Genomic DNA, 57,671 nt, shown 5'->3' on the forward strand with positions numbered 1-57,671 from the left:
CAAGCCAAGCGCTACCGTATTTTCTGCTCAGAAGTAAGCCACTTTAGCATTCAAAAATCGGCAGCCCTATTGGGACTTGGGTATAACGCAGTGGTACCAGTGAGTGTTGATAAGCACTTTAAAATGGACTTAGATGCGCTCGATGCGGCCATGTGCCAAGCCCGAGCACAAGGTGACATTCCCATCGCCGTCATCGCCACGGCAGGGACCACCGATTTTGGCTCAATCGACCCCTTGGCGAGCATCGCTGAGCGCTGTCAAAAACAGCAGGTATGGATGCATGTCGATGCCGCTTATGGCTGTGGCCTGCTCGCCACCGATGATTACACCCATCTACTTAGCGGCATTGAGCATGCCGACTCGGTCACCCTAGATTACCATAAATCTTTCTTGCAACCGGTGAGCAGCAGCGCATTTATCGTCGCCGATAAACAGCAATTCCAACATTTAACCCATCACGCTGATTACTTAAACCCGTTCAGTGATTGTCCGCAAGCAGCACCTAATTTAGTGGATAAAAGCCTGCAAACCACTCGCCGTTTTGACGCTCTGAAGCTGTGGTTGACGCTACGCATTATGGGCAGTGAACAGGTTGGCCGCGTGTTTTCAAGTGTGATGGCTTTGGCGCGCAGTAGCTTTGTGACGTTAAAACAAGATCAGGAATTTGAACTCGTTCACGAGCCAGAATTAAGCACACTGGTGTTCCGTTTTATTGACCCCCAACTCGATGACGAGCAGCTCAATACACTGAATTATCAGATTAAAGACGAGTTATTCAAACAGGGTGAGTGTGCCATCGCACGCACCAAATTCAGGGGTATTAATTACCTCAAATTCACCCTACTCAACCCCAACACCGCCATTGAGGACATTAAGACCATTGCCGCCGAAATTAAAGCATGCGCCTACACCCTCAAAGCGCGCTTATTCGAAAAGGAGACAAACTATGAATAAGGTGTATGACTTCATCGCCATTGGCCTCGGCCCTTTTAACCTCAGCCTAGCCTGCTTAAGCGACCCAATTGAGCAGTTGGATGCCTTGTTTCTTGAGCAGCGCCAGTGCTTTGATTGGCACCCAGGGTTGATGCTCGACGGCGTCACCTTGCAAACTCCTTTTATGTCGGACTTGGTGACTTTGGCGGACCCCACCAGCCGCTTTAGCTTTCTAAATTATGCCAAGCAGCAGGGAAAATTATACCAATTCTATATTCGGGAAAGCTTTTTCTTACTGCGTGAACAATACAACCAATATTGCCAGTGGGCAGCGAGTGAGTTACCCAGCGTGTGTTTTGGCCACTGCGTTCGCCGTGTCGAATTTGATAATAGCCAAGATTGCTACCAGTTAACCGTTGATACGCCGGAGGGTGAAAAGCGCTTTTTTTGTCGCCACCTCGTGCTCGGCACCGGTCCTTCGCCGTACTATCCACCCGCTGTGCAGCCCGATGCAGCCAATGTCTGTCATGCCACTGAATATCTGTATCGTCGCGATGCCCTCAACCAAAGTAAGAGTATTACCGTGGTGGGCTCAGGGCAAAGTGCCGCAGAAATATTCTATGACTTATTATGTGATATAAAACAGCAAAACTACCACCTACAATGGGTCACCCGCGCTCCGCGCTTTTTCCCCTTGGAGTACACTAAATTAACCTTGGAGATGACCTCTCCTGAGTACGTCGATTACTTTTACCAATTAGAAGACGCCACTAAAGAGCAACTGCTTGCCAATCAGCGTAACCTCTACAAGGGCATAAACAGTGAGCTGATAAACCAAATTTACGACAAGCTTTATGAGCTTGATGTTCAAGGTATTCAGCGGGCGCGGTTATTTACTAACAGCGAACTCCTTAAACACCAAGGAGAGAGCCTGCAATTCAAACACTTAGAGCAGCAACGTAGCTTCACCTTGCACAGCGAGCAAACGGTCATGGCCACCGGCTTTAATTATCAGTTACCCGATTTTCTCAGCGGCCTAATGGATGAGCTCTGTTGGCGCGACGATGGTCGTTTCGCCGTTAATCGCAACTACAGTATCGATAAACGCCAACGCGTATTCGTACAAAATGCCGAGCTCCATAGCCATGGCTTTGTCACCCCAGATTTAGGGATGGCCTGTTATCGTAACAGCTGCATCCTTCGCGGCATTCTCAAGCGTGAGCCCTACAAGATTGAACAGCGTATCGCTTTTCAAGAGTTTGGCGTCCCAGCCAGTGTTCAGCAACCACAAAAGAGTCCAGTATGAAGCAACAAGCGCTGAAATCGACGCTTATACTGCTTACGGTGATCTCGGTGGTGTGCGACACCATGATTTTGCCGTTTTATCCGCAGTTTTTTGCCACTGAGTTCAACGTCAGCTCCAGCTTGCATGTAGGCAGCTACCTTGCCACTTGCTGTATCACCGTGATGTGCGCCTTCCCGCTCTGGGCTAAGGTGGCACGTCGCGTTCATGAACTGCACTTGTGGGTGGTGACCCAGATCATTGCCGGAGGATTAGGAGTGGCGTGTTATTTTGCCACCGATCTCCTCGCATTTTGGCTACTTTCGCAAACGATGTTGGTGTTTAAGGCTAGCTACTTACTTATCTACCCCTTTGTTCTCAGCCTTGAAGAGAAGGAAAAGCACCTAGGCATCGTCGGCCTGTTCAGTGTGTTGATGCATTTCGGTGGCATTGGCGGGGCGTTATTGGGTGGTCTGGTCTTACACAGCTTTGACCCTCGGGCGCTGTATCTCATTATGGCGGCTGGCGATGCTGTGCAAGTGCTGCTGTGTCTGTACTTAATTCATGTTTTAGCGGTCACTTGGCATCAACGAGCGCTTGGTGAAAGTACCACTGAGCGGGCACGCATCCCCCGGTTTGTGCTCGTCCTTGGGCTGGTATCCATGGGGGTCTACTTCAGTGCCTTTTTGGCACGTCCGTTTTTCACGCTCTTTTGGCAGCAACTAAGCGGGTTCAATAACGATATCCTCGCTGGCTTTATTTTTGCCATTCCGGCTTGGGTGGCACTGGCATGCTTGTACCGTAATCATCGTCGCCCGCGCTCACAAGCGCACCATGGCAAAGACATCGCCTGGGCTATGCTGCTTGCCAGCATCGGGCTACTACTGCATGGCGCACAGGCTTGGCCGGTGATGATCTTTGGCCGAGTGCTACTCGGTATCGGCTTATTTGTGGTCACGGTACGCCTTGAGGTGGTGCTTTTTGCCCTGAGCGAGCCTCGCTTTTATGGCAGCGACTTTGCCAAGGTGCACTTTATGCAAAACATAGGGCTGATCAGCGCCTCGTTTCTCGTCGGTTCGTTGGTAAGTGACGGCAATTACACACTGCCCTTTTTCGTTGCCAGTGCCGGTTTTGTGCTCACGCTGATGGTGTTTTATGGACTTTATATGCGCCCCGAAACACAGCAATTTAATCGTGTTTCGCAAACCAGCACACCCAGCCATTAATAAGGAAACAATCATGAATACTCACCGTCTAACTGCCGTCGACTTTGTTCGCGGGTTTAGTGTACTCATCATGGTCTGCGTACATACGCTGTGGATGTATGGTTCCAGTTATACCCAGGGGCAATCGTTACTGGGGGAGATTATCCATTTACTTGGCAAAGGCACCGCTGCGTTCCTTATTGCTATGGGGATTTCCTTATTGCTTTCTCGGCATCATAGTCCGCGAGCCTTGGCAAAACGGGGCGTAACTATACTCGCGCTGGGCTATGGTATGAATGCACTGAAGTTTGTGCTCCCTATCGCCCTTGGGGTATTACCTGAGAGCTTTATCAATGCGTATGGCTGGCAATCGCCGTTACAACTCCCGCACTACCTGTACTTGCTGGGCACCGGCGACATTCTGCAAATGGCTGGGCTCTCGCTACTGTTGTTAAGCCTTGTGGTGCACCCAAAGCGCAGCCCATGGCTTTATATTGCCTTAGCCTTGCTCGTTGCTTTTGTGACGCCGCTGATACGCGGCTGGCAAAGCGGTATGACTGGGCTGAATTACCTGAGTGATCTTTTTGTCGGCGCGCAGTTTAACGTCTACTTCCCGGTATTTCCATGGCTGGCGTGTGTGCTTTTTGGTCTTGCACTATCAGCGCGGCTACGCCAAGGCCGCCCTCTTGCGCGCAGCGCCCTACATCTTGGCTTGCCGTTGCTAATCGTCGGCGGCGCGCTTTGCCTATGGGATAAAGACACTCATTTTAATGACTTTTTCCATCTTGGCCCCGGTGGTGCCTTGTATTTAAGCGGACTGAATTTAGTCGCACTCGCGGCCATCGATAAGCTGTTGCGCTTAAGCCAAAACTGGCCTGTGCAACAACGGATTATGACGGTGTTGACCTACTGCTCCCGCCATGTAACCAGCTTATACATAGTGCAATGGGTACTGGTGTGTTGGGGCATGGCGTGGGTTGGCTTTAAAACCCTCTCGCCTTGGCAATGCGCCGCGATGATGCCGGTGATGTTACTGCTCACTTTCGCGATTCATCGTCTTTTATTTGTACGTCAGAGGCAGCCTGCCACCACGCAGCCCCACACTCATAAAGTTATTGACTGAACTACTTTATCAACCAGATTGAGAACGAATTATGACGAAAAATACTGTATACACGCACTCTCATCCACTGTTAGGCACGCTTACCTTTCGTGCTCTGGATCTTGAACACGACTTACCCCTGTTGGTGCAATGGTTGCATCATCCGCAAGCCCATTTTTGGGGCGCAACGCAGCAATCTGCCGAAGAAATTAATGACTTCTATCAAGCACTCAATAACGACCCAGCGCAGCATGCTTTTATCGTCGAAATCAACGATAAACCCAGCGCGCTTATCGAGGTATATCAACCGCAGTTACTAAACCTTGAGCAGCACTTAAATCTACAAAGCGGTGACTTGGGCATGCATTTGCTTTTGGCACCGGCGCACTTGCCCGTGCACGGCTTTAGTCTGGGGGTGATGACGTCGGTCTTACACTTTATGTTTACTGAGCTTGATTGCGAGCGCGTGGTGGTTGAGCCGGATGCCGGTAACCACAAAATTCATACCCTTAATTTAAAAGCGGGGTTCAGCCATCACAAGGTGATCCAGCTAGGTGATAAAACGGCGCTGCTAGGCACTTTAACGCGCGCGCATTTTAATTATCTCAAGCAGTTGCCTGAACGCTTTGATAGCTCAAGGCAAAGCCCAGAAAAACAGCGCATAACACCGAGCCTGAGTGGCCGACACTTGGATGATGAGTCATGGCAATACGCCAATCGTTTGCTGATCGCGAAAATGCTGAGCGAATTTTACCATGAGCGTATCTTTACCTACGACCAAGATGCCGAGGGCTACTTGCTCAGCACCCTCGGCGGACACAGTTATCATTTCCAAGCCCACGCCATGGCGCTCAACCATTTGCAGGTTGACCCGCACAGCATTACCAAAGTGCACCTTGGGCAACACCAAGCCCTAGACGCCATCGCCTTTGTGTTAGAGTGCAATGATAAATTAGGCATTGCCCAAACCATGCTGGGCACCTATTTGGAGGAGCTTGCCAGTACCCTCAGTGGCTTCGCATTTAAGTATCGCAATAACAGCCTCAGCAGTGCCCAACTAGCACAGGCTGATTTTCAGGTGATTGAAACGCAGATGACTCAAGGCCACCCCAGCTTTATCGCCAACAATGGCCGCATCGGCTTTAATGCTCAGGACTTTCACCAGTACACGCCAGAGGCGGCCAGCGCATTTAATATTGTTTGGCTTGCATGTCATAAACACCACACCACCTTTAAGAGCACCGCCGATTATAGCTATGAGGTTTTAATAGCGCAGGAGCTCGACATCGCCGAGCGACAACGCTTCGATGCTCAGCTAGGCGAGCAAGGGCTAAACCCTGACGACTATTACTTATTCCCCATGCACCCATGGCAGTGGTTTAATAAGCTGGTGCATGTTTACAGCTACCACGTAGCGCAAAAACAAATAGTATGCTTGGGCTACAGCCAAGATAAATACTTACCGCAGCAATCCATTCGCACCCTGTATAACATCACAAAACCGCATAAATGCTATGTGAAAACAGCCTTATCGATTCTCAATATGGGCTTTATGCGCGGCCTTTCCAGCGCGTATATGAAAGTAACCCCTGCCATCAACCAATGGTTATTTGATTTAGTTGCCGGTGACGATTACCTGCGCCAGTGCGGCTTTATACCGCTTCGAGAGGTGGCAACTCTGGGCTTTGACGAGCAGTATTACACCCACCCGGCGCTCGGTGATAACCCCTATAAAAAAATGATGGCGGCACTGTGGCGAGAAAATCCACGCCATTATATGGATGACGACGAAAGCTTAGCGACCATGGCCAGCTTACTGCATATTGACACCCAGGGTCAGAGCTTTATCGGCGCCAAGATTGCAGCGTCTGGGCTCTCGCCACAGCGCTGGTTAGCGCATTACCTGCAGGCCTATATGATGCCTCTGTTGCACTGCTTTTATCAATACAATTTGGTGTTTATGCCCCACGGCGAAAACCTGATTTTACGCTTTAAAGATCATATCCCCGTTGGGGTGTTCATTAAGGATATCGGTGAAGAGATTGCACTATTGAATAGTGACATGGCCATCGCCGACGAAATCAGCCGGATCAAGATTGAGGTACCTGAAGAGGTGGCGGTTCTGTCTATTCTTACCGATGTGTTTGACTGCTTCTTCCGTTATTTGGCGGCGATTATGGTCGATGCCAAGCTGGTGAGCGAAACAACATTTTGGTGCTGCGTGGCAAAGAGCATTCATGCATACCAACAGGCTCACCCCGAGCTGCAAGACAAGTTTGCCAAACATGATTTGTTTGCGCCGTCGTTCCCGCTGTCTTGCTTAAACCGCTTACAACTGCGCAATAACCAACAGATGGTGGATATCGCCGACCCCGCCAGCAGCATGCAATATGCCGGTGACTTGCGCAATCCGCTTGCCGATTATGCCGATGTCAGCGAACGAGCATAACAAAGCCATTGAGCAGCAATTACGCCAACAGTGCTCAGTGTTGGCGTTTGCCGAGCCGCGCCCGGGTGACATCTGGTTTGCGAATAACCACCTTGAGCGGCAGCCATGGCAGGCGTTGTTGACCCGGCTAAACGCTCGCGCCGAGAAGCTGAGCTCAGCGTATCTCAGCGTTAATAGCTTTTTGCAGCTTAGCTGGCAACCGCTTTACCTGAGTGTTGCCTGTGTCGAAGGGTTGCACTGCGTACCTCAATTAGACGTGATGCAACAGCAGCTGCACGCCAGTGGCAGTATTTATGGTCTCAGCGCAGTGACCTATCAATATGTTGATAAGTGCATAGATAAGCAAGTATTAAGAAAGCAGTGCCATACTCAGCTGTTAACACTAAGCCAAGGTTGGCAGCAGCACATCGCAAGGTATGCGGGGTTAAGCCCAGGATTAGCCCAACGACTGCTTAGTGACACGTTAACTTCGGCACTGTTACATGCTGGCGGGTACGGCAACGAAGCGCACCTGCACCAAGCGCATCAAGGTTGGCAACAGCTTTTTTATCCGCGCTTTCGGCAAACCATTCACGACTCACAGGGTCAATACCACAGCTCACGTATGACGTGTTGCCTGCACTATCAACTCAAGGCACAAGAGGCTTGTCAGAACTGCCCTATCAAGTGCAAAGCACAGCAAAGCGCATAAAAAAGCCCCTAGATAGGGGCTTTAGCAGGGTAGAATAATATTAGAAAGTAACGTTCACGTTAGCGAAGAAACGACGACCTACGACATCGTAAATTGCCTCATCACCGCCGCTTGCTTGAATGTAAGCCGGTGGTAACTTATCAGTTAGGTTACGTAGACCCAAATCAACGCGGGTGTTATCTGTTAGCTGATAACGCGCTGATAGATCATGTGTGATCATGCTGCCAACATAAGATGGTGAGATATCTTCCTCAATATCTCCCTCAGGTGACACATCGAAGCGAGCCGAACGGTCGGTGTAACGAGTTGTCCACGTCAGGTTCAAATCCTGCCAGCTATACTGGACAGTGAAGCGACCTTGCCATTGTGGATCACCTACTTCGCCGTCCTCTACGTCCACGGTATCAGGACGATTTTGGAATTCGAACTCTTCAAGTTCAAGTAAGTGGTTAACAAACAAGTTAAAGGTTAGCTCACCATCTACATCAAAAGCAGCAAGGTCGGTGCGGTAATCGAAGTCTGCCTCGATACCACTGGTTTTAATTGCTGCGGCATTTAAATAGCCCGAACGGATAAGTTCAATGTCGTTGGTTTCAGGGTTACGGTCAACCTGAGCACAGAAGTTACTATCTGGTGCGCCTGCTGCATCAACACAGTTTTCTGCCACCGTCTCTGCTGAGATAAATTGAATTGCATCTTCAATCTCGATGTCGTAGTAGTCGACCGTCATTGAGAAATTATCAGCAAAGCTTGGTGTCCAAACGATACCTGTGGTTAGAGACGTTGATTGCTCTGGTTTCAAATCAATGTTACCACCACTTAGAATATCAACACTCACTGCGTCCTGCGAGACAAAGCCATCAGGAATACCTAATGCAGCACAGTTCGCGGCACGATTCGGGTTATCGTTAATGTTCGCTGCATCACAAGGGTCTGAGATATTTTGGAAACCAGGAGAAACTGGGTCAAAGGCCTCGGTGATGTTTGGCGCACGTTCTGCTTCGCCATACGTACCGCGAATGCGAAGATCATCAATTGGTTGATACAGTAGACCTACTTTCCAAGAACCGCTTGAACCCGTGTGCGAGTAATCAGCTGAGCGATATGCTGCATCTAATGTCAGCTCTTTCGCGAAAGATAGACCCGAAAGAAGTGGTAAGCTTACTTCAATAAACCCTTCGGTAACATCATACTCACCGTATGCATCAGGTGTGGCAGCGGTGGTAAGGAAACCAGCCTTAGCAAATTCATCGGTAATTGTCTGCGATGTCTCCTCACGGTATTCGAAGCCAGTTGCGATACCGATTGGTCCACCTTGCAACTCGAAGAACTCTGCAGAGTCAAAAGAGATGTATCCACCAATCACTTCTTGGGTAATCTTGTCAGTACGTGTTACATCAGCACTCACCCAGTCTTTTGCAGCTTGCGACGCTTGGTTGAAGCCAAATGGGTTGTAAGGAGCACAAGCACCACCATTTACACTTGCAGGGTCGCTGTAGTCATCACCTTGCGCCGATGCCACTTGGCTACGACAGGCTGCTTCGCCAGTAGCCGGATCAATGACTGAATCAAGCGCGGCAACGAAGTTATCTGGAATAAGATCGTTTAAGGTATTACGCACATTGTCGGTGCGCCCGAATACATAGTAAGTGTCGTATGAGAAGTCAGTTTCACTTAAAGTGAATAGACCTTCGAAGCCACCAACAAAACGGAAAAGCTCTCGCTTATTCGACGCGCTACGGTTACCAAGCTCACCAAAGAATTTTGAAAAGCCAATTGTTTCATACCCTTGAGAAAGAAGATCTTGGCGTAAGGTTTCGTCTAAATAAGGGTTATCTTGAACATTTACAGACACGTTACCGAAGCGGAAAGAGGGCTGGAATTGCTGTTTGATATCAGAACGAACAAATTTAAAGTCACTGTAGAAGGCGTGATTATCAGTGAAATCAAAGCTAAATGACGAAGCTACGGTTGTTTTATCTAAATCAGGATAAACATTCTCATAATCTTGTGTCTTGAAGCAGTATTGACACCCATCAGGGAAGCTACCAAATGCACCGTTTGAAGAGTACACACGTTCAGGCATTTGTACCGGTACGCCATTCTCGTCGAAAGTCCAGTTAACATCTGCAGAAATAACACCATGCTCACTAATAAGCTCTGACATTACGTTAGGCACTGTTAAACGGTCAGGGATGCCGTCTGTCTCTCCGGTATCTTCTGGGTTAGCAACACTACCATAATGCTGGACTTGGCGAATATCATTTGCCATTACTTCAGCGATACGGTCCTTACCTGCGAAAAAGGTAACGTTACCACGGCCGTCAAACACTTCAGCACCACCAGTAACACTGAAAGAGTGGTTTTTAGTACCCACACCCTCAGTAGAGTTACCTACGGAACCATTAAATTCAAAGCCTTCATAATCGTCACGAAGGATGATGTTTACAACGCCAGAGACGGCGTCTGAACCATAAATCGCAGAGGCACCACCGGTGATCACTTCCACACGCTCGATCAGTGCTGAAGGGATAGTGTTAAGGTCCACCTGTGCACTACCTGGCGCACCTGCCACGTGGCGCTTGCCATTTACTAACACCAACGTCCGTGAAGCGCCCAAACGACGCAAGTCCGCAGACGTAACACCAGCAAATTCGTTACTATCATTGTTACCAATGAGCGTGTCTGTCGAACCAATTGCAGGTAGCTCTGCAAGTACACTACCTAAATCTGGCACACCTGCTTGAGCGATATCTTTAGCGCCAATCGTAACAATAGGTGCTGGTTGAGAAAGCTTAGGCTTAACAATTCGAGACCCCGTAACTTGGATTTTTTCTACTTCTTGTACGCGATCAGAATCTGCTGCAAATGATGCATTTGTGTGAGCGACTGCGCCAATGACTACGGCCGATTTGACCGCCAGCGCAAGCTTGCTAAATGAAGTCATAATTATTCCCTGTAAACTGATAGTTGTTTATTTTTCTAAGAATGAAACCCATATAAAGGACTGGGTTCAGGAACAATTAGTATCACAAAAAAAAACAATTGGAAGCCTAAAGAGACAAATTTTTAACTTAAATAACAATGAGTTGTAACAGCAAAGATGCAAACTAGTGTAATTTTTTTTAAATTTATGTTTAATTTTTTAACCTTTAAAATCATGCCATTGCCATTTAAGGGACATAAAGAAGGCGCAACTTATCGAAAACACTCCTAATAAATAGCTGCGGCGAAATTCTCACTGCTAAACACAGCACACACAAACAAAAAAACAGTTGCAAATAATGAAATAAAAAATCAAAGGGCAACATAAAATGCGCTATTAACAAAAAACTCTAATGCTGATTGTTAAAAAGGAGTGATTAAAATAGCGAGGTTCCCTAAACATTCTTCAAGGACTCCCAGCACAGCTTGCACCATGATTTTGGTCGAGGCTTTCACTGACCTATGAGCTCTTAGTCTTGAATGCTATTTAACAACATGCTCCAGCTCAATTTGCAGCTGTCTACTTGTGGCTTGGGCTCAGGTAATAACAAAATAGGGAAAACAAAAGAATAAAAATAGAAAGGAGACTTGTAAAAACCATTTAAATGTAAAAGATAAAAACTGACTCCACCTTTATCAAGCGTTAAATGAAAGGTGATGATAGAAAAAGGCTCCTAGATTGAAATCTAGGAGCCAAGTTTTTTATCAATCTACATTAGAACTTATAGTTAAAGCCCACAGTTAAAGTGCGACCGTCTAGATCGTAGAACTCACCATCATCATACAGTACAGGGTTACGAGGTGGAGTGCGATCGAATACATTTAACACACCACCACGCACTTCTAGATTGTCCAACACTTGATAACGCGCCGTTAGATCCCACTCTGTGTAAGAAGGTACATCGTTATAGTCGTTATCTTCTGATGTCCACTCTCTATCAAGCACCGTGGCGTGACGATAGTTTGCCGCAAGGGCAACAGTTAGATCTTCCCAGTAGTAGTTAGTCATGAAACGAGCTTTCCAGCGAGGACGATGATATTCGCCTTGGTAACTACGCTCATCTTCAGCTTTACCAGTGTTGTTTTGAGTACGCTCGTCCAAGTAGGTAGATACTAATCGGAAGTTAAACTGACCAAAGCTTGTATCTAAGCCATAGTTAATTTCAACATCGGTACCAGCGATAAAGCTCGTTGCCGCATTAACTGGCTTTTGATAGAAGTTATCGATTTCTAGGGTTTCTGGGTTACGCTCAATCAAATCGCAGTAAGGATTATCTAAGCTTTCAAACTCATAACAACCATTAACCACAGTAAGCGCTTCTGGTGATACGATCATTTCTTCGATATCGAATTCCCAGTAGTCCACTGTAATAGATAGATCTTCAACAAATTCAGGAGTATATATAAAGCCAATAGTCCAGTCGTTTGCTGTTTCGTTATCTAATTCGGTGTTACCTACGACAAAGCCTGGGTGGTTAGTTGACTTCCATAGGTTAGATGGAGCCCAACCCTCAGGGATCCCCGCTGCACGGCAGTTACGCTCAATGTTCTCGCGATATTCACCGGCGTTATCAATTTCACCTTGTTCACAAGGGTCGTCAAAAGATGCGAATGTCTGCGCGGCAGGTTGATAAAGCTCAGAAATACTCGGTGCGCGAACAGATTTTGAACGGTTAATACGAAAACGCAGTTCATCGTTCAGTACATAGTTAAAACCAACCTTCCACGCGTTATCAGTCCCTGTTGAAGAGTAATCCATGTAGCGGTAAGCCAATTCAAAATACACTTCATCAGCAAAGAATGTATCAACAACAACAGGAACCGAGAATTCGGCCGCAAGCTCTGTTACGTCAAACTCACCTTTAAGCGCATCTGATTGGTTGTTGAAAATAAGCCCCTCGCGCATTGCAGGATCAGGCAAAGTAGATGATTTTTCTTCGCGATACTCGGCTGAGAAAGCCGCAGCAAGTGGGCCAGCAGGAAGTTCAAACATGTAGCCAGAAACCGTACCCGCAATCACAGTTTGGTCAATTGAGGCTCTGCGTGTAGCATCGGTTCCAACATAATCTAACGCTTCTTGTGACGCTAAGCCTTTACCCCAAATATTCAATGGAGAACAGCCTGCTTTGGCACCGATCACTTCACCGTCTGCATCACGCTCAGCACACACAATATTGCCATCAATTTCTACTGCATCAATAGCGTCTCTAAAGCGTTGTTCGAATAGCTCACCATACCAAGTCGTGTCTGACTGAACATGGCCTTTGGTAATATATGCGTCATAGCTCCAATCGTCATTGATGATGCCTTCGAAGCTTAGCGCACCACGAATAAGGCTACGTTTTTGGTCGTACTGACGGTGACCGAACAAATCAGCTAGGTAGTAAGCATTGAACGTGTCCATACCTTGATCAGCAAAAAACTGCTTTGTTTGGTCATCGAAAAATGCATTATCTGTACTATTGCCACCTAGGTAGAAGAAAGCTGGCGATGACTCACCATATGCTGACGTATTTGAATATGTCATTTCAAACGCCATAGAGTGATCTTCAGCCAAATCGTAGTTTACATTGATCGACGCATTTAGACGTTCCAGTGGCGTACGAACATACTTGTGCTCTAAGAAGCTATAGCCATCACCTTCGCCAGTATAATATTGAGTATTACGGCTACCTGGTGTTGAGCTTGCAGGAAGAAAACCTTCCGCTGCGAACGGACGGATTGAGCCATCATCGCCAAAGGCGTAGTGGCCACCATCGTTAGCAAAGAAGTCACCATTCTTACTGTAGATAAATAATGATGTAGAACCTTCACGATCTAAAGTAGTACGCCCTGAAATGCCATCTTCGTTATCGACATTACCTGGGTGATCTAAGCTGATTACACCATTACGAATGAAATCACGCTGGTCACCTCGTAATTGTTCGTTTTTGGTGTAAGTAATGTTAGCAATAAAGCTACTATTCTCACCTTCGTCACCGAAAGTAAGTGATGTGTAATATGATTCGCCGCCGTCTTGCGTAGGTTGAGAAGTAGAGGCGTCGATTTCCATTCCATCGAATGACTTTTTAGTAATAATGTTTACAACACCCGCGACTGCATCGGAACCATATACTGCAGAAGCACCACCTGTTGAAATCTCAACACGGGCTATCATAGAAGTTGCAATGTTGTTCAAATCAACTGCACTGCTGCCAGGCGCACCGGCAACAAAGCGTCGACCATTAACAAGTACCAATGTACGCTCAGTGCCTAAGCCGCGTAAGTCGGTATTGTTTAAGCCATTTGCAAACACACTGTTGTTAGTTGTTTCTGGGGACAGACCTACTGTTGAGTTAGGCATTTCAGATAAAAGGTCAGCGACATTGGTAATACCAGCGTCAACCAAATTATCACCGCTAATCACCGTAACCGGAGTTGGTGATAGCTCGCCAATACGTTTAATTTTTGAGCCTGTTACTTGAATACGTTCTACTTCTTGGTTTTGGCCGCCCTCTTCCGCTGCCCATGAAGCACCCGTGTGCGCTACTGCGCCTAAAACCACAGCCGATTTTACAGCAATGGCTAACTTGCTAAATGAAGTCATAGTTATCCCTATTAAAAATGAAGTTCGTTATTTTTATGTGACTATAACCCCTATAAAGGGCCTAGCCTGAAAACATTTTGTAACACAAAGGAATAAAAATAAAAGCTTTTCTAGACAAAAAATTTAACTTAATTAACAGCAGGTTACACTACCATCAATTTACTTTTGTTTTACTTTATTTAATTTTTTGTAAAGGAAATAATGATGAGAATACATCTTTAAAAATGATTGATTGCAAAAAATATGTACAGAAGCGAATTAAAACAAGAAAAATAAGGGGTAGAGACATCAAACCCAAAAGGTACAAGTTGCAAATTAAGAAATAATGAAGAAACGGATACTTATAGAATAAATTAACATCTACAGAGATTCGCTACAATTACCTTTAATTGCAAAAAAACACCCTATTGCTATTTTGGGCACAAAAAAAGCCCCTACGCAGGGGCTTTGTTAATTTTAACTTTACCTTAAAAGGTTACATTAACATTTGCGAAGAAGCGGCGACCTACTACATCGTAGATGGCTTCGTTACCACCACTTGCCTGGATATAAGCAGGAGGTAGTTTGTCAGTAAGGTTACGAAGACCCAAGTCTACGCGCATGTTATCTGTTAACTGGTATCGAGCAGATAGATCGTGAGTAACAATACTGCCTACGTATGCAGGAGAAATATCCTCTTCAATATCCCCTTCTGGTGATACATCAAAGCGCGCTGAACGGTCAGTGTAACGTGTCGTCCACGTAAGGTTCAGATCCTGCCAAGTGTACTGAACAGTGAAACGACCTTGCCATTCAGGGTCACCCACTTCACCATTTTCGACATTCACTTTATCAGGACGATTCTGGAACTCGAAATCTTCTAGTTCAATCAAGTGGTTAATGAACAGGTTAAAGGTAAGCTCACCGTCAATATCAAAGTCAGCTAAGTCAGTACGATAGTCAAAGTCGGCGTCAATACCACGTGTAGTGATAGCTGCCGCATTTAGATAACCAGAGCGAACTAGCTCAATGTCGAACGTTTCTGGATCTCGGTCTACTTGGCTACAGAACGCCTCATCAATACCGCCAGCCGCATCAACACAGTTGTCTGCGATACTTTGTGTTGCGATGAATGAAATCGCATCTTCAATCTCAATGTCATAGTAGTCTAAGGTCATTGAGAAGTTTTCAGCAAAGCTTGGGGTCCATACTAAACCACCAGTAAATGAAGTTGACTTCTCTGGTTTAAGGTCCGGATTACCACCACTTAGCGTATCCACACTCACGTTATCGTTAGCTTGGAAGTCAGCTGGAATACCCAGCGCAGCACAGTTTGCACGACGGTTCGGGTTATCATCAATGTTATCCGCATCACATGGATCGGATACGCGACCGAAGCCTGGAGATTGTGGATCGAACGCCTCTGCAATGTTCGGAGCACGCTCTGCTTCGCCGATAGTACCGCGAATACGTAAGTCATCGAAAGGTTGATACATTAGACCGACCTTCCACGAGCTGCTTGAGCCAGTGTGTGAGTAGTCTGCAGTACGATATGCCGCGTCTACTGTCAGTTCTTCAGCGAACGACATACCTGCAAGGATCGGGAAGCTCAATTCGATGAAACCTTCACTTACATCGTACTCACCGTATGAATCCGGTGTGGCCGCTGTGGTTAAGAATCCTGCTTTAGAGAACTCATCAGTAATGGTTTCTGATGTTTCTTCGCGGTATTCGAAACCGGTTGCAATGCCGATTGGGCCACCTTGTAGCTCGAATAGTTCTGCACTATCAAACGCAACGTAACCACCAACAACTTCTTGGGTAATTTTGTCAGTACGCGTTACATCAGCACTTACCCAATCTTTAGCCGCTTGTGACGCTTGGTTGAAACCAAATGGATTGTATGGCGCACAGTCACCACCATTCACACTTGCTGGATCAGTATAACCTTCACCTTGCGCAGAAGGCACTTGGCTACGACATGCCACTTCACCTGTAGCAGGATCAATTACCGCGTCCAGAGCAGCAACAAAATTATCAGGAATAAGATCGTTCAAGGTATTACGAACGTTGTCTGTGCGACCAAACACATAATAAGTGTCATAAGTGAAGTCTGTTTCACTTAACGTGAAGTACCCTTCAAAACCACCTACGAAGCGGAATAGCTCACGCTTGTTAGCAGCGCTACGGTTACCAAGCTCGCCAAAGAATTTCGAGAATGTTGCAACTTCAGTACCTTGAGAAAGCAAGTCTTGACGCAACGTTTCATCTAGGTACGGGTTATCTTGAACATTGATAGCCACGTTACCAAAACGGAATGAAGGCTGGAACTGTTGCTTGATATCTGAGCGAACAAATTTAAAGTCACTGTAGAAAGAGTGGTTATCACTCAAATCAAAGTTGAAAGTTGAGCCAACAGTTGTTTTGTCTAAATCAGGATAAACATTTTCATAATCTTGAGTCTTAAAGCAATACTGGCATCCATCAGGGAAACTACCAAAAGCAAAGCTATTGGTGAATTCGCGCTCAGGCATAAGCTCTGGCACACCATTATTATCAAATGTCCAAATTGAACCAGCGGCTCCAAATGGATTGATAACACCGTTCTCACTGATACGCTCTGACATTACATTAGGTACGGTTAGCTGATCTGGAATACCATCTTCTTCGCCAGTGTTCTCTGGGTTTTGAACCGTACCATAGTGATTAACTTGACGAATATCATTTGCCATTACTTCACGAATACGATCTTTACCTGCGAAGAAAGTAACGTTACCGCGGCCATCAAACACTTCTGCACCGCCAACGATGCTGTAAGAGTGGTTTTTAGTACCAACACCTTCTGTAGAATTACCTACAGAACCATTAAACTCGAAACCTTCGAAGTCATCACGAAGGATAACGTTTACAACACCAGAAACTGCGTCAGAACCATAGATAGCTGATGCGCCACCGGTGATAACCTCAACGCGTTCGATTAGCGCCGCAGGAATAGTATTTAAGTCCACCTGAGCACTACCAGGTGCACCGGCAACATGGCGTTTGCCATTTACCAAAGTTAGAGTACGAGCTGCACCTAGGCGACGTAAGTCAGCAGAGGTTACACCTGCTAGTGCGTTGCTGTCGTTGTTACCAATCAGAGTGTCTGTCGAACCTATCGCCGGAAGCTCTGCGAGAACACTACCTAGGTCAGGTACACCTGCTTGAGCGATGTCTTTTGCGCCGATAGTCACGATAGGGGCAGGTTGAGATAGTTTAGGTTTTACAATACGAGAACCTGTAACTTGAATTTTTTCGACTTCTTTGACTCGGTCAGACTCTTCCGCAGCAATCGCGGTGCCCGAAGCAACAGTGCCAAGCAACAAAGAATATTGAATAGCTTTGCTAATTGAAGATTTGTTGAACATTGTTAATTCCCTGAATTTATTGTTATAAAGCGAACCATGACAAGCACTATGTTTAAATCATGTAACTCACAACATACTTTTTACATATAATTCTCAACTTTTACAATAAAAAACAGCACTATTTTCGTGCACCACTAATAATTATGTAAATAAATCTTTACCTGGATTAATTTTTGTTCTGATTATGTCAATTTGTATGACTTATTACCTCATCTCGGGTAACTGCAACACATGCATTCACCTAGCGACGACTTAGTCGTCAATAAAAAACCCCAAACTAACTGAGTTCGGGGTTTTATCATTGCGTCAGTGCTTTGCACTGCGTGTTTATAGTTACTCGAAAGTCACTGTCACTTCATTCGAACAAATATCGCCTTCTTGACAGATTTGATAGGTGTAAGAAGTTTGGTCTGCGCGGCGTTCAAAGTCACGATAGCCACCGGTATTGGCAGTGCTTTCTAAGAACTCGCCATTACGGTACACATCCACTTGCTCAGCGCTGCTTCCCTGCCATGCCAGTTCAACGCGCATAAAGCCTAAGCGTGTTTTATTAGCACGTACCACTTCGAGTTGCACATCATCTGCGCTTAAAGTGACTTCTTGAGTTAAGGTATCACTGTTACCTTCACTGTCGGTCACAGTCAGGCTTACACTGTACGTGCCATAATCCGCGTAGGTATACATAGGGCTAGCATCAGAGCTGCTGGCACCGTCACCAAAGTCCCACATCCAGCTAACAATATCGCCGTTCACATCAGAACTTGCATCGGTAAACTGCACGCTTAGGTCATTAACGTCATAGCTAAAACCTGCCTGCGGCGGCTGCGCCGTTACTTCGCCAATGCCTGTAAGGTTAAGGGTCCAAGCGTTTAATGTCCCCGTGTCAGCACCTACATTATCAGACACCGTTAGCGTCCAATCACCGGTGGCCACTTCACCATTAAAGGCCTCTGAGTTGAAGGTTTCGTTAATGTCATCCGCACTACCGCCACTGCGATTATGGAGCGTAGCTACCGTGCCTGATGGCGAAGTAAGCGTGACAATCAAATCGCCAATCCAAGTGTGGCTGATATCTACCAAGGTATTGGTATCAAACACCGTGACGTCATCTGCAACAGTGATCACTGACGTGATACCTGTTGCGTCATTATCAGGAATGTCCACAGTAGTGGTGTTTTCATAGCTAAACTCAGTTAACCCCTGAGGTAATACGTATAGCTCAACTGACTTTTGCTGTGCTAAATCACCCGAGGTTGCATCAATGGTAAAGCTATACTCACCCCATTGAGTTTGCGCTGTTGTTGGTACGCTCAGCGTTACCACATCACCTGGCTGTGCAGTATTGCTCGACAAGCTTGCGCCATCAATGCCTGCAACGAGCGCAAGGTCGATTGTTCCTTGCCACTCGGCCACCGAACTAAAGCTCAGCTCATAAGTCGCAGTGTCACCGGCAACAATCTCTTGGTTACGGGGCGCAGCCGTCATTCTAAAGCCTGGCTCAGGGTCAGCATCAATCACCGCCTGGTTCACATTTAAACGTGTACCCGCAACGGTCATTCCATCTAAGTCAGCATTCGCATCGCCACTGCTCATTAGCAATTGCTTCACTTCTACTGCACTCAAGCTCGGATTCACCGACAGCACTAACGCTGCAGCGCCTGCAACATGAGGCGTGGCCATTGAGGTGCCAGAGTAGGACGCATAACCGCCCCCCGGCACAGTAGAGAGGATAGCGCTGCCTGGAGCACCCATATCAACACTTGTTAAACCCCATTGTGAGAACCCTGACATCGCATCGGTGTGCGTTGTACTGGCAATAGAAAGCACTGATTCATGCTCATAGCTCGATGGGTAGTGAGGGTTAACATCGTTATCAACCGCGTCATTACCTGCGGCGGCAACGAAAAGAATGTCGGCATTCTCGCTCGCCGTAATGGCATCCGCAAGCGCTTGGCTAAAGCCGCCGCCACCCCAACTGTTGTTGGTAACACGAATGTTGTGACCGTCATTTTTCAGGGCCACGAAATAATCGATACACTCAATCGCATCCGATGTTGAACCCGAGCCTGTAGCACTGAGGAACTTACAACCAGCGATGGATACTTCGTGATTTACACCGACAACACCCTCAGCATTATTACCGGATGCGCCGATGGTGCCAGAGACGTGCGAGCCATGACCTTGGTCATCCATAGGATCGCCGTCGCCGGTGATGGCATTAATACCGTGAACATCATCAATATAGCCGTTGCCATCGTTATCCACACCGTCACCAGCAACTTCACCTGGGTTCACCCACATGTTCATGGCAAGATCGGGGTGTGAGTAATCAACACCAGTATCGATAACACCGACAATTACATCTGCGGAGCCGGTGGTAATATCCCATGCTTCAACAGCATCAATATCTGCATCCTCTGTACCACCTGTTTGCCCAAGGTTATGAAGGCCCCATAACTCGTCAAAACGGCTGTCATCAGGCACGCCTAATGCTTTTACTTGGTAATCTGGCTCGGCATATTCCACACCAGGGTGCTTATTAAGAGCCGCCAAGGCTTGTTTGGCGCTGACGCCATCGAGTTTAAAATTGGCAAGACGACCACCAAGCACATGCTTGTAGCGATCATCAACTTCATCAGCATTCAAATCGCTGATTTTTGCTTTGACTAAAGACCGTGCTTGAGCACGCACTGCGGCAGAAGTGCCTTGTTTGAATACCACAAGGATGCTGTCGTCATTGTCAGTGGCAGCTGTATCTTTAATGTGAACGCCCGCGTGAGCGCTTAATGAAAGTACCGGAACGAGCGCTAAAGTCAGCGCAGATAGTTTGGTTTTCATAGATCTATTCCATAGAAGTTGTCTGTGTGGCCCGAAGGTACACAGAAGTAAGTATCTCTTCTCCAAAAGAGCACATACGCAGTCAATGTGTGGCAACCTCTTTGTTGTAGCGACTGTTTTAGGAACACGCAAAACAAAAATGAATAGAAAGTTAAAAACCACTCTTTTTTGTTAAATTTAATCCATAAAGATTGAGTCTCTCATGCTTTTTTTTGATCCCACTTCGAGCAATTTCAACTCATTTTTTCTCATGCTTTTTTGGTAGCAGCCGCTAATCTCCACCATGAAAATCTACAAAAACAAACACAAAACACTGATTTTAATAAACAAATAACCAACCATAAAAATTGCTAATTTATCTGCTTTCAAAGTGAACTTAGAGTGAATACCTCGGTAGGAAAATGAGTATTACTAATATTGATACCTTGCAGCACCAATCCATGCACTGTGCATGCAACTATCAGTGACCCAGGAGGGAATATGGCTCGTTGCAATTACTCAACAAAGCATTGGAAGCAAGTTTTTCCCATGCATGCGCGTAATTGCAACTTAGTGACGAGTGTTATTTCTCTCCCAACGCTTACCGAACTCTTAGGCTTCTCCGTATTCCAGCGCCCGGCTACTTATTTACCGCTAAGGCAAAGGAATGACGCCATACGCACCAGTGACCGTTGGCTTTTACTACTGCCAACACCTTTTAGGACAACAACGCTGCGCTCGTTCACACGCTTTTTTGATTAACCCAGCTCAGGTCGGCAACCCTGAGATGAGCCTTTTCATTTGTAACGTCGTCGCAGTAATAACAAACAACAAGGAGATAAGCGTGAAGCTTTCTAAATCTATTTTAACCTGCGCCATCGCGATGGCCCTATCAACAGGTGCTTACGCACAAAGCGAAGACAAACCTGGGTCAACATCTGCACTTGCTAACGTAGAGCGTGCAGCCGCCGTTGGTAATGAGCTCACAATTTCACAAACGTCTGTACAGGGTTTAGGTAACAGCGCCAGCTCTTTGCAACAAGGCGACGCCAACCTTACTGAGATCACCACGGTAGGTGATGGTAACCAAACAGATGCCATGCAAATAGGTAACGGCAATGTGGTGTTGGTGACCACACAAGGCGACAACAACCAGCAATCTTACAACCAAGATGGCGAAGCGAATGGCGCATTAAGCGAAGTGACTGGCAGTGACAACCAAATCGCGGTTGAGCAAAACGGCACTGGTTTCTTAGGCATCAACAATGAGGCCATCAACGTGATTGGCGGCGATGCAAACCAAATTAATGTTGTTCAGGGCGACGGCGGGCACTGGTTCTACAACCTGGATATGCAGGGCAATGCCAACGTGGTTAATGCACAGCAAGCTGGATTATGGAACGAAGCGCAATTTACGTCGGTTCAAGGTGACGCCAACGAACTGAGCGTAGAGCAGGATGGTTTTTGGAACCAACTATCCGTCACTTCTATTAATGGCAGCATGAACGAATTTGCCAGTGAACAGCTAGGCGATACCAACGTCATCAGCATTGGCGATATTTTCGGAGATGAGAACGAACTCGCTGTTGAGCAGGAAGGCGCGAATAACAGCACTGATATCGTCTCTATCGAGGGCAATGAAAATGCTCTGTCAATTGATCAAGAAGGCAGCGCGAATACTTTTGAGTCGGCTCTATTCTCTGGTGATGGAAACGAGCTAAACGTTATGCAAATGGGTGATAATAACGCAGCATCAGCTGAGGTATTAGGCGATGAGAACGATTTCAGCGCAACCCAAAATGGCAGTGGCAACGAAGTATATCTTGGCGTGCTAGGTAACAACAATGAGTTTGATGCCATGCAAATCGGCAACGATAACGCCACGCATGTTGTTAACTTCAACGGTAATGACAACGACGTAGCAGTTGCCCAATCTGGTGACATGAACACCGCTGTTATTGAATCATCTTACCCAGATCCAAGCATTGCCAGCAACGATAATGATATCGCTATTACTCAAAGTGGCATGGGCAATGAAGCTGTATTGACCATGGGCTCAGTGATGGAAAGCTCAAGCAACCAAGTCGACTTGGTACAAAGTGGTGAGCTCAATGCTATCGACCTCATGGTAGAAGGCAGTGGCCACAGCATTGATATCGCCCAAGAAGGCGGCATGAACATGGTTGCCGGCATGGGACAAGGTGCGTTCGCAGTCGCAGGTGAAGGTAATACTGTGTCTATCAGTCAACTTGGTGAGGGTAACTTGGTTGAAGGCTCGGTTATGGGCACTGGTAACACCGTTGCTGTCACTCAAGTCGGTGACTATAACTCTGCAACTGTTGTACAACAGTAAAGCTCTAATGGGAGGGGTAACCCTCCCTTTCAGCCGATGATGAAGTATTTTCTCAGCACCCTGATTGTGCTCCTTGCCCTGACTCACACGTCAAGCAAAGCACAAGAAGTGGAAATTGACGGCCTCGTACTCGATCGCAGTATTAGCCGCTTTGGCCACCAATTTTACTTTAATTTCTCACAGTTATGGCGCGATCTACCTGATACCAGCGGCACCAACGTGGTGATCAAAGAAACGGTGCTCCCTCGTGCTGGCACCCGCCTTGAAGTACTCATGAATAATGAATTGGTATACGTCACTTTTATGGGCCGACGTGGTGGGCCACTTAAAGAGCGCGTCGAAAGCGCGATGTTCGCGATTATGGACGCCATGGCGCGCGCCAGATTTAAACAACACTCCCCTGATCTAGCAGCAAGTGGATGGTAAAAATGAAAACAATAATTTATGCACTTTTGCTTTGTGCGTCACTGCCACTGATGGCCACTGAGCTTGTATACAAACCTATTAACCCATCATTTGGCGGAAACCCGTTAAATGCCAATATGTTGCTCTCTAAAGCACAAGCCCAAAATAAGCACCGGGCCCCTATCAGTGAAAAAACCTATGGTGAAAAGTTTCAAGAATCGTTGGAGCGTACTTACCTCAACCGCATGGTTCGTGAAATTACCGATATCGCCTTCGGTGACGATGTTGAAGACAGTATTTTTAACCAAGACTCCATCTTTATGAGTGGCGACTATCAAATCCAGATTATCACCAGCACCCCTGATAGTATCACCGTGCAAATAACCAATACCCTAGATGGCACTGTCACCGTAATCGAAGTACCGAGGTTTGGCTAATGAAACGTATATGTGCATTTTTACTATTGGCTTTGCTTAGCGGCTGTTCGGCTATCACCTCGACTGTGCCCCCAGATGAGCAAATTGCTGAGCAATTGGCGCTCACAGAAACCTTTGCCGAACTAAAAGCGCTACCTAATCCCAGAGGCGCAATTCCCGTCTCAGTTTATTCATTTCGCGACCAAACGGGGCAATATAAGCCGCAAGAAAACGTCAGCTCGTTTTCTACCGCCGTAACCCAAGGTGCGAACTCTATTCTGATGCAAGCGCTGCATGAAACCGACTGGTTTGTGCCCGTGGAGCGTGAAGGATTACAAAATTTGCTTACAGAGCGAAAAATCGTGCGAGCGGCGATGAGTGATAAGGGCGACAATGCCCCAGAGCTGCCGCCATTAACCACCGCCAAAATCATTCTTGAGGGCGGGATCATCAGTTACGACAGTAACGTAAAAACCGGAGGCTTAGGTGCAGAATATTTTGGCATTGGCGCCTCAGAGCTGTACCGTGAGGATGTTATCTCTATTTATATGCGTGCGGTCGATGTGCGCACCGGGCAGGTATTGCTGTCGGTTGCTACCAGCAAAAAAGTACTCTCACAAGAGATGCGTGCTGGCTTTTTCCGCTATGTGAGTTACAAGCGCTTGTTGGAAGCCGAAGCAGGCTTCAGTGATAACGAACCCATGCATATTTGTGTCACGCAAGCGATTGAAAAAGCACTGACGTTACTCATAAAAGACGGCATTAACAAAGGGGTATGGTCGGCGCGAACCAGTTGATCACCTCGGCACTGACACAATAAAGGCGCCTCGTTTGGCGCCTTTATTTTTGCTCAATGGTAACCTCGCGCTCAATAGCACGCTGAGCAGGTTATTGACGCTGTTCCATGACGCGAGATGCCACCGGAATATAGCGCTGTGCCCAATTGGCCAATTCAATACGATTACGCGAGTTGGTCTTACGAAAAGCACTGTATATATGCGTTTTCACTGTGTGATTACTGATGTTCAGAGCGCAGGCGATATCATCATTTTTAGCCCCCTTAGCCAACAATGAAATCACCGACTTTTCCCGTGCGGTTAGCACACTTAAGTCGATGTCGCTGTGGCGTTGCGCCGATAGCGCATCGGTGGCGGGGAGCTGTTGAATTAGATCGCCAAAGGCATTGGAGATAGCCTTGCGGCAAAACCATAGCTCGCCGCCGAGGACGCGGCGCACGCCTTTAAACATATGCTCAGGACTGTCATCGTTATAAAGCGCGCCTTTGAGATTCGCCAGCAGCGCTGTGCGTTCGTTGAGCGCGTGGCGCTGAGCATTAAACACCGCAACACTGTGCTGGCGCGCTAACTGAATGATCTCCTCGCTGAGCATTTCTTGGCAATCACAATACGCAGCATCCACTAAAAATAGTGCAATGTGTTCGCGCTCACCCACCTCAGGCAGGCGGGTATCGACCTTAACGGTTGTTGCGAGCGTTTCCAATACTTTGAGTAACAACAAGAAATCGTCGCTTTGAGTATTTGCATTATCTTTTGTTAAGACAAACAACTGCTTGTTATTCATTACTTCTTCCTCTGAAGCACCCAAACACTGGGGGGGAGCATTGAGTGTACCTATTTAAGCTTTACTATCAAGACTAACTCCGCACAAAATAAACATCTTGTTTACATAACAACAATAGAGCTAAGCCTCTAACAACGCCTTTATTGCATCATAAGAGTGCAAAAATGCACTCTGTGAACTAATAAATTTAATGGCATCTAGAGATAGTAACCACTCGCAGACATTCATTTTATATTCAGCTAATTTTGCGCTTGAACGAATAATTGCAAAATAATCACTAATTTATCTAATAAGGCCTGCTTGAGTGTTCAACAAGGCATACAACTTGCGCCACCACATTTGTCTTTTAGGGTATTGCACGGCCACAGATTCAGGGTCTGCAGCGCCAGCATGATAGTGAGTGACAAATTGCATCCCTAGGTAGGTGGCAGTATGGATGAAAGGGTCCACAAACGCTTGCGGCGCCCGCTCGGTATAACTAGTGGAGAGCAAGGATGCTTGCTTAGTGCGCAGTTGTCGTAACTGGCTACGCAATTGGGGCTGATCCATGTATTCCGTGAGTCTATCAAAAAACGCCTTCATCTGCGGTGTGGTGTTATACCAATAGACGGGCGATGCAAATACCCAATGGTCAAACTCCAGTAATCGCGTGATTAACGCGCGGAAATCATCGCTTTGTTCGCGAATATCATACCGATACGGATTAATCTGATAGGCGTCTAAATCAATGAATTGCGCACCTAGGTGTCGGGCGAGAGTGTCGGCAGCTTGGCGGGTGTTACCTTGGCTTCTAGCACTTGAAAAAATAATAACATGTTGGTTCATAATTGCTTTCCTGCATTTGTATGTTTAACCTAAGGCTAAAAGCTCAAGTTAAGTTTAGGTCAACAACAAAATGACATTGGAAGCAAATTTATCTGTCGGCACTGTCGCCAAACGTGCTGGGGTCGCCGTATCGGCGCTGCATTTTTACGAGAAAAAAGGACTTATTCGCAGTTGGCGAAACCAAGGAAATCAACGCCGCTACAAACGAGATGTACTAAGGCGCATTGCGGTTATCAAGGCCGCACAAAAAATGGGGATCACCCTAGAGGAGGTAAAAGAAACACTCAGTACCCTGCCCGAAAAACGCACCCCGAATAAAGAAGACTGGGCCAACATGTCACGCCAATGGCAGCGCCAACTCGATGAAAAAATTGCCTACATGCAACGAGTACGCGCCTATGTTGATGGCTGTATTGGATGCGGCTGCCTGTCAATGCAACGCTGTCCTATTTATAACCCTGAAGATAAGCTCGCCAATGTCGATGGTGGAGCCGTGTTATTGGATCACCCTGAGCTGGGAGACTAGCGCCAACAAGGCACAGGCTGTTTATTACAGAGCGCAGACAATCACTCAGTGAGCTATGAGTGGAGCCACTTTGGGCCGCCACAGATGTTAAATTTCTGTGGTTAAATGTATAAATTCACTTGTTTATTGCATAGAGTAACGCCTTACTCTTTCAAATTTGGATATGAACTGGTAGCGTACGCGCCTTTTTTTAACCTCGACAGGTGATATATGAAGTTAGGACCTGGACTACTGGTTGCCGCCGCCTTTATTGGCCCGGGCACCATTACCACCGCCAGCGTAGCCGGTGCAAACTTTGGCTTTGCATTGCTATGGGCCTTGGTGTTTTCAGTGCTGGCAACCATTTTATTGCAATCACTGGCCGCGCGTTTAGGCGTAGTCACCGGCCTAGATTTAGCCCAAGCACTGCGCGCGCACATTGAAACCCCTGTGTTTCGTTGGCTTGCCGCATTTTTGGTGATCAGTGCCATTGGCATTGGCAGTGCCGCCTATGAGGCAGGTAACCTCAGCGGTGCCAGTCTCGGTTTACAAGGGTTATTCCCCTCTGCCTCAGCGCAGCTGTGGACGCCCTTGATTGCTGTTATCAGCGCCGCACTGTTATACAGCGGCAAATATAAGCTGATAGAGGGCGCACTGATCTTTTTAGTGTTGCTGATGAGTTTAGTTTTTTTAGCGACTCTGGTCATCGCTAGACCCGATCTCAGTGCCATGTTTGCAGGTTTTAAGCCTAGCTTCCCTGAAGGATCACTGACCACCGTATTGGCGTTAATTGGCACCACTATCGTACCGTATAACTTATTTCTTCACTCTGGGGTGGTCGCACGGGCCAGCCAAGGTGAGCAGGATAAACAACAAGCCATTCGCAGTAGCAACTGGGATACCGGTTTATCAATTGGTCTTGGGGGGTTGATCACCTTAGCTATCGTGTCCACCGCAAGCGTAGCCTTTTTTGGTCAGGGCAATAGTCAGCTCAGTGCCGCCAACCTGGCCTCGCAATTAACGCCTTTACTGGGTGACAGTGCCCATTACTTTTTTGCACTCGGACTGTTCGCCGCTGGGTTAACCAGCGCCATAACGGCGCCTCTGGCGGGTGCCTACGCGGTGTGTGGCATGCTCGGGTTAAAAGGAGATACCAACAGCCCTCGCTTCAAGCAAGTGGCGTTGGTGATATTAGTGTTTGGTGCTGTTGTGGCCAGTCTTGGTTTAGACCCAGTGGCGGTGATTATTTTCGCGCAAGCCACCAATGCACTGTTATTACCCATTATCTGCATTTACCTGCTGTGGCTAATGAATCAAAATAAGGTCATGGGCAGATTTAAAAACTCACTGCTGATTAATGTGCTGGCGATGCCGCTGCTGATACTGATTATCACGTTGAGCGGATACAAACTACTTACGCTCATATAATGCCTATTAAGTGAGCGCAAGGCGCTTGCCTCTGTGCTCACTTTCCCCTACCATCTCGGCTCATTTTACCAAGGAGTCGGTTATGGCAACATCCCCACCACAGGACAAAAAAATCCCCAAAGTGCTGCAACAAGTCGACAACAAAGAACTACGCAGTACCGGTTTTTGGCTCAACCAAGTATTTTTGGTGCTATCCACCATTTTTGGTGTCTACCTCGCCGCACAAAGCGGTTTAGAGCAGGCAATTAAATTCGATACCTACTCTAAAATGGAAGATAACTACTATCTGCGCACGTCTCTGTACGATGAGTTGCTCGACAATCAACGTAAAATTCAAGCGTATGCCGAGATACTGGCTAAGAGCCCGCCTACATCTGAGCTTGAGTTCAATAAACCCACTTTAGATAAATATGTGTGGCACACCATGCAATACTCACCCACGACTTTGGAAACCCCAAGTGCCATTCTCTCCGCTGCGCGGCGTTTTTATAGTCAAAGTGAGTTTTATATTGAACGCGCGCTAAAGCGCAAGGTGTCAGCGCGTCACGCCAGTGAGAAGCTAGGCAAACTTGCAACCGACCTAGAGCAAAATACGCTCCCCTATTTAAAGCGCAGTGCCCAGGCACTGAAACAAGAATTAGCTGATAACGACGTACAAATTGGCAGTCTCAAGGAGTTAGAGCATGAATAAACGCTGTCCCCATTGTGTTGATGAATACTTAGAAGTGACCGAGTATCAAGGTGAAGAAATTGATGTGTGTTTAGAATGTGGTGGCCTTTGGTTTGAAAAAAATGAAGTCAATCGCATGTTGCGCGAGGTCAACGACGGTCCTGTGGGTGAGAAATATGAACACAATTTTGGTGAGCATTTAGGTATATCTGAGCGTGACTGCCCCGACTGCTCAACATTGATGGAGCGCTACCACTTATTAGAGCACTACCACAGCGAAATCGATGTATGCCGTCATTGCGATGGCAGCTGGATAGAAAAAGAGCAGTTAGAAAGTGTCGAAAATAGCCCACAGCTAAAAACGGCACTTGGCGAGCTCAACCAGAAGGTGTCATGGAAAACCTACTTATTTCAATTTCTAACGCAAATGCCAGTAGAGTACAACATCAAACCACATCGTACCCCGTGGGTAACTCGCGCTTTGGTGGCGTTGAACGTGTTGATATTTGCCGCTTACTTTTTTGTTCCCAGCCATTTTGAGTTTGTACTTGAATATTTCGCCATGCGCCCAGTGGATGTGCTCGCCGGGGAAGAGCCTTGGACCTTGCTCACCTGTGTGTTTTTACACGGCTCTATTATGCACCTAGTAGGCAATATGTACTTTTTATACATCATTGGCGATAACCTCGAAGATGCACTTGGCCACTGGCGCTTCTTAGGCTATTACCTGCTTTGCGGGGTGCTTGCCTCCGTTGCCAGCCTCATGCTCTCAAGTAATGGTGCAATCCCCAGTGTCGGTGCCAGTGGTGCCATTGCTGGTTTATTTGGCATGTATTTAATGTGGTTCCGCTACGCCAGCTTGACCTTTATGTTCATTATTTACCAGAAGAAGCTCTCTGCTATGTGGTTCTTCATTATTTGGCTGGGCATTAACTTATTCGGTTTATTTAGCCTGCCCGATGGTGTTGATTATGGCGCACATATTGGCGGCTTTATCGTCGGTCTACTCATTGGCTATGCGCTTAAAACCAAAGTAATGAGCGACAGACCTATGATTGCACTACTAAATAAGCCAGCCGCCCAGCTTAAACGCTAATACCGGGTTTCATCAGGTGAGTAGCGTGCATATATGCCATGCTGCTCACCATCACCTACCCCTTATTCATGATGGCGGCGCTCGATGGCCTCTAACTCGCTTTGCGGTTCGCTAGGCGCACTTGATTGCATGGGCGCAACTAAATCACACTCAGTAATAGTGTCGGACAGTTTCTTACACTCTTTATTGCTTTTACTCGACGTTGGCTTTTGCAATGCACCGAGGACCGCCGAGTCAATCGCCAAACCAAGTTTAGCGAAGCTAAAGCCGTCATTATCTGTTGGCGTGTAACTGGATTTACCCGGGTCGCCTTGGGTGCTGGCGGTATAGTGCTTTTCTGCGCGCTGCTGCATATTTGGCTGCGCATAGCCATCGACTAAGATGCCCACCACCGTACAACCATTTAAAATACTCAGCGCGGCCAGCGCGATAAATAATTTAAGCATGCTACGTATCCTTTCATGCCTTCGTGTGCTCGTTCCATCACTTTAACGGTAAACATTAACGCAAACTGTAAGAAAATGTACCTATTTATTTTTTGCACCTTGGCGGCGGTGGTTTACGCTTAAAGCTATGCACACATTATATGCTGTAAGCGCCATTGTACTGCTCATGATGCAGTTGTGGTCATCATCAAGCTGGGGCTCACCGGCGCCACTGCGGATCTGCTTTGAAAGGTGGTGGCCCTACAGCTATGTGGACGAATCGATGCAAGCAAAAGGCATTGAAGTGGATTTAATTCGCTATGCACTGTCACACTCAGGCACTGACGTCATCTTTACTGAGCTGCCCTACAAACGCTGTGTTGAAGCCGTTAGCCAAGGTAAGCTTGATTTCACCTTGCACGTGGATGAAACCGATGGCTTGGCAATGCTCGACCAGTCGTTCGTGAACTGGGAGCTGACGTTAGCGGTGGCCATCAATCGCCAAGAGAGTTTTTACGAGCAGGCTGTGCAGCGCTCCCCCATTATTCTCATTGCTGAGGAGTACCCATACCCTGATGAAGTCTATAGTGCACTAAAAGCACTCAATGCTGATATTGTTATTCGCTCCTACTACGAGTCAACAGACGCGCAAGCTAAATCATTTTTCGCAACGCTGAGCGATAGTCGCGTTGATGGTATTGTGGTGGATAGAACCTGGGCTGCAAAAATTATTCACGATTTCGATTTGCCCGTTGCACTTTTACACAACCTGCATATTGAGCCTCAATACATCGGCTACCATCCTAATAACGAAAAAAAGGCGTTGCGCTTGCAACACCTTTTGTCATCTATTCCTGAGAGCGTCAAAAAAGAGATTGAACGCCGCTATCAGCAACCCTAGGCTGGTTTTGTTAGCCTGTTATTGCACAGAAATATTCAAGGTTACACCGGAGTAATTGCTGTAAGCACGAAGACCTACATGCCAAGTGCCAGCTGCTGCGGCCTCTGAACACGACTCGTTATTGCCTGAACGATACGGGCGACAATCATAGCTAGAGGTCGTTGGCTGCGCGCCTTGACGAACATACAAATCGACATCACCGCTGCCACCGGAGGTACTTACATCAACCGTGCTCGCGCCCGCAGGCACATCAACAGTAAAGTATTGCCACTGACCTTGGCTGCCTGAGAGGTTTGACTCAGTGATCTCAATCGGTAAATCGCTGCCACTTTGCTCATAGCTTGCCACTAAGGTTGCGCCACTATAGGCGTTGTAACCATGCACCATAATTGAGTAAGTGCCTGCGCGCGTATCTGTACAGCTCTCGTTATTCCCATTTTCATAAGGGCGGCAATCATAGTTATTCTGCGATGCCGTTGCGCCGTATTTTACATACAAGTCTAAATCACCTGAGCCACCTGAGCTGGTAATGCTGATATTACTGGCACCGGCTGGTACTTCAAAAGTGTATAGCGTTTCACTGCCATTAGCACCGCTGATGCTAATAGGCTGACCATTTTCAAGCTCATTTGGAGGCGGTGGTGGCGTGCCGCCACTGCGGAAATTAGCAATCGTTGGACTGGTAATATTCAAAACACGTGTGTTGTCGCTGCGCGTGGTTGTGCCCATCGCCGTGCCGTTGTAGCTCTTGTTTGGATTTGACCAATAATTGATACGAGTACAACCACTGTTACAGTTATACGCCATCACCGTACGCCATTGCGAGCTTGGGTCTTGGTAGCCGTGACCATAGGCATAAGGCGAATTAGTGGGATCGTTTTCAGGATTGTGACGCGCCGCTTGAAGGTGACCAATTTCATGACCGAAAGAGTAATAGCCGGTAGCACAATCATAATCAACCATGGCAAAAGCACTGCTGGCGCTGGCACCAATGGCATCAGCTTGACCACAATAGCCATTTACATCGTTCACTAATACCACCACATCGGCACCATACTGGTCACGCAAACCGTGCACCTCATCCATGTAGCCGTCGTTGGTCCCGGCCAACCGGTTTAAATCGGTGCCTGAGCTACTCGCTTCGGTGTAGTTGACCTGTGCTTTATGGGCAAGACTGACGGTGGCTTTCACACCTGAATTTTGATAACCCTGATTGGTTTCATTGATAGCAAGGTCTATCAAGGCATCAATGTCGCCAGAGAGCTGAGCAGCCTTGGCAGTGTAAACCACCAGTAGGTCGATTTGCGTATCGGCAACGGCCTGCGGCTGCGCGAAAATACTAGGGCTATTATTGACGCTAACCTGCTTTGCGAGTGGGCCTTCTGGCATAACGTGTCCTGGTTGGTGCTCTGGTGGCATTTGCTCAGGCTTGAGTGTACGCAGTTGATGACCATGAGCGCCAACAGGCTTAAGCTTAAGCACGTCACCGTTGGTTTTAACCGTACCAGAGATGCCTTTTGCAGTTTGCACTAATGTGACCGAGTCACCATTGTCATTTTCACCTTGCCAAATAAGGTTACCGCTGGCGCTAAGGCTAGCGTTTTTGCGGGTAAAGTGTACCTGCGCACCATCAACAGGCAAAGACAAGGAGGCAATATTGCTGGTTAATTGGAACTGCGCGCCACTGAGCTGTGACATATTTGCTTGTGCAGCGTTAACGCTGTTAGCCACTTGCTGCGATGACACTTCAAACAGTGGACCTTGAGCAAATACAGCGGTACTGCTAAGCAGCGCGCTGGCGATAAGGGTGGGTTTAAACATGGGATATCCTAGTTGTTTCTTTTATGGGAAACAGCAAAATAAAACAACATCAATTTGTTTTCAATTATTTTACATTTAAACCACCAAAAATTTGTAAACGCTTGTAAATATGAGATATTAAAGAATCAAAAGCAACAAACAAAAAGAGCTAACTATTAACCCAAGGTTAATAATTGGCAAAAGTGATCTCTTTATTCTTTTTTCTTGAGCTTATCGAGGCTGTGTCTCAAGCTTAAATAAGGCCATGCTCCACCATTAAGGAATGACTATGAAACCTTTGTTTGCAGCGCTCGTGCTGCTATTACCGACTCTCGCGCTTGCGAAGAGCTCATTGTCACCTCAATTGAGTGTTTTCGAACCCTACTTAGGCACTTGGCAGGCACAGTTTCAACCCGCTCCCGCTCAAGAGCAGGTCACAGATGTAAGCCAATGGCAGCGTGCCCTCAATGGCACTGCTATTCGCACTTTACACAGCATCAATGACGGCGATTATGGTGGTGAATCACTGATTTTTTGGGACCAAAGTAGGCAAAAACTGGTGTTTTATTATTTCACTACCGCCTCTTTTTACACTCAAGGCTGGCTTGAAGTGGGCGATGACGGCAGCTTCACCGCTTATGAGGAAGTAACCGGCAGTGCTCAAGGGATCACCCAAGTAAAGTCCACGAGCCAATTCGTGGATGGCAAAATAGTAGTCAGTACACAATACTTACAAAACGAGCAATGGACATCACCGCAAATCCGCACCTACACTCGCTCAGATAAAGCGGTCGTTTTTAAGTAGATTTTCACAAAGAGGTATTCATGTTTCGTAAGCTGCTAAGAGCTTTGTTGCCATCGTTTGTGCCCGCTGAGGTTGACGCTAATTATGCGTTTTTTGATAAAACACCGGAAAATGAGCCCTTACCGATCGCCAATAAAGCCCCTGTTAACGACCAAGCAATACCTTACGAAAACGACTTAGAGGGCGCCTATCTCGATTACTTATTTGGCTGTGATGCTCGACCAATGCAGCAGAGCGACAGCCTCAGTCACTTCATTTACCATCAACTGAGTCTGTTAATGCATGAGCCTGAGCAGTTGCTGTCACATCTACCCGTTATGCCGGCCTCCATCAGTCAGGTGCTCAAAGAGCTGGATAACCCTGATTTCGACGTGCAGCGATTACTCGCTGTGGTAGAGCGGGAGCCTGCGATGGCAGCGGATCTTATCAAGCTAGCGAACAGCCCTCGTTACCGCCGCCGCGAACAAGAAATCACCGAGCTTAAAGCCGCTTTTATGAGTATGGGGGCCAATGGCCTGCTTGAGGGCGTGGTGCAATCTTATATTAAGCGCTTTACGCCGCGCCCGAGTATTTATTACCGCCAGTTTGGCGAAAAAATATGGCAGCACGCGTTGCAAACGGCTGACTTTGCCAAGTTAGCAGCTAGCGATAGCCAAACCGACCCTGGCGCCGCATATTTTACCGCACTGCTTTACAACCTCGGCACCATGATCATTTTTGAGCTTATGATAGAGGCCTTTAATGTTGTTGATCCCGACGTCACTCCTAGCAGCGCAGCCTTTAAACGCCTCATTAGAGAGTACAGTCACGATTTAACCTTAACCTTGGCAAATTATTGGCAGTTGCCGCAACTGATTGTAAAAGGGTTGCACCACAGTAGGTTGGAGCGCAGTCGGGCTCAACTGTCGCCTTTAGCGCAATTGTGTGAGCAAGCGGACATAGCCAGTAAACTGTGTTGCTTACAAAACCAGCAGCAGGCGAGGCAGCTCAGCGACCACCTCACCCACCCTGTACTTAAACAGCGAGTCGACACCCATTTATCGGGTGTTTGAACTGGACAATAAACACTTAGTTGGGCTGCGCTATCATAATCGATTTAACATTAACGAATTCACGCATACCAAAGCCGCCGTGCTCGCGACCATAACCGCTGTCTTTAACGCCGCCAAAAGGCAGGTTAGGCTGTGCTAACGAATAGCCGTTAATGTTGACCATACCGGTATCGAACTCGGTTTTTGCCAGCGCCACGGCTTTTTCTGTGTCCTCACTGAAAATACCTCCACCTAAGCCATAACGTGAGTCGTTAGCCAGTTGCATGGCATGCTCATCGTCATTGGCACGAATGAACGACGCCACCGGGCCAAATAACTCATCATCGTAGGCGGGCATGCCCGATTTAACGTCTTCCAATACGGTGACCGGGTAGAAGAACCCTTCCCCTTGGGGAACATCACCACCGAGAATACACTTTGCACCGGCTTCAATGGATTGCTGCACTTGCTGGTGCAATTGGTCGCGCAAGTCATCTCGCGCCATCGGCCCAAGATCGGTGCTGGACTCTTTTGGGTCGCCCATTTTCAGGTCTTTGGCCGCTTTAACAAAAGCATCGCGAAATTCATCGTACACCGCATCAGCGATAATAAAGCGTTTGGCGGCAACACAGGTTTCACCGTTATTGACCACACGGCCTTGAATACAACACGACACCGCATGCGCAATATCAGCATCGCTGAGCACCACAAATGCGTCGTTACTGCCAAGCTCTAGTACCGACTTTTTCGATACCGACGCGGCCTGCTCCGCCACTTTCTTACCGGTTTCGTCACTGCCCGTAAAGGTTACACCGCGTACTTTATCGTGCGCAATAAGTTTACTGGCGGTAGCGCCATCGATAAGCAGTGATTGATAACAGCCCTCAGGGAACCCTGCTTCAAGAAACAGCGCTTCAATTTTCTTCGACATACCAAACACATTGCTGGCATGCTTCAACACCGTGGTATTGCCCGCCATAATATTCGAGACGCTATAACGGATCACTTGATACAGTGGGAAATTCCAAGGCTGGATCCCTAAGATCACACCTATGGGCTGATAAGTCACCAAGGCGTGCCCATCTTCAAAGAAACGGTGTTCATCTTCTAATTCTTTGGCGCCATGCTTGGCGGTGTAGCGGCAAATTTGCGCGCACAACGCCACTTCTTGTTTACCTTGGTCGGTGACTTTACCCATTTCCTCGGTCATTAAGGTCACCAAAGCGCTCTCATTTTGTTCGATCAGGTCGGCGAGTTTGTTCAGTTTCTCAGCGCGCTCTGAAAAAGACGTTTTGCGCCATTGGCCAAACGCGTCATGGGCAGCATCGACTGCCTGCTCTGCTTGAAACTGTGATAATAAGGTGTACTCAGCTAATGGGTTACCATTACTTGGATTTACGGTTGTTACCGTCTTTGCCATAACCTTCTCCTTTAAATGTAATCGTCGAGCTTATGGGAGCAAAAACAGCACCAACTATTTAAACCTTTAAAAATCAACAAATTAATATGAGACAGTGAAAATAAGTGGCTTTGTACCAGCAAGCACTACACACACTCAGTGAAGATTTTTCAAAAGCGCGCTTGAGCAATGCTGAGCCTATCTTTTGTTGCACTAAAAATAGGGTCAGATAAAATAGCCGAAAAACAAAGGAGTGTAAGATGTTAAAAAAGTCTCTCAATATCGGCCTATTGGCTTTACTAGGCTCACCTTGGATGAGTGCCGCCGCACCCACACCTGATTTCGATGCCGCCTATGACGCCTTTGAGCAAGCACTGCACACTGGTGAGAATGTGCAGCAGCATGCACAAACCGCCTATGAGGTAGGCCTGAGCACCTTTGGTGAAACATCGCCAGCTGTTGCTAAGTTAGCCATTAACTACGCCAACGCGATGGCTCCTTCACCCACTAATGCGCAGCAACGCGCGACCCTTTATAAACAGGCGTTGACGATATTAGAGCAGCAGCCTAACCCAGACCCGTTAAGCCTTATCGACCCGTTAATGGGCATCGCCAAAAGCGCGGATAAGGCACACACCGTTGAAAAGGCCATCGAACGTGCGATAGATATTGCAAAGCAGCAACAAAAACCCAAATTGGTCGCCGATTTAAAAGTAGACGGTGCCGAAATTTACTTTCGCCGCTTGGACTTTGATAAAGGCCGTGCGGCGGTAGTCTACCTCAATGAAGCCGAAGCATACTATCAAGCGCATATCGCCGATGACACGGTAGAAATGATTAATGTCACCATGCTGTTAGGTGCGGTAGACAAAGCCCGAGGGCGTCGACATACAGCCATTGAACGTTTTAACAAAGTGGTCAATATTTTTGATGATAACTTTAGTTTTGACCACCCTGCTGAGCTGCAAGCTCATTCGCAGCTCGTCGCGCTGTATGAGCAAGAAGGTGAATCCGAGCAAGCCACTAAGCATTGTGTTGCCATCGCAAAGATGCGTCCGTGGGCGAAGAATCAAGAGCAAACCCCATTGTATCGCACTCCTCCGCGTTACCCCGCTATCGCCGTGCGCCAACGCCGCGAAGGCTGGGTACAAATGGAGTTCACTGTGAACGAGAGCGGCTTCGTTGAAGATGTCAATGTACTGGACTCCGACGGCAGTGCGGCATTTGAAAGAGCGGCGGTTAATGCCGTAAAAAAATGGCGATACGCACCAAAATTTGAAAATAATCAAGCAGTTAAAGCAAAAACCTCGGTCCAGCTTGATTTCAAAATAGGCTAATCACTCGGCCCTTGGAACATCAGGGCCTCCTACTTTTTACTTAATTTAGAAACAAATGTTAATTTGGTGTTTATTTTTTGTTTGTTCTCTTATAGGGTAATTCCACTGCCTTAATCAAAGGCAATATCGATGGCTTACAGGAGTATAAGCAGTTGTAGAGCCCGTGGAATGATTCAAATGGAGAGAACAATGAAAACACTTATTGCATCAGCCGCTCTACTGATTGGTGGACTATTTAGCGCCCAAGCAAGCGCCGACAGCATGGAATGTTATGTCGATACTCAGGCATACGACCAATTTACACCTAATCGTTGTTTCGCACTGGTTTATGGTGCGACAACAAGCACCGCCGTTTTTCGCGTGGTAGGGAACGGTTCACAAATCGACAGCGTTATTTGGTCTAATGCGGCCTCATCGTGCGGCACCTCGGGCACGTCGTGCTCTTTTGAAATTCGTGCTTTCCGCCCATATAAAGCCGAAGCAACCATTCTTTACAGTAACGGCTCGTGGAGCAAAGTTTCAGCTACGGCGTCATTTGAAGACGGCCGATAGTTAACAGCAACCGCTACGCGGTTGCTGGTACCTAGTTCATTGAATGGACACTTCGTGAATGTGCAAAAGCCGACTCGTTCGGCTTTTTTTTATGGTTCACACAGCAAAAAACGCAGTCAGTTGACACCCGCTGCGTTTATGATGATGTGCTTGAGGTTAGCTGTTTTTTAGCTGTTGCTCTATTAGGTAAGCAGCCACCTCATCCAGGCTTTGCTTTTTTAAGCGCTTAGCAATGTTTTTATCTTGATTATCGGTTGGCTCACCGGCTACAGGCTCGTATGCTCCTGCCTTTAATACCCCGGCACCGACGTCATATTCATCTCGCCAGGTGCACGCAAACGCTTTAGCATTAAGCGCTGTGGCAAGAGCGCCCATGGCTGCTAGCTGCTCATTAGGTTCAGGCATGTTTAAAAAATCATACTGAATTTGCAGGCCTTGAGATATTTTTTCGTACGGCATTGATAACTCTTCACACAATGCAAATAATGGCTGCTCGTGTTCTGGCACCTCGTCCTCAAAATCAGGGCGTGTTTCAAAGTCGATATAAAAACAAAACCGTGCTAAGTCCGCTTCATTAGCGAAGCTTGCAACAACCACTACGACATTTTCCATTAGTCAGCCCCCTCCTTGGCGGCTTTAATATAGGGGGCAAGTAAAGCATGCACTGAATCGGGCAAGTCTGCTTCATTGAATAAACGAGTAAACTCTTGCGCTGTTTCCACAACACATTTCGGATATTTGTCCGGACAATCAGTGAACTTATCAAGATAAGTAAACAGGCTCACTAAATTCCTCTTCATCAGTTTTGACTTAAATTCTGAATGCTTTATATATTTTAGCACACTAATACAATAAGAAAGGCGATACCTATAAATATAGTTTGGGTTTGGAGCAGCCATATATTTATCGAAAAATAACGTCAGCCTATTAATAGCTAGAGCAAATTCTTCACTGCATTCCTCACTAAGCCTCTCCAAATCTTCATGTTTTACACAAGACTTATACCAAGATTCCTCTGCTACCGAATGAGGTAATAATAGCTCGGCTAATAATTGCTCTTTACCTTGAAAAAAACTGGTTTCATTACCATCCGTGGCGCTTTTATGAGCTTCAAAATCATTATCGCAAAGTTCTAATACACGGTTAGCCCCAGTGTCATATTGCATAATGGAACCATCTTGATATTGGACGGTTGACCTAAAGTTATGCAATTCTCTAATAATAGATTCTTTATCTAATGATGGATATAGCCATATAGCAATCATACCCATATAGGATATTTTTCGTTTAATCCCTCCATCGTTATTCACCGTTCTCAGAGGTTCTTTATCTGGCCCGTAAAGGAAATACTCTTTTATTAACTTAATATCTTGCGGCGAATAAAAACCCATTTCCTTTAGTGACTTTTTCACTTCTTTCCACTGTGCTTTACGTGCTTTTAGCCATGTTTTATCGTCTGGGTACCAACTCATAATCTTCCTTGTTTTTTAACTATATTTTTGCGGAAATAACAATGGATCGAGCGTAAGTCATTGACCGAGCAAATATTGCTGGCTGAGAAGAGGTCATTCCATTGAGTGACAGCTCACTTGGCTGTCTTCCCTTTGCATGTTAATACGCGATAAACATATCGCAAAGAGCAATAAAAACAAAGTGCCTGCTCTTATCAAGCGGTGTAGAAAAAATCGCCATCACTTTCTATTAAGTCATAAAACTGTCATTTAACTGCGGCATAATTGTGCGCAAATTATCAATATTAAGCAGGATATGGCGCAGTATCGCTCCCCTCTCGCTGTGTTTGCATTGCGAAGCGAAGGGTTATTATCAGATTTCGAAACTTTGGCTGCCCGGCCAACCACTCTGGGCGGTGTGGGTGTGCCTGTGCAATTGCTGTGTCGATTGCCCAGCAGTGCGCAGCAAGGCGATGCGCTGCAGGCAAGTATCACCTTTGCACAGCAACGTGATGCCCAACTTTTGGCGCATCAGCCATTGCATTACAAAGATATCGACAGCGGTATGGTGGCATTAACCCTCTGCGCGCATAGCACGATGCAAAATGAGTGTGAGTACGAGCATGCACAGTTGCAACTTACGCTGCATGGCCTGCATAACACCGTAAAAGAAAGCGCGCAATACACCGTGCATATTCATCCGCAAGCGCAGTTAAGCTCGCCACAAATGGTGAATTGCACCGGCCTGCGCCAACGCCTCGGCCAGTATTGTCAACGCCTTTGGCGCAGCACGGCGTCAGTCGGGAAAGCTTAATTTACCCATAGAGATTTGCGGCATCCCCTCTATGGCCGCTGCTTTCGCTGGCTGACCGGCAAGGGTTTCATTGGCGAGTAAGGCAAACAACACCGCCTCTTTGGCGTCGGGGTTCATGCCCAGCTGTGTCAGGGAATCTAGCTGCACCTGTTCACCGCTGAAATAGGCAATGCGCGCCATTAGCAATGGGTTGTGCACACCGCCGCCACTGGCATAAACATGCAGTGGGCCGTGGGATTTCGCCAACCGTGCTAACTGCGTTCCTACTTGATAAGCCGCAAACTCACATAAGGTTGCCAGCACATCTTCATGAGCTAGGTGCGTTTCTCCGAGTGCAGCTTGGCACTGTGCTAAATAGGCAAGATTAAACACTTCCGGCCCCGTGGTTTTGGGCATGGCGGCGTGTAAAAAAGGGTGCTGCGAGAGCTTCGCCAAAAGAGGCTCATGCACCTGCCCCTGCCGCGCCAAGGTGCTATTTTCATCGAATTGTCGTGGCGCAAAGTAGCGCTGCACATAGGCATCGAGCATGGTATTGCCGGGGCCAAGATCAGCACATAGCGTATCGCTCAACTCCCCGGCCTTGGGCAGCAAGGTAATATTGGCAATGCCCCCTAAATTTAACAACACCCGATGCTCATCGGTGCTAGCAAAGTATAGGTAATCGCCATACGCGGCCAAAGGCGCACCTTCACCGCCTGCGGCGATATGCTTTTGGCGAAAATCACTGATAGTCAAAATGCCACTGGTGCAGGCAACATGGCAGCCATCGCCAATTTGTAAGGTGGCATTAGGGTAATCATCCAAACCATGCTGAGCTTTAGGGCAGTGATACACGGTTTGCCCGTGACTGGCAATGGCATCGACCTCATCCGCATTGACCTGCCACTGTGCTAAACACTGCTTGACCAACTGGCCATGCAAGCGTCCCACCCACGCATTTAATAAGGTGAGGTGTTGTAAATCGATATCGCGCTTGGCGAACACTTGACGCAGTCGTTGCGAATACTCCTTCGGGTAGGCACAGGTGGTGAAGTGCTCAACCTCAATTCGGGTATCACGACCCGCACCGCTGACCCGGCACAAGGCCACATCCAACCCATCCATTGATGTGCCACTCATCAGGCCGACAATCGTACGCTGCGGCTTGGCACTGAGCTCATATAGGGCATGAATGTGTGGATGCATAAGGGCTCCATGGAATAATTTATGAAAACAAAATAGCCTGTTTATTATCATCATTCAATCTTTACGCTGCGGATGACATTGCCGCGCGATAGGCGTAAGCTAGGAGTCGGAAATCCTCAAAAACAAGCAGTTAGCCCCTGGGTTAATGATACCCAAGTGCATTTAAGCGGTACTGGGCGTGCATTTGGGTATGCAATTTTTGAGGAATAAACCATGAACCAAGACTCTGTGGAGCGTATAATTGTTATTGGCGGTGGTGCTGGCGGACTCGAGCTGGCAACCGGTCTAGGAAAGTCTCTAGGCAAAAAAGGCCGCGCTGAAATTGTACTCATTGATAGAAATCGCACCCATATATGGAAGCCGCTGCTGCACGAAGTCGCGACGGGCTCTCTTGACGCCAGTTTAGATGGCGTGGTGTACTCCGCCCATGCCGCCAAGCACCATTTTCAATTCCAGCTTGGCACCTTCTGCGGCCTAGACCGCGATAGTAAACACATTACCTTAGCCCCACTTCGCGACGAACGCGGTAACGCTATTCTCCCCGAGCGTACTCTCAGCTACGACAAGCTGGTAATTGCCATTGGCAGTGTCAGTAACGATTTTAATACCCCTGGGGCGCAAGAGCATTGCTTCTTTTTAGACTCGGTCAAAGGAGCGGAGCACTTTCAACATACCTTATTGGACAGTTTTACCCGTTTGCAGCAAGGCGAAAGCGATAAAAGTGCGCTTAATGTGGCGATTATCGGCGCTGGCGCAACCGGTGTGGAACTCTCCGCCGAGCTTTACCATGTTACCAATTTGCTCAAAGCCTATGGCCTCAATAAAGTCTCCAAAGAACGTTTAAAAATTCATTTACTGGAAGCAAGCCCACGCATCTTACCGGCTCTGCCAGATAAAATCGCAATCAAAGCCAGCAAAGAGCTGCAAAAAATTGGCGTACAGTTGCACCTTGGACAAATGGTAAAAGGTATCGACGAACACGGTATTGATGTCGGCGATGAACGTTTGGATTGCGATATAAAGGTATGGGCCGCCGGTGTAAAAGCGCCCGATTTCTTACGCGACTTAAATACTTTTGAGCTTAATAATAACAACCAAATTTTGGTTAATCAGTACTTACAGGTGCGCGGCGATGACACGCTTTTTGTGATTGGCGATAGTTGCGCCTTTGAGCAGCCAGATGGCAGTTTTGTGCCGCCGCGAGCACAGTCTGCGCACCAAATGGCCAGCAACGTACTTGCTAATATTAAACGTCAATATAAAGGTCAGGCGCTGCGTCCTTTTCACTATAAAGACCATGGTTCACTGGTCAATTTAGCGCGCTTTAGCGCGGTCGGGAACCTCATGGGTAATTTAAATAGCAATGTGTTTATCGAAGGTAAACTGGCGAGATGGATGTACATGAGCTTGTATCGTATGCACCAACAAGCAGTGCATGGCACATTGAAAATGATGGCTTTATGGGTAAGCGAAAAAATAACGCGGGTGGTACGACCGAAGATGAAGCTACACTAAAGTATCACGTTGTTAGGGGTGCGCGGCGCCAAGCTGGTTTTGCAATAACGCCGTGATAGCCTGTTGCTGCGCTGTGATGGCTTGGTTGAGCTCGCGCATAAAGCCTGTGTTACTCAGCTGATGGCTAATCAGAAAATGAATGGGTTGTGCCGAGACTACCTTGGGGTGCAGCATCAGTTGCGCGCCGCCATACTCGCTCAATAAATGCTTGGCGACCTGCTCATCTTCTATGGTGACATCAGCACGGCCCGCTTTAAGCATTAAGTAACGCTTCACCGGCTCACTCACGGTTTGAATTTGCTGTTGATAACGGCTTTGTTGCACCAGCGTTTCCACTTCTTCACCATAATAAGCGCCTGGCGTGTACACCAGCGTTAGGCCACTTTGCAGCATAGCCTGTAAATCGGCCAAAGCAGATGCTTGCACCCGCTCGCTCACAACCAAACGCACGATTTCTTGCCGATAAGGTGCGCTAAATTGGCCGATGTCTTGGCGATAAGCGGCGAAACTCACCCCACTGAGCAAGTCAATTCGCCCTGCGCGCAGCTCGTTCATAGACCGCCCGGCACTGGGCAAACGCACGTAGTCAAAACAACGGCCCATACTTTCAAGTAATAAAGTGATGATGGCCATGTCTAAGCCGCTGATATGGTCATTCTCAATCGAAATATAAGGCGGCCACTCGCTGTTTACGCCAACTCGAATAGGGTTTGTGCACTGGCCAAACGCGGTGCTAGAGAAAAGTAAAATAATAAGCAGAAATTTGCCCACGCACATCTCTGTGGAAACAACCTTAAGTATCCTTGAGTATGGTGGCGAACATGAAAAAGGGCAACTTTCGTTGCCCTTGGTCTCTCAAGTAGGAATCTTATTTATAGCTGGTTCCACACAGCGGCAACACCAGGCTCTTCACCTTTTGTCCACCACTTAGCTTCAAAACGTGCGCCGTTATAAGACACAACATCACCGGTGTTGTAGATAGACGAGGCACTCCAAACTAGGTCGCCGTTACCGTCTGTGGGTGCTGATACTGGCTCCCAAGGACCACCCAAGTCAGGTTGGTCGCCTTGAGTCCACCATTTAGCACGGTACTCAACACCGCCATAGATCACGGTATCACCACCGGTATACACAGCTTGTGCATCCCAGGTGTCACCCGGTGTGGTGGCGCCTGAATCGGTCACCGTAACAACAAAGCTCTGGCTGCTGCTGGCTTGGCCATCACTGACTGTCACCGTGACGGTATAGCTAGTATCCGCATCCACAGGGTCCGCGCTCAGTGTCGCACTGGCACCGCTGCCAGAAAGCGTTAACCCGGCTGGTACGTCCCAGCTGTAGGTCAAAGCGTCATTGTCAGCATCGCTGGCAACCACGTTAACGGCTAGGCTTGCGCCCTCTTCCATACTGGCATCAGCGATAGCATCAACCACAGGTGCTGTGTTGCTGCCGCTGCCATCCGCTACAACATTAACACTAACCACTTTACTGACCGTGTCTTTGCCATCAGAAACCGAAACAGTCGCACTGTACTGCGTGTCTTGGCTTACTTGCGGCGCATTGATCACTAAGGTCGCTGAGTTTGCACCGCTCACGCTTAGCGCGCTATCAGCCTGCCAGCTAAAGCTGAGAGGGTCATTATCACCGTCAGTGGCTGAGGCAGTAACTGACACTGAGCCACCGCTTTGCACTGTGACACTGCTGTCTACACTGAGCACAGGGCGTTGGTTGGCCGGCGGTACATCACCTAAACCTTCATGCATAGCATTAAGAATATCGCCATTATCGGCATCAATTTCCCATGCGAACAAACCACCGAGGTTATGCTGTTGCACGTATTGACCTTTGGCCATTACTGTTTGCGGGGTGTCTAAAGTGATCAGCTTACCGCTGCTGCGGTTCCACACATAAGCCGCTTGAGCTTGCGCGTCATAACCCGCTTCAAAACCGTTAATACCTTGGAAGTTAGCACCGAGCATATTGGCTTTTACGCCTTTATAATCAATGACTCCATCTTCCCATACACCTTGTGCTGTGGTGCCTTTAAGCGGTCCATTACCAGATGCGGTCATCGGGTTGCCTGCAGTACTCGCGTTTTCAGGATACACGCCTTCCCAACCACGACCATACATAGCCACACCCGCCACTATTTTTTGCGAGGGCACGTTTTGCGCTAGCAACAGCTGAATGGCGTTATCCATGGTGTAAGCCGGGCCTTTATAAGGCTGGCCGTTTTCATCAGTGCCGGAGCCGTCACATTGACCCGGGCGGAAGTGTTCGCCACAATAAACGGCTGTTTGGTGTCCGGTCACATTGCTCCAAGCCCCATAGAAGTCATAGGTCATGGCAAAGATGTAATCCATGTACTGCGCTGCGGTAGCATAGTCAACATCTTCAATCTTGTCGTAACCAGCACCGATGGCTGAAGTCAGCTCATACTGGCGGCCTGTTTCCGCTTCCAGCTCATCGAGCATGACGCGTAACTCACGCATCAACGCAATGTAAGTAGCGCCATCGGTGGTTGGGTCGCCAAGGTTCGGGTTAGCACCATCGCCCCCTGGGAATTCCCAATCAATATCAACGCCGTCATAGAACTTCCACGTTTTAAGGAACTCTTTCATCGATGCCACAAAGGTATCGCGGTTGGCTTTATCGGTGAAATAGTAGAACGGATCAGAGAGTGTCCATCCCCCCACTGAAGGCACGATTTTCAGATCTGGATAACGCTGCTTCAGCGCCATTAACTGTGCATAAGTACCACGAATAGGGTCATCTGCACTGACACCCGGTAGGGCTTTTTGCACTGCCGCCCACGGATCGTGAATAACCACTTCAAAGTCTTGTGAACCCTGACAAGCGGTATCAAGCGCACGCTTTGGCCCGCCAGTCAGTGAGTCATTCGGGCCACAAATCGGAATAAAGCCGTATAAAATGTGGCTAAGGTTTTGTGCTGGCATGTTAGTGACATCATAGTCACGACCATAAATGCCCCACTCTACAAAGTAGGCCCCTGTAACCATGTCTTGCTTTAAGCCATAGTCTTTGTTGTTGGGATCATAATCCATAGGTAACGGTGCTAGGTGCGCGCCGTCGGTATCGGCAATGACGATGGGCTTGCCATCACTGCGCGCACACACGGTGCCTTCACACAATTCAACATACAAGGTATGACGGCCAGCCTTGTCATACGGGAAAGTGATCACGCCACTTTTAGTGCCCGCAGGCAGTGCGCCAGAGTTCACAACTTGGTCATCAAAATACACTTTATAGTTGTCACCGCCATCACCACTCCAGGCATTCCACTCGATGTTGATGTTGACTTGGTCTTGGCGACGTACCAAAGATTTATAGCCACCTGTGCCTTCTAAATCTACTTCAACAAAGGAGTACTCTTGTGGCTCCCAGTTTAAGCTCGGTGTCGAAGGCGCGGCAACGGCGACACCCGATGCCATGGCCAGCGTAATCGCTGCGGTTAATTGAGTTAATTTCATATCTTTCTCTTCTTGTTGTCTTATTAAAGGCTAAGCACGACGCATAGGTACTTGCCCGACTCGCGGCGATTTAGGCGCCTCCGTGTGTCCATCATCGCCATTTCTTTACTGCTTAAAGTGCTTGCCAAACGGAGGCCTGACCCGGGGTATCCCCTTGAGTCCACCACTTGGCTTGGTATTGTTGCCCTTGATAGAGCACCGTCGCGCCACTTTCATAAGCGCGCTGACTATCCCATTGTGCGCTGCCAGCATCTTTACTCAGCGTTTGCCATGCCGAGGATTGATCAGGTTGTTCACCTTGATTCCACCACTTCGCCTCATAGTCGCTGGCGTTGTAGCTCACCTTGTCGCCCGCTACATAAGTAGCACTGGCCTGCCACGCAGGGTAACTTGGGTCAGGGTTAGTGCTGGTATCGGTAACGGTGACAACAAAGCTTTGGCTGGTACTGAGCTCACCATCTGAGACAGTGACAGTAATGGTGTACGGGGTATCGATATCGACATTTGCGGCGGTGATCGTTAGGTTGGCACCCTCACTGCTCATAGTCAGTGGTGCTGGCACATCCCAGCTGTAGTTCAGGGTACTTTGCTCATCGTCAAAAGCATGCACATGAACGACACTGGATTGTCCTTCAGCCAAGGTAATGTCATCAGGCTTAACCACAGTGGGCGCACTATTGCCTGGTGCCTGTTGCACACTTAAGCTATAGCTGTAGTTGGCATTAGTGGTGTATACCTGATTTACCAGCGGGTCGCCGCTTTGGTAGACCACTTGACCTTGCTGGTCTTGCAAACCAATTTGCATATATTGGCTGTAGTCGAGATTAAGCATAGCCGCGAGGTCTTGCTGCCAGCTTGCTTGGTTATCGGCGCTGACGGCAAACATTTGGTTAACTAGCTCTTGACCGCTCTCGTCAAATAGCCGCACCCAAATAGAATCACCCACCGCCGGCGTTTGACCTTGTTGCAAGTAGTAACCAATGCTTTGCCATTGGCTGGGATCACTAGGCCCGCCATCACGCACTATGGTGATGTCACTACAGTTGTAAAACCCCTCTCCAGCTGCGTCATCACGCTGCCAGCGTGTGTACAAGATGGCATCACCTTGGCGCTCAGCGGGAATGGCGACATTCATTTCATAGTAGCGATGACCCTCAGCGTCCTTGATAAAGTCGATATTGCCCACTTCTTGCACCAGCTCTAGATCGCTCCAGGCAAGTGTTTGCGTGGCGCCATCAAACCCGGGTTTGCTTAGGTAAAACTTCCAAAAGCTGGGGTTATGTGGAGTGGTCGCACGAAAGCGCACCTTAATCTCGCCATTAGCATTGGGGGTCACGTCACTGCGTTGCCAATGTGCTGAAGGTAAATTCATACCGCGCTTGTTGGTGTCTCCAGCGGCGCACAAGGTGCCATCGGGAACGCTGGCCTCAACCGCTGCTTGGTTGTAGTAATCAGCGGTGTTAACGGCAAATTCATGTTCTTGAATAAACTGAAAGTGCCCTGATTCCAAATAGGCTGCGCGACACGCCAAGTTGGGAATGTTGGAGCCATCTTCTGGCCACCAATAACCGCCCTGAGCCTGACAAATAGCTTGGCGGGCCTTCGGGCTATCCATATAACCGTGAGCATAAGCTTGGCTGGCACTGAGCGCAGCACCAACGGCTAGCGCTGACACAGTCAGTGATAATAATTTCGCTTGTGGTGTTCTCATATCAATGTCCTCGTTGACAAAAGAGACCCGAGGCAGCCCTTGCAGGGAGGGCATGGGGCCGCCTCAAGTCTAAGATGGCGAGTTACAGGCTACAGACCTGATCCCAATCGGCGCTGCTACCCGGCTCAGCAGATGTCCACCACTTCGCCTTATAGACAGCATTACCGTTGACCATTAAGTCGCCACCCGCAGCATGGCTAGGGTTGCCGGCGTAGTCACTTTGTGGCCAGTTAGGATAAACGGGGATATCGGCAATCGCGGTGCCTTCACAAGTACCATCGCCGCTGCCATTGCCACCGCCAGTGTCGCCGCCTGTTCCAGGCTGGGCATCAGGAAGGTGCGGGTATTGCGATTTAAAGGCATAGGTTTTGCCATTTTTCTCGATAGTAAAGTTTGCAGGACCGGTAATAGGCATGTAATACATTACCTGCGCATTCACCGTGTCACCTGGAGCAAAGGCTTTCTCTTGTCCGCCCCATTCGTTGGTCAACGTGATTGAGAAACGGTGGAACTCATTCTCAAAACCACCGATATTGTTACCTGCTGCATTCGAGCCATTGACGTCGACCGCCATGCCCAGTTTCTCTTGTGCGTTCCAGTTAGACTTGAAAATGGCAGAGGTCGCCACTGGCACATCGAAAGAAATTTTGGCACCACTTAAATCAATGTTTGAGTTGTTAGTGAAAGCAAAGGTTGGAGCAATCGGGTAGTTGTCATCACCGACCGGGAAGTCCTTGGCTTCAAAGCTCACATCAACCGCTTCTGTTGGCACTACAAAATTAGTATTGCCTTGGTCAATGCTGTACGGCACGCCGCTTTGATTAAACTGATTATAAGCAAGGGTAGTGAGCGTTGAGCCCATGAAGTACTCGCCCTTGGCCTGGTCATAATCGTAGTCACCCGCCAATTCCCAGAACATAATGCCACCAATGCCTTGGTCGATAACGTATTGCACTTTAGTGGCCATTGATTCCTCGTCTTCCATAGACAAGAACACATTCTTATCGGCATTCCATAACCATGGCGCAACGGCCACGTTGTCATAATGACGCGTGTAGGTGCCAATCAGCTGATCATCTGGATCGGTTTGTGGCGTTAGGCCATAGGTTGCGCCATAGCTTGGGTAAATGCCGTTTTCTAAGTTCTTGGCATGCCAAAGAGGGTTAGAGCCTGCTGGCATTTCTTCGCCATTGGCATCTTTATCGTGCCAAAGGTTATCAATGCCAATGGCACCGTTACCGCATTTGTTTTGCTCGCCAACGCCCGTGCCTGCTGGACACTCGCTTTGGTTCGGCAGCGCCGCTTGGCCCCACAATCCATTGGTGCCACCTTGTACGTCTTTAAAACCACGGGTGTAATAAGGAATACCAATATTGATACGCCCTGCCGCTAGCGCGCCACGGAAATAGCGTACCGCCCAATCGGTGTTCAAATAGCCAATGCCTTCGAACTCCTTGGTGCTGTATACATTCCATTGCGCCAACTCCGAGTCTTCACCGGTGTCGTACAATGCCGCATTGTGCCCGACATGAGAGTTCCACGCGCCGTGCAAGTCGTAAGACATAATGTTGACGTAATCGAGGTATTTAGTGACCTGGAAGGTCTCCATACCCCGCAGTAGGTAGCCCGATGACGGTGAAGCAATCGTGAGCATATAGTGCTGACCATCTTGTTCACCCGCTTTATCAAGCTCTTCACGTAGCACCTTCATCAATTCTTTGTAAGATGCATTGAGACTAGCGCGCAAAGGGTTGGAGATAGCAAAGTCATCTGGGTGACCAGAGTCCTTCATTGACGATGGGTATTCGTAGTCAATATCCACACCATCGAAATCGTAGGTACGAATAAATTCAACCGCACTTTGTGCGAACGCGGCAATACCTGCGTGATTAATTGAGCCATCAGCATTGGTGGTCATGGTGTAGAAGCCACCGCTATTGACGCGATTGCCATTTTCGTCAAAATAGCCGCCAGTTTCAGCCCAGCCACCAACAGAGATCAGCGTCTTCACGTCTGGGTATTGTTTCTTGTACTTATTAAGTAGGTTGAAGTGACCTTTGTACGGCAGGCTTGGGTCCATTTCAGCGCCCGGTTCACCTGGCCATTCCATGTTGGTTGCTGGGTTGCCTGGGGCACTGGGGTTACCAATGGACAACTTATTGTTGGCATCAACGTGTGCGAAGGCATAGTTAATATGGGTAATTTTATCCCATGGAATATCGTCAACTAAATAACTAGGTTGCTCATTGGCGCCATTACGCCAACTGGTAAAGTAACCAATGATACGACGTGGGTGATCTGGGCCCATTAGCTCACGGCCGTCTTGATCATAAATAGTACAATACGGCGTGTTCACTCCCGGCGTTTGGTATAAACCTGCTGGGCGACAAGCGTCAACGCCAGTTCCTGGCTCAGACACATCTACCACATTGATCACTTGAGTGGCCGTCCCCGTGGCACCTTGATCGTCAGTCACATTGAGTACGAATTCAAATTGCCCCGTTGCTGGAGCCTGCCAAGTGTAAGCTTCACTGGCGTTTGCTGAACTCAGCACTTGGGTGCCATTCTCACTGAATGTCAGCGCGGTGACTTGGCCATCGCTGTCTGTGCCGCTGAGGGTAAAGTTCAAGCTATCTCCCACCATCACTTGCGTGGGCAGATTAGCAATTTGAATGCTTGCGCTTGGCGCTTCATTCACGGGGGTGCCGCCGCTTACGCTAACAGCATTAGCAAGAGCTGTAGATAGCGCGCCCTGATCGTCTGTAGCCACAGCGCTTATGGTCGCGTCGCCGGCTACAGCTTGCCACGTAGTGCTAAAGGGCGCGGTGGCATCAATCGCGATAGATTGATTATTAACGAAGAATTCTACCTGGCTAACTTGACCATCACTATCACTGGCTGACGCCTCGATGATAACGCTGTCATTTTCAGCAAATTGACTGCCTGCAGCGGGGCTCAACGAGGTGACCTCTGGCGCCTGGTTGACAGCGCTGTCACAAGCACCCAAAAGAGTCCAGTCTTGCCATTGTCCAGAATTCTCCACAGGATTCGTTTGCGTCCACCAGTTCGCCTCATAGGCACTGTTTTGGGCCTGGACTTGGCTTCCGCCAACGTAAGCGTCACCACTTTGCCACTGGGCTAAATTGCTGCAATCAACAGCAAAAGCACTGGCGCTGCTCATACCTAAGCTGGCAAAACACATCGCCAGGGCGCTGCGTTTAAAGCCGCTTTCGCGCATACTTTGTTTACTCATTTTGTTCTCCACGACGTAAGGTTTGTTGCGTTATTTTTATAACAATATATTTACAATGCTTTTAAAACTTATCACACCTATCCGGCTCTTCAAGCAATAGTCGACCACTTTTTAGACGTTTTAGTTCTAGAAGAACCGTTTGTTTATTCGAATAAATTGCTAAAAACTGGGGTAAGCATGCCATTTTATTCATTCAGTTTTTTGTAAGTTTGTACCTCAAAGCCGCATGGAGTCTAGCAATCACAAAATGAACAAAAGGTTAACCTTTGGTAAACAATTAGAGTTATATTGGGTACATATTTATTTCGTCTAGTTTATAACCAAAACAGTTTTTTAATAGCTTTGATGATAGAAAATGCAAAGAGTTATGCTATTTAGAAATATAACATTAACGTCAACGTTAATATCCCTGCACATGTTGGTGGTTTTTACTTGCCGTTCACAAGCACTGGGAAAAGGGTTGACGGGGGAGTTAAGAGTGACACGTGTGCAAGCAGGATCACCGCCATAAGCGTTACTCTGGCGGTGGTAGGCCTAGTCAGCGCGCTGACAGTTTAGGTATTAATCATGTGAGCGAGAGAAGCGCACCACCAGCTCACAGAGCTCATCTGATACAGTTGTTAAGCGAGTAATAGCTTGTTGCGCTTGATCCGAGCTTTGCTGACTATCATCAGCCAGGCCGGCAATACTGACCACTTGCTGGTTAATATCCTCAGCCACATGAGCCTGCTCTTCAACAGCCGCAGCCATTTGATTCGCCATGTCGTTAATGTTGGCCACCGCCTGAGCAATACCACTGAGTTTTTCGGTGCTTAGTTGCACTTCATCAAGGCCTTGTTGCGACTCTTTACGCCCTTGCTCAGCAATAGTGACCGCCTGCTCACTGCGGCTATTGAGCTCGCTAATGATCCCTTGGATCTCTCCGGTCGACTTTTGTGTGCGTTGTGCAAGCTGCCTTACCTCATCAGCTACCACCGCAAAGCCTCGGCCTTGCTCACCAGCACGTGCCGCTTCAATCGCCGCATTGAGTGCCAATAGGTTGGTTTGCTCAGCAATTTGTTCAATCATTTGCGCCGCTTGCGCAATCAAGGCTGACTGCTCTGAGACCCCTTGTACCGAGTCACCGATTTGTTGCACCGTGTGCCCTAAGGTTTCAATAGATTGACGAGTCTTATCTGCCACTGCGGCACCTTCTGAGGCCAAATCATTGGCCTCGCTGGCTTGCTCAGAGGTCAGCTGTACATTTTGTGATACTTCGCCAATGGTGGCCGTCATTTCGTTCATTGCCGTGGCGACTTGCTCGGTTTGCTGATGCTGAGCGTCTATTTTCTCTCTCGCATCGACCGACATGGAATAGCTGCTGCTGGCATCTGCAGCAACACGGTTCGCGGCATTATCGATACGCGTTAGGATGGTATTTAAATGCGCCCTGTCTGATTTCACCGCTACGCTTAAACGCCCCAAAGGGCCACCATGATCGCAGTAGCTTTGCACCGCAAGTGGGTCGCAGAAGCGATCGCCTATGAGTGTGTCTAAGCGTTTTTTCAAACGCACCCGGGAAAAGGTATTAAATCCGGCAAACACTAATACACTCACCAAGGCCACCGCCTCGGCGGCAACAGTATTGCCACTTAGGAAGATAATAAAAGCGACTGCGAGGGCAAGACCCAAGGCATAAAACTCAGTATTGTTAGGCAGTGTGAACGTGCTTTTGTTGTCTCTGATGCGCGCGTAAAGTGCCTCTGCGCGGACAACATCCTCACGTCGTGGGCTGGTGCGTACCGATTCATACCCTACCACTTTACCTTGTTCGGTAATCGGCGAGACATGGGCATCAACCCAGTAGTAGTCACCATTTTTACAGCGGTTTTTTACTAGCCCCATCCACGCTTTACCTTGCTTTAGGTAATCCCACATTGTTCTAAACGCCGCAGGTGGCATATCGGGATGGCGGACGATATTGTGAGGTTGGCCAACCAGTTCGTCGCGGCTAAAGCCACTGATATCGACAAACGCTTGGTTACAATCGAGGATAGTGCCGTTTAAATCAGTGACGGAAATGAGCTTTTGCTCAGGAGGAAAACGCTTTTCACTAGCGGTGATGGGTTGGTTATTTCTCATTAATGATTCCCTGTTACGACGCCCGTGCCGTGCCGCACGCATAAAACTCTATATTAACAAAAACTTATACTTTATAGATAGCATTTGCTTGGCAAAAAGATAACAGCTGCCATACTTACAATGTGAGTGTTGTAAGATGTTGTAATTTATTACATAGTTCAGTCTAGTTAAGCTTTGCTCGAAATTGCAAAGAATTCGCTGGGTACAGAGCTGTTGCCGGTCAATTTGCATTAACAATACATCTTATCGGTGAGTTGTTTACCTTTGTTCACCTTAGGTAAATTATTGCGTAGACGCATTACCCGGGGATGTGACATAATAGCGGCAAACTCACCCTAAAGAATTAGTTTTAGTAGCAGTCTGTAGCAAGCTATTAAAGGGCTAACCCAGCCGCACATCGTCACTTGGTTTAAGTTAATTGGCAGTATTACTATTGACTAAATGTAAATTTGTTTTCACTGTGGTTATTGCTCTGGTTGTCTCGGGTTTAATAGCGCAGCCTACAAGAGCAGTTGCATCCACCCACTACGAACAGTCAATCGCTTTTTATTACGGCGAAGTTGACTCAGTGCGCGAGCTTATAAGCTATCAGCGGGTTGTGGTGTCACCGGAGCAGCTGTCAAAACGCCAGTTACAGCAATTAAAAAATGCCAATACGCAAGTGTATGCATATCTCAGTGTAGGGGAATACCTAGGCGTAGATACCCGGCTTTTAGACGCCGCAAGCATGGGCCGTAACAGCGCCTGGCAAGCCGAAATTATGGATGCGGCATCCCCTGTGTGGCGTCAACATCTGCAACAGCAAACTGAGCGCTATCAACGCCAGGGATTCAGCGGTGTTTTTCTCGATACCTTAGATAGTTATCAACTTGCACTACCTCGCGAGCAACATGCCTCGCAACAACAAGCGCTTGTCTCGCTCATCGATAATATCGCCACATCACTGCCGGTGATGCTCAATCGCGGCTTTGAATTGGTCGACAAGCTGGCCCAGCCGCCGCAAGCGGTGGTCGCCGAATCACTGATGTATGGCTTCGATATAACCAAAAATGTCTATACTCGCCAAAGCGATAGCGATATCCAGTGGCTTCGCACCAAGCTTGAGCACATTGAGGGCTTGGGCATTGAGGCCATTGTGATTGACTACCTGCCAGCGGGTGTAGAAGCCAGAGTCGCGGCAGCAAAAGAAATCGCAGCTTTAGGCTTCACCCCCTATGTCAGCGACGGCTTATTACAGCAGTTTGGGGTTTCTTTGCACTACCCTGTTCGTCGGCGAGTGCTGGGGGTCTATGACTCGAGCGTAGTGCTTAAAAAGCAATCTGCTTGTCATAAATATTTAGCCACCTTAATCGAGTATCAAGGCTATGTTCCCCAATGCGTTGATATTCGTGATGGCCACCTTACGCAGCTTGATTTGAATCGGTTCGCCGGCGTCGCGTTTTGGCTCCCCCAAGCCAGTTATCAGCATTTAGATGCACAACAGCTGCTACTGCGCAGTATTTCTCAGCGGCCAACAGTCATTATCGGTGAGCTTCCCGATGATGAAGCCTTGCTAGCGCGTTTAGGGATACGTGAAAATGGCAGTTACATCGGCGCGCTTGAAAGTAGCGGAGCCAAGCTCACCTACCCCATGCCCCATGCTGCGCCCAAACAATTTCCTCGATATCAGTTAACTGATTCACGCACACCGGCGTTAGTGAGCATTAATGATAGCCAAGGCAATACGGGCGTGGGCGTAGCGCGTATGCCCTGGGGTGGGCTGTTTCTTGAACCTCTGACGGTCCAAGAGTTAATAGGCGATCGCAACCGTTGGCCACTAGAGCCATTTGCGCACCTAATGCCACTGTTTTCTCTTGCTGCTATTCCGGTGCCCGATGTCACCACAGAATCCGGGCTGCGCATCGTTACCGCGCACATCGATGGCGATGGTTTCCCCTCAGTCGCTTGGCTTCCTGGGCGCCCCTATGCTGGCGCATCAATACTCAATAATGTGCTGAAAAAATCGCCCCTCCCCCATACGGTTTCAGTGGTTGAAGCGGAAGTTGCTCCTCATGGCTTATACCCTGACATTGCCAATGAACTAGAGGAAATAGCGCGGCAAACCTTCGCGCTTGATAACGTTGAAATTGCCTCGCACACCTTTAGCCACCCTTTCTTTTGGGACGACCGTATTGATGCGAAAGAAAAGCTCTATGGTGATTCCTTACCGGTCCCCAATTACACCCTTGATTATGACCGTGAAGTGTTTGGCAGTGTGCGTTATATCAACGAGCATCTAGCCCCTAAGCATAAGCAAGTAGAGGTGTTCTTGTGGTCTGGCATGGCCGACCCAACCGCTGATGTCATTGCTAAAACCAGGCAACTCGATTTATACAACGTCAATGGCGGCAACACCTATGTACTCAACGATAACTACTCTATTGCCCAAGTATATCCACACCTAAACTGGTACAAAGACGGCATTCAAGTCTACGCTGCGGTGATGAACGAAAACCTCTACACAGAGCTGTGGACTGAAAACTACCGAGGCTTTGCCCGTGCTAGTGAAACCTTTGAATTACTCGGTACGCCACGACGCTTAAAGCCTGTGAGCATTTACTACCATATGTATTCCGGGGTTTACCCTGCTTCTTTAGGCGCATTAGATCACCTCTATGATTGGGTAGAGAAGCACGAATTAACACCACTGTACTTAAGCGAATACGCCCACCGTGCGCGCACGCTTTATGAAACTGGGGTGGCTCGCGCCATTGATGATGATAACTGGCATATTACCAGTACCGGCGTGAAATCGTTGCGTATCGCCAGCAATCAACTGCCAGATGGTGACAGTGAAGGCATCGCAGGGGTCACCCCAGGCCCGGATGGCAACTACATCACCTTAGTACAGCCACGCTCAACTTTATCGCTTAGCCAAGGCGATGCGGCGGCGTTTTCTAACCGTGCCTATTTAGCTAAAGCCAACGCGGTGATTGAACACTGGCAGTGGCAAGGAGAGAGGTTACGCTTTACAGTGCTCGCTCATCGTGATTTGCAACTAACGTTAACTAATGTCGCTTCATGCCAAGTAAACAAGCTCAGCGACCCCGCGCTTACGCTTTATAAAGCAGCTAATCAATGGACAATTCGCAGCACTCAGCGTGGACGCTACCATGTTGAGCTCCATTGCCCGGGGCAGGGTCAATAACGATGAACCCGCCAGCGCGTATTCACACCAAAGGCGACCCTCGCGGCGACAAGCGTATCGTGTTGATGAGTCGTCGTGCGCTGATCACCCTTGCAACGGTAACGTTGGCGCTGTTGTGGATACTGCAACCCAATCGCGCTCTGCTGATTGATATGCTTGAAGACGCGCAAGACCCCACAGTGGCCATCGCCTTCTTGAACGTGCTTAAAAGCAACCAAGTACCGAGTTTAAAACTGGATTTAACCCTCGCAAAGCAACACTTCAAGCTCGATCAATATCATCAAAGCTTGGCCCAGCTAACACCGCTAACTAAATTTGCCGACTCCGCTTTACTTACGCAAGCGCAAACGCTCTACGCCGACAGCCTACTGCGACTGATACAGCGCCAAGACCCAACGGCGCGCAGACAATTAATCGATTATTTAAACGCCCTAGTGCCAGAGCTCAACTCATCACAACGTCAACACTTTGCCAGCTATGCCTTGCAAATAGGCGAGCCTCGCCTTGCTTATCAGTTGTTAAGTCAGCAACAAGGTGAACATCAGGCTTTATTGTCTTTAGCGTTGCAGGCGGGGCTTAAAGAGCGGGCTATTTTTCACAGCCAAGCCTTGTACGAGCAACAACCCTCAGATGCGCACTTTGAGCAGTTACTTGGGTTATATAGCACCCAACAACACTGGCAACAAGGTGAGGCGCTTATTCGCCGTCATCAGCATCAGTGTGACAACACCTGTTTGCAGTTGAGTATTAACTTCTTGCGGGCCGCCAACAAGCCAACGTTAGCAGCCCAAATAAGTGCGAGTAAGGCCAAACAAAGTACTGATCCCGCTGATTGGCGCCAAGCCAGTGAACGCTTTGCTGAGGTGGGTGATATTGAACAAGCCGCAGTGTGGCTTGCTAAAGTTTTGAGTGTTGCACCTACTTTGGCAGATAAGCGCCAACTTCATGATTACTATCTTTGGCTGGGCGATACCGCCAGTG

At 48.0% G+C, this 57,671-nt stretch carries 40 protein-coding genes (2 of these 40 cut by a window edge); 23 read left to right on the top strand and 17 right to left on the bottom strand.

Annotation, left to right across the window (positions count from 1 at the left end):
• The 6 genes in view from MHM95_RS06920 to MHM95_RS06945 are tightly spaced (at most 31 nt apart) and all read left to right on the top strand, a layout consistent with a single transcriptional unit that may run on beyond the window.
• Nucleotides 1-954 carry the 3' portion of an aspartate aminotransferase family protein gene (locus MHM95_RS06920; RefSeq protein WP_022945057.1) on the top strand. Its footprint begins 594 nt before the window's first position, so the window shows 954 of its 1,548 coding nt (coding positions 595-1,548); its start codon lies off the left edge, out of view; its stop codon occupies nucleotides 952-954.
• Nucleotides 947-2,239, top strand: a complete 1,293-nt coding sequence (locus MHM95_RS06925; protein ID WP_239384810.1) for a SidA/IucD/PvdA family monooxygenase — start codon at nucleotides 947-949, stop codon at nucleotides 2,237-2,239. Before MHM95_RS06920 ends, MHM95_RS06925 begins: the two co-directional genes overlap by 8 nt.
• Nucleotides 2,236-3,441, top strand: a complete 1,206-nt coding sequence (locus MHM95_RS06930) for an MFS transporter (RefSeq protein WP_239384811.1) — start codon at nucleotides 2,236-2,238, stop codon at nucleotides 3,439-3,441. Before MHM95_RS06925 ends, MHM95_RS06930 begins: the two co-directional genes overlap by 4 nt.
• 13 nt (nucleotides 3,442-3,454) lie before the next feature.
• A complete protein-coding gene (locus tag MHM95_RS06935; RefSeq protein WP_239384812.1) occupies nucleotides 3,455-4,543 on the top strand; it encodes a heparan-alpha-glucosaminide N-acetyltransferase domain-containing protein in 1,089 nt (362 codons plus the stop codon).
• Nucleotides 4,544-4,574: 31 nt separating this feature from the next.
• The gene (locus MHM95_RS06940; RefSeq protein ID WP_239384813.1) at nucleotides 4,575-6,971 is read left to right on the top strand and encodes a GNAT family N-acetyltransferase; all 2,397 of its coding nucleotides are present in this window, start codon (nucleotides 4,575-4,577) and stop codon (nucleotides 6,969-6,971) included.
• The gene (locus MHM95_RS06945; RefSeq protein WP_239384814.1) at nucleotides 6,913-7,662 is read left to right on the top strand and encodes a (2Fe-2S)-binding protein; all 750 of its coding nucleotides are present in this window, start codon (nucleotides 6,913-6,915) and stop codon (nucleotides 7,660-7,662) included. Before MHM95_RS06940 ends, MHM95_RS06945 begins: the two co-directional genes overlap by 59 nt.
• 40 nt (nucleotides 7,663-7,702) lie before the next feature.
• On the opposite strand, the gene MHM95_RS06950 is transcribed toward MHM95_RS06945, so the two are convergent.
• From MHM95_RS06950 to MHM95_RS06965, 4 genes are all read right to left on the bottom strand, one after another.
• Nucleotides 7,703-10,609: a TonB-dependent receptor gene (locus MHM95_RS06950; protein ID WP_045978890.1), complete on the bottom strand. Its 2,907-nt coding sequence runs from the start codon at nucleotides 10,607-10,609 to the stop codon at nucleotides 7,703-7,705.
• A 753-nt stretch (nucleotides 10,610-11,362) separates the two neighbouring features.
• On the bottom strand, nucleotides 11,363-14,233 hold the full coding sequence (locus MHM95_RS06955) for a TonB-dependent receptor (protein WP_239384815.1): 2,871 nt from the start codon (nucleotides 14,231-14,233) through the stop codon (nucleotides 11,363-11,365).
• A 467-nt stretch (nucleotides 14,234-14,700) separates the two neighbouring features.
• Complete coding sequence (locus MHM95_RS06960) at nucleotides 14,701-17,619, bottom strand: TonB-dependent receptor (protein ID WP_239384816.1); 2,919 nt, start codon at nucleotides 17,617-17,619, stop codon at nucleotides 14,701-14,703.
• Between the two features lie 333 nt (nucleotides 17,620-17,952).
• Nucleotides 17,953-20,457 (bottom strand): S8 family serine peptidase, encoded by a 2,505-nt coding sequence (locus MHM95_RS06965; RefSeq protein ID WP_239384817.1) that lies wholly within the window; start codon nucleotides 20,455-20,457, stop codon nucleotides 17,953-17,955.
• Between the two features lie 823 nt (nucleotides 20,458-21,280).
• Here MHM95_RS06965 and MHM95_RS06970 point away from each other — a divergent pair.
• From MHM95_RS06970 to MHM95_RS06985, 4 genes are read left to right on the top strand one after another with little or no spacing between them, the layout of a single operon-like run.
• On the top strand, nucleotides 21,281-22,789 hold the full coding sequence (locus MHM95_RS06970; protein WP_130145952.1) for a curlin: 1,509 nt from the start codon (nucleotides 21,281-21,283) through the stop codon (nucleotides 22,787-22,789).
• A gap of 39 nt (nucleotides 22,790-22,828) precedes the next feature.
• Nucleotides 22,829-23,215 carry a CsgE family curli-type amyloid fiber assembly protein gene (locus MHM95_RS06975; RefSeq protein WP_045978886.1) on the top strand — a complete coding sequence of 129 codons (387 nt, stop codon included), beginning with the start codon at nucleotides 22,829-22,831 and terminating at the stop codon, nucleotides 23,213-23,215.
• Complete coding sequence (locus MHM95_RS06980; protein ID WP_022945045.1) at nucleotides 23,209-23,631, top strand: curli assembly protein CsgF; 423 nt, start codon at nucleotides 23,209-23,211, stop codon at nucleotides 23,629-23,631. Before MHM95_RS06975 ends, MHM95_RS06980 begins: the two co-directional genes overlap by 7 nt.
• Nucleotides 23,631-24,407 carry a CsgG/HfaB family protein gene (locus tag MHM95_RS06985; RefSeq protein WP_022945044.1) on the top strand — a complete coding sequence of 259 codons (777 nt, stop codon included), beginning with the start codon at nucleotides 23,631-23,633 and terminating at the stop codon, nucleotides 24,405-24,407. The genes MHM95_RS06980 and MHM95_RS06985 overlap by 1 nt, the downstream gene beginning before the upstream one ends.
• A 91-nt stretch (nucleotides 24,408-24,498) precedes the next feature.
• Here the strand turns inward: MHM95_RS06985 and MHM95_RS06990 are convergent, their stop codons facing one another.
• Nucleotides 24,499-25,191, bottom strand: a complete 693-nt coding sequence (locus MHM95_RS06990; RefSeq protein ID WP_022945043.1) for a response regulator transcription factor — start codon at nucleotides 25,189-25,191, stop codon at nucleotides 24,499-24,501.
• 282 nt (nucleotides 25,192-25,473) lie between these two features.
• Nucleotides 25,474-26,016, bottom strand: a complete 543-nt coding sequence (locus MHM95_RS06995; RefSeq protein WP_235418639.1) for an NAD(P)H-dependent oxidoreductase — start codon at nucleotides 26,014-26,016, stop codon at nucleotides 25,474-25,476.
• Nucleotides 26,017-26,086: 70 nt separating this feature from the next.
• Here MHM95_RS06995 and soxR point away from each other — a divergent pair, with 70 nt between their 5' ends.
• The 4 genes from soxR (at nucleotide 26,087) to MHM95_RS07015 (ending at nucleotide 29,715) form a co-directional block, all read left to right on the top strand.
• Nucleotides 26,087-26,542 carry a redox-sensitive transcriptional activator SoxR gene (soxR, locus tag MHM95_RS07000; protein WP_022945041.1) on the top strand — a complete coding sequence of 152 codons (456 nt, stop codon included), beginning with the start codon at nucleotides 26,087-26,089 and terminating at the stop codon, nucleotides 26,540-26,542.
• A 210-nt stretch (nucleotides 26,543-26,752) separates the two neighbouring features.
• The gene (locus MHM95_RS07005; protein WP_239384818.1) at nucleotides 26,753-27,949 is read left to right on the top strand and encodes an Nramp family divalent metal transporter; all 1,197 of its coding nucleotides are present in this window, start codon (nucleotides 26,753-26,755) and stop codon (nucleotides 27,947-27,949) included.
• 82 nt (nucleotides 27,950-28,031) lie between these two features.
• Complete coding sequence (locus tag MHM95_RS07010) at nucleotides 28,032-28,640, top strand: hypothetical protein (RefSeq protein WP_235418636.1); 609 nt, start codon at nucleotides 28,032-28,034, stop codon at nucleotides 28,638-28,640.
• A complete protein-coding gene (locus tag MHM95_RS07015) occupies nucleotides 28,633-29,715 on the top strand; it encodes a rhomboid family intramembrane serine protease (RefSeq protein WP_239384819.1) in 1,083 nt (360 codons plus the stop codon). The genes MHM95_RS07010 and MHM95_RS07015 overlap by 8 nt, the downstream gene beginning before the upstream one ends.
• Nucleotides 29,716-29,777: 62 nt before the next feature.
• Here MHM95_RS07015 and MHM95_RS07020 read toward each other — a convergent pair whose 3' ends face one another.
• The gene (locus MHM95_RS07020) at nucleotides 29,778-30,161 is read right to left on the bottom strand and encodes a hypothetical protein (protein WP_239384820.1); all 384 of its coding nucleotides are present in this window, start codon (nucleotides 30,159-30,161) and stop codon (nucleotides 29,778-29,780) included.
• Between the two features lie 127 nt (nucleotides 30,162-30,288).
• Between MHM95_RS07020 and MHM95_RS07025 the strand changes: the two genes are divergently transcribed.
• Nucleotides 30,289-31,041, top strand: a complete 753-nt coding sequence (locus MHM95_RS07025; protein WP_239384821.1) for a transporter substrate-binding domain-containing protein — start codon at nucleotides 30,289-30,291, stop codon at nucleotides 31,039-31,041.
• A gap of 18 nt (nucleotides 31,042-31,059) precedes the next feature.
• On the opposite strand, the gene MHM95_RS18800 is transcribed toward MHM95_RS07025, so the two are convergent.
• The gene (locus tag MHM95_RS18800) at nucleotides 31,060-32,862 is read right to left on the bottom strand and encodes a pre-peptidase C-terminal domain-containing protein (RefSeq protein WP_275441898.1); all 1,803 of its coding nucleotides are present in this window, start codon (nucleotides 32,860-32,862) and stop codon (nucleotides 31,060-31,062) included.
• Nucleotides 32,863-33,124: 262 nt separating this feature from the next.
• On the opposite strand from MHM95_RS18800, the gene MHM95_RS07040 reads away from it, so the two are divergent.
• Together MHM95_RS07040 and MHM95_RS07045 are read left to right on the top strand one after the other, a co-directional pair.
• Nucleotides 33,125-33,646, top strand: a complete 522-nt coding sequence (locus tag MHM95_RS07040; protein ID WP_239384822.1) for a hypothetical protein — start codon at nucleotides 33,125-33,127, stop codon at nucleotides 33,644-33,646.
• A 20-nt stretch (nucleotides 33,647-33,666) separates the two neighbouring features.
• Entirely contained in the window at nucleotides 33,667-34,698 is a 1,032-nt protein-coding gene (locus tag MHM95_RS07045; protein ID WP_239384823.1) for an HDOD domain-containing protein, read from the top strand.
• Nucleotides 34,699-34,714: 16 nt separating this feature from the next.
• Here MHM95_RS07045 and MHM95_RS07050 read toward each other — a convergent pair whose 3' ends face one another.
• Nucleotides 34,715-36,097: an NAD-dependent succinate-semialdehyde dehydrogenase gene (locus tag MHM95_RS07050; RefSeq protein WP_239384824.1), complete on the bottom strand. Its 1,383-nt coding sequence runs from the start codon at nucleotides 36,095-36,097 to the stop codon at nucleotides 34,715-34,717.
• Nucleotides 36,098-36,336: 239 nt separating this feature from the next.
• Here MHM95_RS07050 and MHM95_RS07055 point away from each other — a divergent pair, with 239 nt between their 5' ends.
• Complete coding sequence (locus tag MHM95_RS07055; protein ID WP_239384825.1) at nucleotides 36,337-37,413, top strand: TonB family protein; 1,077 nt, start codon at nucleotides 36,337-36,339, stop codon at nucleotides 37,411-37,413.
• Nucleotides 37,414-37,602: 189 nt separating this feature from the next.
• Nucleotides 37,603-37,965 (top strand): hypothetical protein, encoded by a 363-nt coding sequence (locus MHM95_RS07060; RefSeq protein WP_138509240.1) that lies wholly within the window; start codon nucleotides 37,603-37,605, stop codon nucleotides 37,963-37,965.
• A 156-nt stretch (nucleotides 37,966-38,121) separates the two neighbouring features.
• On the opposite strand, the gene MHM95_RS07065 is transcribed toward MHM95_RS07060, so the two are convergent.
• Both MHM95_RS07065 and MHM95_RS07070 read right to left on the bottom strand, forming a co-directional pair.
• Complete coding sequence (locus tag MHM95_RS07065) at nucleotides 38,122-38,577, bottom strand: hypothetical protein (protein WP_239384826.1); 456 nt, start codon at nucleotides 38,575-38,577, stop codon at nucleotides 38,122-38,124.
• A complete protein-coding gene (locus MHM95_RS07070) occupies nucleotides 38,577-39,437 on the bottom strand; it encodes a hypothetical protein (RefSeq protein WP_239384827.1) in 861 nt (286 codons plus the stop codon). The genes MHM95_RS07065 and MHM95_RS07070 overlap by 1 nt, the downstream gene beginning before the upstream one ends.
• Nucleotides 39,438-39,732: 295 nt before the next feature.
• On the opposite strand from MHM95_RS07070, the gene MHM95_RS07075 reads away from it, so the two are divergent.
• On the top strand, nucleotides 39,733-40,230 hold the full coding sequence (locus MHM95_RS07075) for a hypothetical protein (RefSeq protein WP_239384828.1): 498 nt from the start codon (nucleotides 39,733-39,735) through the stop codon (nucleotides 40,228-40,230).
• Here the strand turns inward: MHM95_RS07075 and MHM95_RS07080 are convergent.
• Nucleotides 40,213-41,415, bottom strand: a complete 1,203-nt coding sequence (locus MHM95_RS07080) for an anhydro-N-acetylmuramic acid kinase (protein WP_239384829.1) — start codon at nucleotides 41,413-41,415, stop codon at nucleotides 40,213-40,215. The two genes, MHM95_RS07075 and MHM95_RS07080, sit on opposite strands and share 18 nt — an antisense overlap.
• Before the next feature lie 213 nt (nucleotides 41,416-41,628).
• Here MHM95_RS07080 and MHM95_RS07085 point away from each other — a divergent pair, with 213 nt between their 5' ends.
• Nucleotides 41,629-42,930: an NAD(P)/FAD-dependent oxidoreductase gene (locus tag MHM95_RS07085; protein WP_239384831.1), complete on the top strand. Its 1,302-nt coding sequence runs from the start codon at nucleotides 41,629-41,631 to the stop codon at nucleotides 42,928-42,930.
• 12 nt (nucleotides 42,931-42,942) lie between these two features.
• Here MHM95_RS07085 and MHM95_RS07090 read toward each other — a convergent pair whose 3' ends face one another.
• The 5 genes from MHM95_RS07090 to MHM95_RS07110 form a co-directional block, all read right to left on the bottom strand.
• Complete coding sequence (locus MHM95_RS07090; protein ID WP_197275931.1) at nucleotides 42,943-43,701, bottom strand: transporter substrate-binding domain-containing protein; 759 nt, start codon at nucleotides 43,699-43,701, stop codon at nucleotides 42,943-42,945.
• Between the two features lie 101 nt (nucleotides 43,702-43,802).
• Complete coding sequence (locus MHM95_RS07095; RefSeq protein ID WP_239384832.1) at nucleotides 43,803-46,418, bottom strand: glycosyl hydrolase family 18 protein; 2,616 nt, start codon at nucleotides 46,416-46,418, stop codon at nucleotides 43,803-43,805.
• Between the two features lie 112 nt (nucleotides 46,419-46,530).
• On the bottom strand, nucleotides 46,531-48,183 hold the full coding sequence (locus tag MHM95_RS07100; RefSeq protein ID WP_343224297.1) for a lytic polysaccharide monooxygenase: 1,653 nt from the start codon (nucleotides 48,181-48,183) through the stop codon (nucleotides 46,531-46,533).
• A gap of 28 nt (nucleotides 48,184-48,211) precedes the next feature.
• On the bottom strand, nucleotides 48,212-51,382 hold the full coding sequence (locus MHM95_RS07105; protein WP_239384845.1) for a glycosyl hydrolase family 18 protein: 3,171 nt from the start codon (nucleotides 51,380-51,382) through the stop codon (nucleotides 48,212-48,214).
• 561 nt (nucleotides 51,383-51,943) lie between these two features.
• Complete coding sequence (locus MHM95_RS07110) at nucleotides 51,944-53,503, bottom strand: PAS domain-containing methyl-accepting chemotaxis protein (RefSeq protein ID WP_239384853.1); 1,560 nt, start codon at nucleotides 53,501-53,503, stop codon at nucleotides 51,944-51,946.
• 433 nt (nucleotides 53,504-53,936) lie between these two features.
• On the opposite strand from MHM95_RS07110, the gene MHM95_RS07115 reads away from it, so the two are divergent.
• Nucleotides 53,937-56,690, top strand: a complete 2,754-nt coding sequence (locus tag MHM95_RS07115) for an endo alpha-1,4 polygalactosaminidase (protein ID WP_239384863.1) — start codon at nucleotides 53,937-53,939, stop codon at nucleotides 56,688-56,690.
• A gap of 2 nt (nucleotides 56,691-56,692) precedes the next feature.
• Nucleotides 56,693-57,671: the beginning of a hypothetical protein gene (locus MHM95_RS07120; RefSeq protein WP_239384868.1), read on the top strand. Its footprint extends 2,516 nt past the window's final position; only the first 979 of its 3,495 coding nucleotides appear in the window; the start codon lies at nucleotides 56,693-56,695; its stop codon lies off the right edge, out of view.

This window comes from Pseudoalteromonas sp. CnMc7-15, from assembly GCF_022347925.1.
GTDB lineage: Bacteria > Pseudomonadota > Gammaproteobacteria > Enterobacterales > Alteromonadaceae > Pseudoalteromonas > Pseudoalteromonas ruthenica.

What these genes read in the sequence shown, in the direction of transcription:
- MHM95_RS06955 (WP_239384815.1), bottom strand. Translation starts at nt 14,233, where the DNA reads ATGACTTCATTTAGCAAGTTAGCCATTGCTGTAAAATCGGCTGTGGTT.
- MHM95_RS07070 (WP_239384827.1), bottom strand. Translation starts at nt 39,437, where the DNA reads ATGAGTTGGTACCCAGACGATAAAACATGGCTAAAAGCACGTAAAGCA.
- MHM95_RS06935 (WP_239384812.1), top strand. Translation starts at nt 3,455, where the DNA reads ATGAATACTCACCGTCTAACTGCCGTCGACTTTGTTCGCGGGTTTAGT.
- MHM95_RS06940 (WP_239384813.1), top strand. Translation starts at nt 4,575, where the DNA reads ATGACGAAAAATACTGTATACACGCACTCTCATCCACTGTTAGGCACG.
- MHM95_RS07050 (WP_239384824.1), bottom strand. Translation starts at nt 36,097, where the DNA reads ATGGCAAAGACGGTAACAACCGTAAATCCAAGTAATGGTAACCCATTA.
- MHM95_RS07025 (WP_239384821.1), top strand. Translation starts at nt 30,289, where the DNA reads ATGCACACATTATATGCTGTAAGCGCCATTGTACTGCTCATGATGCAG.
- MHM95_RS06980 (WP_022945045.1), top strand. Translation starts at nt 23,209, where the DNA reads ATGGTAAAAATGAAAACAATAATTTATGCACTTTTGCTTTGTGCGTCA.
- MHM95_RS06950 (WP_045978890.1), bottom strand. Translation starts at nt 10,609, where the DNA reads ATGACTTCATTTAGCAAGCTTGCGCTGGCGGTCAAATCGGCCGTAGTC.
- MHM95_RS18800 (WP_275441898.1), bottom strand. Translation starts at nt 32,862, where the DNA reads ATGTTTAAACCCACCCTTATCGCCAGCGCGCTGCTTAGCAGTACCGCT.
- MHM95_RS07040 (WP_239384822.1), top strand. Translation starts at nt 33,125, where the DNA reads ATGACTATGAAACCTTTGTTTGCAGCGCTCGTGCTGCTATTACCGACT.
- MHM95_RS07015 (WP_239384819.1), top strand. Translation starts at nt 28,633, where the DNA reads ATGAATAAACGCTGTCCCCATTGTGTTGATGAATACTTAGAAGTGACC.
- MHM95_RS07055 (WP_239384825.1), top strand. Translation starts at nt 36,337, where the DNA reads ATGTTAAAAAAGTCTCTCAATATCGGCCTATTGGCTTTACTAGGCTCA.
- MHM95_RS07020 (WP_239384820.1), bottom strand. Translation starts at nt 30,161, where the DNA reads ATGCTTAAATTATTTATCGCGCTGGCCGCGCTGAGTATTTTAAATGGT.
- MHM95_RS07060 (WP_138509240.1), top strand. Translation starts at nt 37,603, where the DNA reads ATGAAAACACTTATTGCATCAGCCGCTCTACTGATTGGTGGACTATTT.
- MHM95_RS06975 (WP_045978886.1), top strand. Translation starts at nt 22,829, where the DNA reads ATGAAGTATTTTCTCAGCACCCTGATTGTGCTCCTTGCCCTGACTCAC.
- MHM95_RS07110 (WP_239384853.1), bottom strand. Translation starts at nt 53,503, where the DNA reads ATGAGAAATAACCAACCCATCACCGCTAGTGAAAAGCGTTTTCCTCCT.
- MHM95_RS06925 (WP_239384810.1), top strand. Translation starts at nt 947, where the DNA reads ATGAATAAGGTGTATGACTTCATCGCCATTGGCCTCGGCCCTTTTAAC.
- MHM95_RS06960 (WP_239384816.1), bottom strand. Translation starts at nt 17,619, where the DNA reads ATGTTCAACAAATCTTCAATTAGCAAAGCTATTCAATATTCTTTGTTG.
- MHM95_RS07065 (WP_239384826.1), bottom strand. Translation starts at nt 38,577, where the DNA reads ATGGAAAATGTCGTAGTGGTTGTTGCAAGCTTCGCTAATGAAGCGGAC.
- MHM95_RS06965 (WP_239384817.1), bottom strand. Translation starts at nt 20,457, where the DNA reads ATGAAAACCAAACTATCTGCGCTGACTTTAGCGCTCGTTCCGGTACTT.
- MHM95_RS07080 (WP_239384829.1), bottom strand. Translation starts at nt 41,415, where the DNA reads ATGCATCCACACATTCATGCCCTATATGAGCTCAGTGCCAAGCCGCAG.
- MHM95_RS07010 (WP_235418636.1), top strand. Translation starts at nt 28,032, where the DNA reads ATGGCAACATCCCCACCACAGGACAAAAAAATCCCCAAAGTGCTGCAA.
- MHM95_RS07100 (WP_343224297.1), bottom strand. Translation starts at nt 48,183, where the DNA reads ATGCCCTCCCTGCAAGGGCTGCCTCGGGTCTCTTTTGTCAACGAGGAC.
- MHM95_RS07045 (WP_239384823.1), top strand. Translation starts at nt 33,667, where the DNA reads ATGTTTCGTAAGCTGCTAAGAGCTTTGTTGCCATCGTTTGTGCCCGCT.
- MHM95_RS06995 (WP_235418639.1), bottom strand. Translation starts at nt 26,016, where the DNA reads ATGAACCAACATGTTATTATTTTTTCAAGTGCTAGAAGCCAAGGTAAC.
- MHM95_RS06990 (WP_022945043.1), bottom strand. Translation starts at nt 25,191, where the DNA reads ATGAATAACAAGCAGTTGTTTGTCTTAACAAAAGATAATGCAAATACT.
- MHM95_RS07105 (WP_239384845.1), bottom strand. Translation starts at nt 51,382, where the DNA reads ATGAGTAAACAAAGTATGCGCGAAAGCGGCTTTAAACGCAGCGCCCTG.
- soxR (WP_022945041.1), top strand. Translation starts at nt 26,087, where the DNA reads ATGACATTGGAAGCAAATTTATCTGTCGGCACTGTCGCCAAACGTGCT.
- MHM95_RS07075 (WP_239384828.1), top strand. Translation starts at nt 39,733, where the DNA reads ATGGCGCAGTATCGCTCCCCTCTCGCTGTGTTTGCATTGCGAAGCGAA.
- MHM95_RS06930 (WP_239384811.1), top strand. Translation starts at nt 2,236, where the DNA reads ATGAAGCAACAAGCGCTGAAATCGACGCTTATACTGCTTACGGTGATC.
- MHM95_RS07005 (WP_239384818.1), top strand. Translation starts at nt 26,753, where the DNA reads ATGAAGTTAGGACCTGGACTACTGGTTGCCGCCGCCTTTATTGGCCCG.
- MHM95_RS06985 (WP_022945044.1), top strand. Translation starts at nt 23,631, where the DNA reads ATGAAACGTATATGTGCATTTTTACTATTGGCTTTGCTTAGCGGCTGT.
- MHM95_RS07085 (WP_239384831.1), top strand. Translation starts at nt 41,629, where the DNA reads ATGAACCAAGACTCTGTGGAGCGTATAATTGTTATTGGCGGTGGTGCT.
- MHM95_RS07095 (WP_239384832.1), bottom strand. Translation starts at nt 46,418, where the DNA reads ATGAAATTAACTCAATTAACCGCAGCGATTACGCTGGCCATGGCATCG.
- MHM95_RS06945 (WP_239384814.1), top strand. Translation starts at nt 6,913, where the DNA reads ATGCCGGTGACTTGCGCAATCCGCTTGCCGATTATGCCGATGTCAGCG.